51 protein-coding genes, 1 tRNA gene, 1 pseudogene and 1 riboswitch (2 of these 54 only partly in view) are annotated in these 56,863 nt (G+C 73.0%); of the genes and pseudogenes, 30 read left to right on the top strand and 23 right to left on the bottom strand.

Going from position 1 to position 56,863, the window contains the following annotated elements; all coding sequences use genetic code 11:
• Nucleotides 1–858, bottom strand: the 5' portion of a protein-coding gene (locus tag IE225_RS20755; protein ID WP_229879846.1) for an MFS transporter. 639 nt of this gene lie to the left of the window's left edge; the window shows 858 of its 1,497 coding nt (coding positions 1–858); the start codon lies at nt 856–858; its stop codon lies beyond the left edge, outside the window.
• Nucleotides 859–1,395: 537 nt separating this feature from the next.
• Here IE225_RS20755 and IE225_RS20750 point away from each other — a divergent pair.
• The gene (locus IE225_RS20750; protein WP_190059083.1) at nt 1,396–2,184 is read left to right on the top strand and encodes an ABC transporter ATP-binding protein; all 789 of its coding nucleotides are present in this window, start codon (nt 1,396–1,398) and stop codon (nt 2,182–2,184) included.
• Nucleotides 2,181–4,760, top strand: coding sequence for an ABC transporter permease (locus IE225_RS20745; protein ID WP_190059082.1), 2,580 nt, complete (start codon nt 2,181–2,183; stop codon nt 4,758–4,760). Before IE225_RS20750 ends, IE225_RS20745 begins: the two co-directional genes overlap by 4 nt.
• A gap of 182 nt (nt 4,761–4,942) precedes the next feature.
• Here IE225_RS20745 and IE225_RS20740 read toward each other — a convergent pair whose 3' ends face one another.
• Nucleotides 4,943–5,083 carry a hypothetical protein gene (locus IE225_RS20740; protein ID WP_190059081.1) on the bottom strand — a complete coding sequence of 47 codons (141 nt, stop codon included), beginning with the start codon at nt 5,081–5,083 and terminating at the stop codon, nt 4,943–4,945.
• 99 nt (nt 5,084–5,182) lie between these two features.
• On the opposite strand from IE225_RS20740, the gene mfd reads away from it, so the two are divergent.
• A complete protein-coding gene (gene mfd / locus IE225_RS20735; RefSeq protein WP_190059080.1) occupies nt 5,183–8,719 on the top strand; it encodes a transcription-repair coupling factor in 3,537 nt (1,178 codons plus the stop codon).
• A 36-nt stretch (nt 8,720–8,755) separates the two neighbouring features.
• On the opposite strand, the gene IE225_RS20730 is transcribed toward mfd, so the two are convergent.
• The 3 genes from IE225_RS20730 to IE225_RS20720 all read right to left on the bottom strand — a co-directional run bounded on the left by IE225_RS20730 (nt 8,756) and on the right by IE225_RS20720 (nt 10,425).
• Entirely contained in the window at nt 8,756–9,184 is a 429-nt protein-coding gene (locus IE225_RS20730; protein WP_190059079.1) for a MerR family transcriptional regulator, read from the bottom strand.
• A 22-nt stretch (nt 9,185–9,206) separates the two neighbouring features.
• A complete protein-coding gene (locus tag IE225_RS20725) occupies nt 9,207–10,019 on the bottom strand; it encodes an SDR family NAD(P)-dependent oxidoreductase (RefSeq protein WP_190059078.1) in 813 nt (270 codons plus the stop codon).
• A 211-nt stretch (nt 10,020–10,230) separates the two neighbouring features.
• Nucleotides 10,231–10,425 carry an antitoxin gene (locus IE225_RS20720; RefSeq protein ID WP_190059077.1) on the bottom strand — a complete coding sequence of 65 codons (195 nt, stop codon included), beginning with the start codon at nt 10,423–10,425 and terminating at the stop codon, nt 10,231–10,233.
• 468 nt (nt 10,426–10,893) lie between these two features.
• Between IE225_RS20720 and IE225_RS20715 the strand changes: the two genes are divergently transcribed.
• Nucleotides 10,894–11,628 (top strand): HNH endonuclease family protein, encoded by a 735-nt coding sequence (locus IE225_RS20715; RefSeq protein WP_190059122.1) that lies wholly within the window; start codon nt 10,894–10,896, stop codon nt 11,626–11,628.
• A 15-nt stretch (nt 11,629–11,643) separates the two neighbouring features.
• Here the strand turns inward: IE225_RS20715 and murJ are convergent, their stop codons facing one another.
• Together murJ and IE225_RS20705 are read right to left on the bottom strand one after the other, a co-directional pair.
• A complete protein-coding gene (gene murJ, locus IE225_RS20710; RefSeq protein ID WP_190059076.1) occupies nt 11,644–13,338 on the bottom strand; it encodes a murein biosynthesis integral membrane protein MurJ in 1,695 nt (564 codons plus the stop codon).
• 101 nt (nt 13,339–13,439) lie between these two features.
• Nucleotides 13,440–13,841, bottom strand: a complete 402-nt coding sequence (locus IE225_RS20705) for a hypothetical protein (protein ID WP_190059075.1) — start codon at nt 13,839–13,841, stop codon at nt 13,440–13,442.
• 298 nt (nt 13,842–14,139) lie between these two features.
• Here IE225_RS20705 and IE225_RS20700 point away from each other — a divergent pair, with 298 nt between their 5' ends.
• From IE225_RS20700 to IE225_RS20655, 10 genes are all read left to right on the top strand, one after another.
• Nucleotides 14,140–14,967, top strand: a complete 828-nt coding sequence (locus tag IE225_RS20700; RefSeq protein ID WP_190059074.1) for a glycoside hydrolase domain-containing protein — start codon at nt 14,140–14,142, stop codon at nt 14,965–14,967.
• A 203-nt stretch (nt 14,968–15,170) separates the two neighbouring features.
• Nucleotides 15,171–15,812 (top strand): SurA N-terminal domain-containing protein, encoded by a 642-nt coding sequence (locus IE225_RS20695; protein WP_190059073.1) that lies wholly within the window; start codon nt 15,171–15,173, stop codon nt 15,810–15,812.
• Between the two features lie 173 nt (nt 15,813–15,985).
• On the top strand, nt 15,986–17,005 hold the full coding sequence (locus IE225_RS20690) for a nucleoside triphosphate pyrophosphohydrolase (protein ID WP_190059072.1): 1,020 nt from the start codon (nt 15,986–15,988) through the stop codon (nt 17,003–17,005).
• A 389-nt stretch (nt 17,006–17,394) separates the two neighbouring features.
• The gene (locus tag IE225_RS20685; protein WP_190059121.1) at nt 17,395–18,648 is read left to right on the top strand and encodes a cytochrome P450 family protein; all 1,254 of its coding nucleotides are present in this window, start codon (nt 17,395–17,397) and stop codon (nt 18,646–18,648) included.
• A 152-nt stretch (nt 18,649–18,800) separates the two neighbouring features.
• On the top strand, nt 18,801–19,844 hold the full coding sequence (locus tag IE225_RS20680; RefSeq protein WP_190059071.1) for a LysM peptidoglycan-binding domain-containing protein: 1,044 nt from the start codon (nt 18,801–18,803) through the stop codon (nt 19,842–19,844).
• Nucleotides 19,845–20,067: 223 nt separating this feature from the next.
• A riboswitch (cyclic di-AMP (ydaO/yuaA leader) is annotated at nt 20,068–20,233 on the top strand.
• A gap of 4 nt (nt 20,234–20,237) precedes the next feature.
• Nucleotides 20,238–20,966 (top strand): transglycosylase family protein, encoded by a 729-nt coding sequence (locus IE225_RS20675; protein ID WP_190059070.1) that lies wholly within the window; start codon nt 20,238–20,240, stop codon nt 20,964–20,966.
• 410 nt (nt 20,967–21,376) lie between these two features.
• Nucleotides 21,377–22,657, top strand: coding sequence for a phosphopyruvate hydratase (gene eno / locus IE225_RS20670; protein WP_444545067.1), 1,281 nt, complete (start codon nt 21,377–21,379; stop codon nt 22,655–22,657).
• Nucleotides 22,658–22,811: 154 nt separating this feature from the next.
• Nucleotides 22,812–23,294 carry an FtsB family cell division protein gene (locus IE225_RS20665; protein ID WP_190059068.1) on the top strand — a complete coding sequence of 161 codons (483 nt, stop codon included), beginning with the start codon at nt 22,812–22,814 and terminating at the stop codon, nt 23,292–23,294.
• 108 nt (nt 23,295–23,402) lie between these two features.
• Nucleotides 23,403–24,056 carry a DUF501 domain-containing protein gene (locus tag IE225_RS20660; protein ID WP_229879829.1) on the top strand — a complete coding sequence of 218 codons (654 nt, stop codon included), beginning with the start codon at nt 23,403–23,405 and terminating at the stop codon, nt 24,054–24,056.
• Nucleotides 24,053–25,006: a Ppx/GppA phosphatase family protein gene (locus IE225_RS20655; RefSeq protein WP_190059067.1), complete on the top strand. Its 954-nt coding sequence runs from the start codon at nt 24,053–24,055 to the stop codon at nt 25,004–25,006. Before IE225_RS20660 ends, IE225_RS20655 begins: the two co-directional genes overlap by 4 nt.
• A 55-nt stretch (nt 25,007–25,061) precedes the next feature.
• Here the strand turns inward: IE225_RS20655 and IE225_RS20650 are convergent, their stop codons facing one another.
• Nucleotides 25,062–25,331, bottom strand: coding sequence for a type II toxin-antitoxin system RelE family toxin (locus IE225_RS20650; protein WP_190059066.1), 270 nt, complete (start codon nt 25,329–25,331; stop codon nt 25,062–25,064).
• Nucleotides 25,328–25,600 carry a type II toxin-antitoxin system Phd/YefM family antitoxin gene (locus IE225_RS20645; protein ID WP_190059065.1) on the bottom strand — a complete coding sequence of 91 codons (273 nt, stop codon included), beginning with the start codon at nt 25,598–25,600 and terminating at the stop codon, nt 25,328–25,330. Before IE225_RS20645 ends, IE225_RS20650 begins: the two co-directional genes overlap by 4 nt.
• Before the next feature lie 558 nt (nt 25,601–26,158).
• On the opposite strand from IE225_RS20645, the gene IE225_RS20640 reads away from it, so the two are divergent.
• Nucleotides 26,159–27,559: an NAD(P)/FAD-dependent oxidoreductase gene (locus IE225_RS20640; protein WP_190059064.1), complete on the top strand. Its 1,401-nt coding sequence runs from the start codon at nt 26,159–26,161 to the stop codon at nt 27,557–27,559.
• A gap of 396 nt (nt 27,560–27,955) precedes the next feature.
• Nucleotides 27,956–29,272 (top strand): SAM-dependent methyltransferase, encoded by a 1,317-nt coding sequence (locus tag IE225_RS20635; RefSeq protein ID WP_190059063.1) that lies wholly within the window; start codon nt 27,956–27,958, stop codon nt 29,270–29,272.
• Between the two features lie 168 nt (nt 29,273–29,440).
• Here the strand turns inward: IE225_RS20635 and IE225_RS20630 are convergent, their stop codons facing one another.
• Together IE225_RS20630 and IE225_RS20625 are read right to left on the bottom strand one after the other, a co-directional pair.
• Nucleotides 29,441–31,969, bottom strand: a complete 2,529-nt coding sequence (locus IE225_RS20630) for an ABC transporter permease (protein WP_190059062.1) — start codon at nt 31,967–31,969, stop codon at nt 29,441–29,443.
• Nucleotides 31,970–32,299: 330 nt separating this feature from the next.
• Nucleotides 32,300–33,070, bottom strand: a complete 771-nt coding sequence (locus IE225_RS20625; protein WP_190059061.1) for an ABC transporter ATP-binding protein — start codon at nt 33,068–33,070, stop codon at nt 32,300–32,302.
• Between the two features lie 503 nt (nt 33,071–33,573).
• On the opposite strand from IE225_RS20625, the gene IE225_RS20620 reads away from it, so the two are divergent.
• A tRNA-Leu gene (locus tag IE225_RS20620) sits at nt 33,574–33,656 on the top strand.
• A 104-nt stretch (nt 33,657–33,760) separates the two neighbouring features.
• Here IE225_RS20620 and IE225_RS20615 read toward each other — a convergent pair.
• From IE225_RS20615 to IE225_RS20605, 3 genes and pseudogenes are all read right to left on the bottom strand, one after another.
• Nucleotides 33,761–33,907: pseudogene (locus IE225_RS20615) on the bottom strand (GNAT family N-acetyltransferase); the annotation flags it as partial.
• 25 nt (nt 33,908–33,932) lie between these two features.
• Nucleotides 33,933–34,511, bottom strand: a complete 579-nt coding sequence (locus IE225_RS20610) for an HD domain-containing protein (protein ID WP_190059060.1) — start codon at nt 34,509–34,511, stop codon at nt 33,933–33,935.
• 13 nt (nt 34,512–34,524) lie between these two features.
• Nucleotides 34,525–35,592: a helix-turn-helix domain-containing protein gene (locus IE225_RS20605; RefSeq protein WP_229879828.1), complete on the bottom strand. Its 1,068-nt coding sequence runs from the start codon at nt 35,590–35,592 to the stop codon at nt 34,525–34,527.
• 225 nt (nt 35,593–35,817) lie between these two features.
• On the opposite strand from IE225_RS20605, the gene IE225_RS20600 reads away from it, so the two are divergent.
• From IE225_RS20600 to IE225_RS20575, 6 genes are all read left to right on the top strand, one after another.
• The gene (locus tag IE225_RS20600) at nt 35,818–36,387 is read left to right on the top strand and encodes a hypothetical protein (protein ID WP_190059058.1); all 570 of its coding nucleotides are present in this window, start codon (nt 35,818–35,820) and stop codon (nt 36,385–36,387) included.
• Nucleotides 36,384–36,776: a DUF6415 family natural product biosynthesis protein gene (locus IE225_RS20595; RefSeq protein ID WP_190059057.1), complete on the top strand. Its 393-nt coding sequence runs from the start codon at nt 36,384–36,386 to the stop codon at nt 36,774–36,776. The genes IE225_RS20600 and IE225_RS20595 overlap by 4 nt, the downstream gene beginning before the upstream one ends.
• Nucleotides 36,777–36,964: 188 nt before the next feature.
• Entirely contained in the window at nt 36,965–38,104 is a 1,140-nt protein-coding gene (locus tag IE225_RS20590; protein WP_190059056.1) for a phosphoenolpyruvate carboxykinase (ATP), read from the top strand.
• Between the two features lie 291 nt (nt 38,105–38,395).
• Complete coding sequence (locus IE225_RS20585; RefSeq protein WP_190059055.1) at nt 38,396–38,752, top strand: YciI family protein; 357 nt, start codon at nt 38,396–38,398, stop codon at nt 38,750–38,752.
• 339 nt (nt 38,753–39,091) lie between these two features.
• Nucleotides 39,092–40,351, top strand: coding sequence for an RNA polymerase sigma factor (locus tag IE225_RS20580; RefSeq protein ID WP_190059054.1), 1,260 nt, complete (start codon nt 39,092–39,094; stop codon nt 40,349–40,351).
• A 424-nt stretch (nt 40,352–40,775) separates the two neighbouring features.
• Nucleotides 40,776–41,687, top strand: a complete 912-nt coding sequence (locus IE225_RS20575) for a Bax inhibitor-1/YccA family protein (protein WP_190059053.1) — start codon at nt 40,776–40,778, stop codon at nt 41,685–41,687.
• 108 nt (nt 41,688–41,795) lie between these two features.
• On the opposite strand, the gene IE225_RS20570 is transcribed toward IE225_RS20575, so the two are convergent.
• Nucleotides 41,796–42,023 (bottom strand): DUF4287 domain-containing protein, encoded by a 228-nt coding sequence (locus tag IE225_RS20570; protein WP_190059052.1) that lies wholly within the window; start codon nt 42,021–42,023, stop codon nt 41,796–41,798.
• A 110-nt stretch (nt 42,024–42,133) separates the two neighbouring features.
• On the opposite strand from IE225_RS20570, the gene IE225_RS20565 reads away from it, so the two are divergent.
• Nucleotides 42,134–42,445: a hypothetical protein gene (locus IE225_RS20565; protein ID WP_190059120.1), complete on the top strand. Its 312-nt coding sequence runs from the start codon at nt 42,134–42,136 to the stop codon at nt 42,443–42,445.
• Between the two features lie 175 nt (nt 42,446–42,620).
• Here the strand turns inward: IE225_RS20565 and IE225_RS20560 are convergent, their stop codons facing one another.
• The 3 genes from IE225_RS20560 to IE225_RS20550 all read right to left on the bottom strand — a co-directional run bounded on the left by IE225_RS20560 (nt 42,621) and on the right by IE225_RS20550 (nt 46,441).
• Complete coding sequence (locus tag IE225_RS20560) at nt 42,621–43,403, bottom strand: hypothetical protein (RefSeq protein WP_190059051.1); 783 nt, start codon at nt 43,401–43,403, stop codon at nt 42,621–42,623.
• Nucleotides 43,404–43,818: 415 nt separating this feature from the next.
• Entirely contained in the window at nt 43,819–45,039 is a 1,221-nt protein-coding gene (locus IE225_RS20555) for an acetyl-CoA C-acetyltransferase (RefSeq protein WP_190059050.1), read from the bottom strand.
• A gap of 376 nt (nt 45,040–45,415) precedes the next feature.
• A complete protein-coding gene (locus tag IE225_RS20550) occupies nt 45,416–46,441 on the bottom strand; it encodes an SGNH/GDSL hydrolase family protein (protein WP_190059049.1) in 1,026 nt (341 codons plus the stop codon).
• A gap of 156 nt (nt 46,442–46,597) precedes the next feature.
• Here IE225_RS20550 and IE225_RS20545 point away from each other — a divergent pair, with 156 nt between their 5' ends.
• Nucleotides 46,598–47,983 (top strand): cystathionine beta-synthase, encoded by a 1,386-nt coding sequence (locus IE225_RS20545; protein ID WP_190059048.1) that lies wholly within the window; start codon nt 46,598–46,600, stop codon nt 47,981–47,983.
• Nucleotides 47,984–48,524: 541 nt separating this feature from the next.
• Here IE225_RS20545 and IE225_RS20540 read toward each other — a convergent pair.
• The gene (locus tag IE225_RS20540; protein WP_190059047.1) at nt 48,525–48,956 is read right to left on the bottom strand and encodes a hypothetical protein; all 432 of its coding nucleotides are present in this window, start codon (nt 48,954–48,956) and stop codon (nt 48,525–48,527) included.
• 205 nt (nt 48,957–49,161) lie between these two features.
• Between IE225_RS20540 and IE225_RS20535 the strand changes: the two genes are divergently transcribed.
• Both IE225_RS20535 and IE225_RS20530 read left to right on the top strand, forming a co-directional pair.
• A complete protein-coding gene (locus IE225_RS20535; RefSeq protein WP_190059046.1) occupies nt 49,162–50,007 on the top strand; it encodes a MurR/RpiR family transcriptional regulator in 846 nt (281 codons plus the stop codon).
• Nucleotides 50,008–50,286: 279 nt separating this feature from the next.
• A complete protein-coding gene (locus tag IE225_RS20530) occupies nt 50,287–50,868 on the top strand; it encodes a hypothetical protein (RefSeq protein WP_190059045.1) in 582 nt (193 codons plus the stop codon).
• A gap of 10 nt (nt 50,869–50,878) precedes the next feature.
• On the opposite strand, the gene IE225_RS20525 is transcribed toward IE225_RS20530, so the two are convergent.
• From IE225_RS20525 to IE225_RS20510, 4 genes are read right to left on the bottom strand one after another with little or no spacing between them, the layout of a single operon-like run.
• Nucleotides 50,879–51,253 (bottom strand): roadblock/LC7 domain-containing protein, encoded by a 375-nt coding sequence (locus IE225_RS20525; protein WP_190059044.1) that lies wholly within the window; start codon nt 51,251–51,253, stop codon nt 50,879–50,881.
• Nucleotides 51,254–51,269: 16 nt separating this feature from the next.
• The gene (locus tag IE225_RS20520) at nt 51,270–51,872 is read right to left on the bottom strand and encodes a roadblock/LC7 domain-containing protein (protein ID WP_190059043.1); all 603 of its coding nucleotides are present in this window, start codon (nt 51,870–51,872) and stop codon (nt 51,270–51,272) included.
• Nucleotides 51,873–51,909: 37 nt separating this feature from the next.
• Nucleotides 51,910–52,722, bottom strand: coding sequence for a transcriptional regulator (locus IE225_RS20515; protein WP_190059042.1), 813 nt, complete (start codon nt 52,720–52,722; stop codon nt 51,910–51,912).
• Nucleotides 52,719–53,117 carry a hypothetical protein gene (locus IE225_RS20510; protein ID WP_190059041.1) on the bottom strand — a complete coding sequence of 133 codons (399 nt, stop codon included), beginning with the start codon at nt 53,115–53,117 and terminating at the stop codon, nt 52,719–52,721. Before IE225_RS20510 ends, IE225_RS20515 begins: the two co-directional genes overlap by 4 nt.
• 633 nt (nt 53,118–53,750) lie before the next feature.
• On the opposite strand from IE225_RS20510, the gene hutU reads away from it, so the two are divergent.
• The 3 genes in view from hutU to IE225_RS20495 are tightly spaced (each overlapping or abutting the next) and all read left to right on the top strand, a layout consistent with a single transcriptional unit that may run on beyond the window.
• The gene (hutU, locus tag IE225_RS20505) at nt 53,751–55,415 is read left to right on the top strand and encodes a urocanate hydratase (protein WP_190059040.1); all 1,665 of its coding nucleotides are present in this window, start codon (nt 53,751–53,753) and stop codon (nt 55,413–55,415) included.
• Entirely contained in the window at nt 55,412–56,629 is a 1,218-nt protein-coding gene (locus tag IE225_RS20500; RefSeq protein WP_190059039.1) for an allantoate amidohydrolase, read from the top strand. The genes hutU and IE225_RS20500 overlap by 4 nt, the downstream gene beginning before the upstream one ends.
• On the top strand, nt 56,626–56,863 hold the start of the coding sequence (locus tag IE225_RS20495) for a formimidoylglutamate deiminase (RefSeq protein ID WP_190059038.1). 1,124 nt of this gene lie beyond the right edge of the window; the window shows 238 of its 1,362 coding nt (coding positions 1–238); the start codon lies at nt 56,626–56,628; the stop codon falls past the right edge of the window. The genes IE225_RS20500 and IE225_RS20495 overlap by 4 nt, the downstream gene beginning before the upstream one ends.

Here is a 56,863-nt window from a genome sequence, read left to right as displayed (position 1 = left end):
CAGCGCGCCCAGGGCGAGGTTGACCGCGGCGATCGTCCGGCGGCGCCAGACCCAGCCGGGGATGACGGGCTCGGCGGCCCGGCGTTCGACCACCACGGCCACCACCGCCAGCGCCGCTCCCGCCCCGGTCAGGGCGAGGGACGGCGCGGACAGCCACGGCCAGGCCACCCCGCCCTGCACCAGCGCCGTCAGCAGCGTCCCGCCGCACGCGAACACCGCCAGCGCGCCCGCCCAGTCCACCCGCGGCCGGCCCGCCCGCTCCCGGGCCGGCTCGTGCAGGTGGCGCACGACCAGCCACAGGGCGGCCGCGCCGATCGGCAGGTTGAGCAGGAAGATCCAGCGCCAGTCGGCGTATCCGGCGAGCAGGCCGCCGAGTGCCGGGCCGGCGATCGCGGACACCGCCCACACCGTGGACAGCTTGGACTGGATCTTCGGGCGTTCCCGCAGCGGGTACAGGTCGGCGGCGAGGGTCTGCACCGTGCCCTGCAGCGCGCCGCCGCCCAGGCCCTGGACGACCCGGAAGGCGATCAGCGCGCCCATGTTCCAGGCCAGTGCGCACAGCAGGGAGCCGAGCAGGAAGACGGACGCGCCCGCCACGAGCACCGGTGTGCGGCCGAAGGTGTCGGAGAGCCTGCCGTAGACGGGCAGGGTGACCGTCACGGCGAGCAGGTAGCCGGAGAACAGCCAGGAGAAGACGGAGAAGCCGCCCAGGTCGCCGACGATCTGCGGGACGGCGGTGGAGACGACGGTGGAGTCGAGCGCGGCCAGCGCCATCGCCAGCATGAGGGCGGCGGCCACCGCGCCGCGCCGGCCGCGCGAGGTCCGCGGCCCGGTGCCGGCGGCCGCGGCGGCTTGTATCCCGGTGTCCTCCTGATCCACGGCGCTCCTTTCCACGGCCTCTGTTTCCACGGCCCCTGTTTCCGCGGGCTCTGTCCCCTCAGCCCCGGTCCCCGCGGGCCCTGTCCCCTCAGCCCCGGTCCCCGCGGCCCCGTTTCCATGGCCCCTGCACCCAACTGCCGGACACAGCTTCCCACTCGGTCCCGGCGCGAGGGGAGGGTGGAGCCCGGACAGGCCGATGGGTGGAGCCGACCCCGAGAACTCCTCCACCCGTCGGTGGAAGCCCCCTAGGGGTTCCTCCGTACTGCGGACCGGGGTGGGTTCGTCCCGCCGGAGGACGAGAAGACCCATGGCCGGTCCTTAACCTGGCTTTACGCCGCTGGGGGGCGGCCGGCCGAACCGGCGGGGGTGGGGTTTTCCCCCGGTGAAGACGGGGCCGCGCACCAGCGCGCCCGACCGGCCTTGCCCGCCAGACTCGTGGACACGGGCCGGGCGGAGCACACCGGCGACAGTCCTGCCGACCCACCTTCACTTGCTGACCGACAGAGGAGACATGACGTGACATCGGCTGTGACCATTCCCAGGCACGGGGGCACTGGAGCGCGTACGGCCGTTGCCGCGCGGGCGCGGCAGGTCGTGAAGGCGTACGGCGCCGGGGAGACCCGGGTCGTCGCCCTCGACCATGTCGACGTGGACATCCTCCGCGGCCAGTTCACCGCGATCATGGGTCCCTCGGGGTCCGGCAAGTCCACGCTGATGCACTGCCTCGCCGGTCTCGACACCGTCACCAGCGGGCAGATCTTCCTCGACGACACCGAGATCACCAAGCTGAAGGACAAGAAGCTCACCCAACTGCGCCGGGACCGGGTCGGGTTCATCTTCCAGGCGTTCAACCTGCTGCCGACGCTGAACGCGATCGAGAACATCACGCTGCCGATGGACATCGCCGGCCGCAAGCCGGACCGCGAGTGGCTGGAACGGGTCGTCGACACCGTGGGCCTGGCCGGGCGGCTCAAGCACCGGCCCAGCCAGCTCTCCGGCGGCCAGCAGCAGCGCGTGGCCGTGGCGCGGGCCCTGGCCGCCCGGCCGGAGATCATCTTCGGTGACGAGCCCACCGGCAACCTCGACTCCCGCGCGGGCGCCGAGGTCCTCGGCTTCCTGCGCCGTTCGGTCGACGAGCTCGGCCAGACCATCGTGATGGTCACCCACGACCCGGTGGCCGCCTCGTACGCGGACCGTGTGCTCTACCTCGCCGACGGCCGGATCGTCGACGAGATGCACGCGCCGACGGCCGAGCAGGTCCTGGACCGGATGAAGGACTTCGACGCGCGGGGGCGTACGGCATGACCGTCCTGAAGACCTCACTGCGCAACGTCCTCGCGCACAAGGGCCGCATGGTCCTGTCCGCGATCGCGGTGCTGCTGTCGGTGGCGTTCGTGTGCGGCACGCTCGTCTTCACCGACACCATGAACACGACGTTCGACAAGCTGTTCCAGGCCACCTCCTCGGACGTCACCGTCAGCGCCAAGGGCGCCTCCGACAGCGGCGAGACCACCTCCGGCACCGGCAAGCCGCCGGTGATGCCGGCCTCCGTGCTGAACCGGGTGCGGCACGCGGACGGCGTGAAGTCGGCCGAGGGCACGGTGTTCTCCACCTCCGTGACCGTCGTCGACGCCGACCGGCACAACCTGTCGCCGTCCAGCGGCGCGCCCACCATCGTCGGAAGCTGGAACGGCAACGACGCCCGCACCATGAAGATCACCTCCGGCAGGGCGCCCAAGGGCCCCGACCAGGTGATGGTCGACGCCGACACCGCCGCCAAGCACCACCTGCGGCTCGGCGACCGGATCGGCGTGATCAGCGCGGTCGGCACGCACACCGCGAAGATCTCCGGCATCGCCTCCTTCACCGTCACCAACCCCGGCGCCGCGGTCTTCTACCTGGACACGGAAACCGCCCAGCGGACCCTGGTCGGGCAGCGCGGCGTCTACACCAACGTCAACGTCACGGCCGCCACCGGGGTCAGCGACGCGCAGTTGAAGAAGAACGTGGTCGCCGAGATCGGCCGCGGCTACAAGGTGCAGACGGCCAAGGAGACCGCCGACGCCAACCAGAAGGACGTCAAGAGCTTCATGAACGTCATGAAGTACGGGATGCTCGGCTTCGCCGGGATCGCCTTCCTCGTCGGCATCTTCCTGATCATCAACACGTTCTCCATGCTGGTCGCCCAGCGCACCCGGGAGATCGGCCTGCTGCGGGCCATCGGCTCCACCCGCCGCCAGGTCAACCGCTCGGTGCTGGCCGAGGCGCTGCTGCTGGGCGCCTTCGGCTCCGTCCTGGGTGTCGGCGCGGGCGTCGGTATCGCCGTCGGCCTGATGAAGCTCATGGGCAAGATGGGCATGCACCTGTCCACCGACGACCTGACGATCGCCTGGACCACCCCGGTGGCCGGCGTTCTCCTCGGCGTCGTCGTCACCGTGCTCGCCGCCTACCTGCCCGCCCGCCGCGCCGGCCGGGTCTCCCCGATGGCCGCCCTGCGCGACGCCCACGCCCCGGCCGACGCCCGCGCCGGCCGCGTGCGCGCCCTGCTCGGACTGCTGCTGACCGGTGCCGGCGGCTGCACCCTGTACGTCGCGGCGTCCGCCAACAAGGCCGCTGCTGGCTCCCTCTGGCTCGGCCTGGGCGTCGTCCTCACCCTGATCGGCTTCGTCATGGTCGGCCCGCTGCTGGCGGGCGGCGTGGTCCGCGTCCTCGGCGCGCTGCTGCTGCGCGTCTTCGGACCCGTCGGCCGCATGGCCGAGCGCAACGCCCTGCGCAACCCGCGCCGCACCGGCGCCACCGGCGCCGCCCTGATGATCGGCCTGGCGCTGGTCGCGTGCCTGTCGGTGGTCGGCTCCTCCATGGTGGCGTCGGCCGGCGACCAGCTCGACAAGACCGTCGGCACCGACTTCATCGTCCAGAACGACGGCGGCCAGCCGATCGTCCCGCAGGCCGTCAAGGCCGTGAAGGCCACGCCCGGCCTGCAGCGGGTGACCGAGTACAAGGTGCTCGACGCCACCCTCACCACCCCCGACGGGCGCACCACCCGGAACGAGACGATCAACGCCGCCGACCCGACGTACGCCCAGGACCTGCGCACCAAGACCGTCGCCGGCACCCTGGCGGACGCCTACCGGCCCGGCTCGATGTCCGTCTTCGAGGGCTTCGCCAAGAAGCACGGCATCAAGGTCGGCTCCACCGTGGCGGTCGACTTCCGGGACGGCGGCACGGCCGAACTGACCGTCCGCGCCATCACCAGCGACGACACCGCGATCGACAAGGGCGCGATGTACGCGTCGATCGCGACCGCCGCCCGGTACGTGCCCGCCGACCGCATGCCCCTGGACCAGCTACTGTTCGCCACCGCCCGGGACGGTCAGGAGAAGACCGCCTACAAGGCGCTGAAGTCGGCGCTGCGCGACTACCCGCAGTACACCGTGCGCGACCAGACCGACTACAAGAAGGCCCTGAAGGACCAGATCGGCCAGCTGCTGAACATGATCTACGGCCTCCTGGCCCTGGCGATCATCGTGGCGATCCTGGGCGTGGTGAACACCCTGGCCCTGTCGGTGGTCGAACGCACCCGCGAGATCGGCCTGATGCGCGCCATCGGCCTCTCCCGCCGTCAGCTGCGCCGCATGATCCGCCTGGAGTCGGTCGTCATCGCCCTCTTCGGCGCCCTGCTGGGCCTGGGGCTGGGCATGGGCTGGGGCGCCACGGCCCAGAAGCTCCTGGCCCTGGAGGGCCTCAACATCCTCGACATCCCCTGGTCCACGATCATCACGGTCTTCGTCGGCGCCGCCTTCGTCGGCCTGGCGGCCGCCCTGATCCCGGCGTTCCGCGCCGGCCGGATGAACGTGCTGAACGCGATCGCGACCGAGTAGCCCGAGTAGCCCGAGTAGCCCGAGTAGCTCGAGTAGCCCGAGTAGCTCGAGCAGCCCGAGCAGGGCCTCCTGCTGAGCCCCCTTGGGGACCTTGAGGACCTTGGGGACCTTGGGCACACAGACCCCCGCGGGAACGGGGAGGGACCGGGGCCGGTGGACATCCACCGGCCCCGGTTCGTGTGTCACGGCCGCCATGGGGTGCCGTCGGCGTCACGGGTGCCGTGGTTGCCGCCGGCGTCACGAGTGCCGCGGTTGCCGTCGGCGGCACGGGTGCCGCGGTTGTCCACAATCCGGCCGTTGTCCACAGCCCCGGCGGCCCTCACCCCGCCCGTCGTACGCTGGATACCCCCCGGCGCCCCACGCGTCGGGCCCTTCGTGTTGCCCACCTGCCCGACTGCCCACCCGGACGGAAAAAGCCCTCCATGAGCCTGCACGGTCTGCTCGACGCCGTCGTCAAGGATGCCGCCCTCGCGGAAGCGATCGAGGCGGCGCGGCACGGCAACCGCCCGCACCTCGACCTGGTCGGCCCGCCGGCGGCCCGCGCCTTCGCGGTGGCGGCGCTGGCGCGCGACGCCGGGCGGCCGGTGCTGGCGGTGACGGCCACCGGCCGCGAGGCCGAGGACCTCGCGGCGGCGCTGCGCTCGCTGCTGCCGCCCGAGGGCGTCGTGGAGTACCCGTCCTGGGAGACCCTGCCGCACGAGCGGCTCAGCCCCCGCAGCGACACCGTCGGCCGCCGTCTCGCCGTGCTGCGGCGACTGGCCCACCCCGACCCCGGCGACCCCGCGACCGGCCCGGTCTCCGTCGTCGTGGCCCCCGTCCGCTCGGTGCTGCAGCCGCAGGTCAAGGGCCTGGGCGACCTGGAGCCGGTCGCGCTGCGCACCGGGGACACCGTCGCGCTGGACGATGTCGTCCAGGCGCTCGCCGCGGCCGCCTACGCGCGCGTGGAACTCGTGGAGAAGCGCGGCGAGTTCGCCGTGCGCGGCGGCATCCTCGACGTGTTCCCGCCCACCGAGGAACACCCGCTGCGCATCGAGTTCTGGGGCGACGACGTCGAGGAGATCCGCTACTTCAAGGTCGCCGACCAGCGGTCGCTGGAGGTCGCCGAGCACGGCCTGTGGGCGCCGCCCTGCCGGGAGCTGCTGCTCACCGACGACGTGCGGGCCCGCGCACGCGCCCTGGCCGAGGAGCACCCGGAGCTGGGCGAACTGCTCGGAAAGATCGCCGAGGGGATCGCGGTGGAGGGCATGGAGTCCCTCGCGCCCGTCCTCGTCGACGACATGGAGCTGCTGCTGGACGTGCTGCCCAAGGGCGCCATGGCGGTGGTGTGCGACCCGGAGCGGGTGCGGACGCGCGCCGCCGACCTGGTCGCCACCAGCCAGGAGTTCCTGCAGGCGTCCTGGGCCGCGACCGCCGGCGGGGGCGAGGCGCCCATCGACGTGGGCGCGGCCTCCCTGCGGTCGCTGGCCGACGTCCGCGAGCACGCGCGCGAGCTGGGCATGATGTGGTGGTCGGTGTCGCCGTTCGCCGCCGCGGAGGAGGCCGGCGAGGACGCCGACACCCTCCCGCTGGGCATGCACGCGCCCGAGCGGTACCGCGGCGACACCGCCAAGGCGCTCGCCGACACCAAGGGCTGGCTCGCCGACGGCTGGCGCACGGTGTTCGTCACCGAGGGCCACGGCCCGGCCGCCCGCACGGTGGAGGTGCTCGGCGGCGAGGGCATCGCGGCCCGCCTGGACGCCGGCCTCGCCACCCTCACCCCGTCCGTGGTGCACGTCGCGTGCGGCTCCCTCGAGCACGGCTTCGTCGACCCCGCGCTGAAGCTGGCGGTGCTCACGGAGACCGACCTGTCCGGGCAGCGGACGGCCGGCCGCGACGGCGCCCGCATGCCCGCCCGCCGCCGCAAGACCATCGACCCGCTCACCCTGGAGCCGGGCGATTACATCGTCCACGAGCAGCACGGCGTCGGCCGCTACATCGAGATGGTGCAGCGCACCGTGCAGGGCGCCACCCGCGAGTACCTGGTCGTGGAGTACGCGCCCGCCAAGCGCGGCCAGCCCGGCGACCGCCTCTACATCCCCACCGACCAGCTCGAGCAGATCACCAAGTACGTCGGCGGCGAGCAGCCCACGCTGCACCGGCTGGGCGGCGCCGACTGGACGAAGACCAAGGCGCGCGCGAAGAAGGCCGTCAAGGAGATCGCCGCCGACCTCATCAAGCTGTACTCCGCCCGCATGGCGGCGCCCGGGCACGCCTTCTCGCCCGACACGCCCTGGCAGCGCGAGCTGGAGGACGCCTTCCCCTACGCCGAGACCCCCGACCAGCTCACCACCATCGCCGAGGTCAAGCAGGACATGGAGAAGTCGGTCCCGATGGACCGGCTGATCTGCGGCGACGTCGGCTACGGCAAGACGGAGATCGCGGTCCGCGCCGCCTTCAAGGCCGTCCAGGACGGCAAGCAGGTCGCGGTCCTGGTCCCGACGACCCTGCTGGTGCAGCAGCACTTCGGCACCTTCAGCGAGCGGTACGCGCAGTTCCCGGTGACCGTCAAGGCGCTCTCCCGCTTCCAGACCGACGCCGAGGCCAAGGCCGTCCTGGACGGCCTGCGGGACGGCTCGGTGGACGTCGTCATCGGCACCCACCGGCTGTTCTCCTCCGAGGTGAAGTTCAAGGACCTCGGCCTGGTCATCGTCGACGAGGAGCAGCGCTTCGGCGTCGAGCACAAGGAGCAGCTCAAGAAGCTGCGCGCCAACGTCGACGTGCTGACCATGTCCGCCACGCCCATCCCGCGCACCCTGGAGATGGCGGTCACCGGCATCCGCGAGATGTCGACGATCACCACCCCGCCGGAGGAGCGGCACCCGGTGCTGACCTTCGTCGGGCCCTACGACGAGAAGCAGATCGGCGCCGCCATCCGCCGCGAGCTGCTGCGCGAGGGCCAGGTCTTCTACATCCACAACCGGGTCGAGTCCATCGACCGCGCGGCGGCCCGGCTGCGCGAGATCGTGCCGGAGGCGCGCATCGCCACCGCGCACGGCCAGATGTCGGAGTCGGTGCTGGAGCAGGTCGTCGTCGACTTCTGGGAGAAGAAGTTCGACGTGCTGGTCTCCACCACGATCGTCGAGTCCGGCATCGACATCGCCAACGCCAACACCCTCATCGTGGAGCGCGCCGACACCTTCGGCCTCTCCCAGCTCCACCAGTTGCGCGGCCGGGTCGGCCGCGGCCGCGAGCGGGGCTACGCCTACTTCCTCTACCCGCCGGAGAAGCCCCTGACGGAGACCGCCCACGAGCGCCTGGCCACCATCGCCCAGCACACCGAGATGGGCGCCGGCATGTACGTGGCGATGAAGGACCTGGAGATCCGCGGCGCGGGCAACCTGCTGGGCGGCGAGCAGTCCGGGCACATCGCGGGCGTCGGCTTCGACCTGTACGTCCGTATGGTCGGCGAGGCCGTCGCCGACTACCGGCGCCAGCTGGAGACCGGCGAGGTCAAGGAGGAGCCGCTCGAGGTCAAGATCGAGCTGCCGGTCGACGCGCACGTCCCGCACGACTACGCGCCCGGCGAGCGGCTGCGCCTGCAGGCCTACCGCGCCATCGCCTCCGCCACCAGCGAGGAGGACATCAAGGCCGTCCGCGAGGAACTCACCGACCGCTACGGCAAGATGCCCGAACCGGTGGAGAACCTCCTGCTCGTCGCCGGCCTGCGCCTGCTCGCCCGCGCCTGCGGCGTCGGCGAGATCGTCCTGCAGGGCACCAGCATCCGCTTCGCCCCCGTCGACCTGCGCGAGTCCCAGGAGCTGCGCGTCAAGCGCCTCTACCCCGGCACGGTCGTCAAACCCGCCCTCCACCAGGTCCTCGTCCCCCGCCCCAAGACCGCCAAGATCGGCGGCAAGCCCCTGGTCGGCCGGGAACTGCTGGCCTGGGTCGGCGAGTTCCTGACGTCGGTACTGGGCTCGTAGGCCCGGGCGGGCCGGCCGGGCGCGGTGCCGCGCCGGTCACTCCGGTGACCGGCCCCGCCTCGCCTGCTCCGTCCGTTCCGCCTGCTCCGCGGGGCGGGCCGTCTGCCGCGCCCGCGTCCCGGCGGCCCGGTCCAGCGCGGCCGCCAGCTTGTCCCGTACGGCGGTCTGCGCGGCGATGCGGGCGTCGATCGCGGCGAGGCGGGCCCGGGCGACCTCCAGGGCCCGGCCGGAGGCGGGCGCGGCGGTGACGTCACCGTCGAGGCACGGCAGGAAGACACGGACGTCGTCGAGGGTGAGGCCGGCGTCCAGCAGGGCGCGGATGTTGCGGACCCGGACGACGGCCCCGGCATCGTAGGTCCGATAGCCGTTGGCGGCCCGCCCGGAGGTGATCAGGCCCGCCTGCTCGTAGTGGCGCAGCGCGCGCGGAGTGGTCCCGGCCGCGGCCGCCAGCTCGCCGATCCGCATGATCACCTCCCGGCGGGCATTGTCAGGCGACGACCGCGCCCCCGTCCACCGGCAGGACCACACCGGTGACGAACGACGCCTCGGGCGCGGTGAGCTGCACGATCGCCCAGGCCACCTCCCGCGGAGTGCCGAGGCGCCCGAGGGGGGTGTGGGCCAGCTGCCACGCCCGCAGCCTCCCCACCTGCTCCGGCGTCAGCCCGTTGTGCTCACCGATGGGCGTGTCCACCGCGCCGGGCGCGACGGCCACGACCCGCACCCCGCGCGGCGCGAGCTCCACCGCCCAGCTGCGGGTGAGCACTTCGAGCGCGGCCTTGGTGGCGGCGTAGAGGGAGTTGCCCGGCCAGGCCCGCCGGTCGACGGACGTGGTGACGTTGACGACGACGCCCCGGTTCTCGACGAGCGCCGGGAGGGCGGCCTGGGTGAGCAGCAAGGGAGCGATCAGGTTGGTGGCGAGCAGGGGGCCGACGGCCGCGCGGGTGTAGGCGCCGAGCGAGCCGCGGCCCGTGATCGCCGCGTTGTTGACCAGGACGTCCAGGCGGCCGTGCGCGTCGAGCACGGTGCGCACGATCCGCTCGGGCGCGCCGTCCGCGGTGACGTCCGCGCACAGCGGCGTGATCCCCGGGTGCTCCTCGGCGGTTCGGGCCAGCGGCTCGGCCCGCCGGCCCACGGCCACCACCCGGTCCCCTCGCGCGGCGAACGCGCGGGCGGCGGCCCGGCCGATCCCGGTCCCGGCGCCGGTGACGAGGACGGTGCGGGAGGCGCCGGAGTGTGCGGCATGTGCGGTACGCGCGGTACTCGCGGAGTCCGCACTGCTCGTGGTGTTCGCGGTGTCCATGCGGGGATCGTCGAACCCTGACGCCGGCGTCAGGGTCAAGCGCGGCGGCGGGCGCGCCCGTGCGAGGCCGCCCGCGGGAGCCGGGTCTCCGCGGGCGGCCTCGGCTTGCGGGGCACCTCCGTGCGGCCGGGCGGGGCGGGCAGGGCGGCGGATCGGGAGGCTACGGCCGGGCGAGGGTCACGGCCGGGCAAGCGCTACGGCCGGACAAGTGCTACGGCTGGTCGCGGGGCGGCTGGTCGGGGCGCTCGCGGTCCATGCCGAGCGTGCCCTCGGCGCGCCGCCGGGCGTCGTCGACCCGGTCCTCGTACGTGCCGCCGGTCCTGTCGTCGCCCCGCTTCTCCGCTTTGCCGGACATGCCCTTGGCCCGGTGCTTCGCCTGGTTCTTGAAACGGTCGAAGATGCCCATGCGGAGCTCCTTCCGGAGGTGACTTCCACCACGACCATACGACCGAATGGGCGGTTATGCCTGTTTAGTCGCGAACAATGCGCACCGCCGCCCGGATAGCGGGGCCGGACATCCGGGTACGCGCCCAACATGCCGTCCGGCAGTCGGCGACCGACAATCGACAACGGACGATCGGCAACGGGCGACGGGCAACGGACGACCGAACAACGGATAACCGGCGGCCGGGCGACCGGACAACGGACAACCGACGACCGGCGGCCGGGCGATCGGGCGACCGGCGGAAGGAGGGGCGCAGAGTGGGACATCTGAGGGGCGGGGCGGCCGTCGCCGCCGGGGTGGTGTGCGCCGTGCCGCGCGGCACGACCGCCGGATTCCCGTGGCTCGTGCGGGAGGTGACGCGCCGTGCGCACTGAGCGGGACACGAGGCGCGGCGGCAGGAGCCGGCGCGCCCTCCTGGCGTCCGCCACGCTGCTGGCCACCGGACTCGCGCTCACCGGCTGCGAGAACCTCGCCCCGCCCTCGGACGGCGGGCCCTCCGACTCCGCCGCCGCGACCGCCGGCGGCGGCCGGGCCGTGAACCCGCTGGACAATCCGGACGGAACGAAGCCGGGGCTGGCGGCGGTCACCTCTCCCGCGGACAGGGCGAGGGCGCGGTCGCTGATCGAGAAGGTGGCGACGAAGGGCCGCGGCCCGAAGACGGGATACGACCGGGACAAGTTCGGCTACGCCTGGATGGACTCGGTACCGGGCGGCGTCCCCTTCGCCCACAACGGGTGCGACACGCGAAACGACCTCCTCAAGCGCGACGGCGAGCAGGTCCGCTTCCGGACGGGCTCGAACTGCGTCGTCATCTCCATGACGCTGCGCGATCCGTACACCGGGAAGACGATCAGCTGGCGCAAGTCCCGCGCGACGGCGGTCCAGATCGACCACGTCATGCCGCTGTCGTACGACTGGCAGATGGGCGCCTCGCGCTGGCCGAAGGGGAAGCGGGAGGACATCGCCAACGACCCGCTCAACCTGATCCCGGTGGACGGACCGGCCAACGGCGCGAAGGGCGACTCCGGCCCGGCGACCTGGCTGCCCCCGAACAAACGGATCCGCTGCGCCTACTCGGTGCGCTTCGCCCAGGTGTCGCTGAAGTACGACCTTCCCGTGACGGCCGCCGACAAGCGGATGATGCTGAAGCAGTGCGGCGGTTGAGACGCCCCGGACCTCTCACCGCATGCCGCGAAGACGCCGCAGCTCGTCGATCTTCAGGACACGGGCGAGAGCGAGATAACCGAGAGCCATCGTGACCGTCCCCACCGCGAACGCGCTCGCGGTGGACCAGGTGCCCGCGCCCGCGGCCGCCGCCGCGGCACGCGCGGCCGCCCAGCCGAGCGCCGCGGCGGGACCGGCGGCGCACAGCAGTTTCGTGTAGGTCCGGCGCAGCCCTCCGTCGTCGAGGCGGCCGCCCACCTTCCTGCGCAGCAACCGTGCCGTCAGGGCGAGCCCGGCCAGGTACGACAGGCCGTAGGCGCCCGCCATGCCGGTGACCGCCCAGCGGGCGGGCAGCAGCAGGTGGCAGGCGGTGGCCAGCGCGATGTTCACCGTGGCGATCCAGACGGCCATGAAGAACGGGGTGCGGGTGTCCTCGAAGGCGTAGAAGCCGCGCAGGAGCAGGTACTGGGCGGAGAAGGGGACGAGCCCGAGCCCGAAGGCCTGGAGCATGTGCCCGAGTGGTCGGGCCGACGCGGCGTCGGCCGCCCCGTGGGCGAACAGCAGTGTGGAGATCCACGGGCCCAGCGCGAGGAAGAAGAACGCCGCGGGGACGATGACGACGCCGCTGACGCGCAGGGCACGCGAGAGGTCCGCGCGCAGGTCCGGGACGCGGCCCTCGGCGGCGGCCCTGCTCATGCGGGGCAGCAGCGCGGTCACCAGGGAGACGGTGACGACGGACTGGGGCAGCATCCAGATGGTCTGGGCGTAGGTGTAGGCGGAGTAGCCCGCCCCGGCCTGCGGGAGTTCCTGGTCGACGGCGTTGGCGTAGTTGGTGATCACGGCCAGCGCGACCTGGTTGGCCAGGACGAACAGCAGGGTCCACTTCGCGGCGTGGATGCTCGAACCCAGCCCCGTGCCGCGCCAGTCGAACCGCGGGCGGAAGCGGAACCCGGCCGCCCTCGCGAAGGGGACGAGGGCGAGGGCCTGCACGGCGATGCCGGCCGTGGTGCCGATGCCCAGCAGCCGGACCTGGGCCGCGGTGATGTCCTCCACCCGGTCGGGAACGGTCATCAGCCCCAGGTAGGCGCCGAACATGCCGATCAGCACGACGTTGTTGAGGACCGGGGTCCACATCATCGCGCCGAACCTCTCCCGGGCGTTGAGCACCTGGCCGTAGATGCCGAACAGGCCGTAGAAGAAGATCTGCGGCAGCAGGAACCGGGCGAAGACCACGGTCAGCTCGAACGCGCCGTGGCTGTCGGGCGTGTCACGCATGTACAGGCCCACGATCTGCGGCGCTCCCCACACGGCCAGAGCGGTCCCGACGCCGAGCACGGACACGACGAGGGTCACCAGCCGCTGCTCGTGGGCCCGCCCGCCGTCGGGCTGCGTCGCCCGGGCCCGCACCAACTGGGGCACCAGGACGGCGTTGAGCGCCCCGCCGATCAGCAGCGTGTACAGACTCGTCGGCACGGTGTTCGCCGTGTTGTAGGTGCTGGCCAGCAGGCCGGTGCCCAGTGCCGCGGCCTGCAGCACCTGGCGGATCAGGCCGGTCGCCCGGGACACCACCGTGCCCAGCGCCATCAGCAGGGACGAGCGGGCCGGCCCTCCCCTCGCCGTCGTCCGCCGATCGGTAGGCCGCTTCTCAGCACCTTGAGCACCTTGCTCCGACGACGCGGTCCTTGCCGCGGTCTCCGCCCCCTCTGTCATGCCCTCAACCTATGGCATCAAGAGCAGCAGGCTTCGGCCGGACGGAGCCCGGTCGGGACGGAAGCGCACCGCGCTTACGGAACACGTCTTCTGGCGGATCGTCAGCGCGCGTAGGGCCCGTAGGGACCGTACGAGTGCTGTCCCTGGGGCGGGCCGTACGGCATCGGTGTCGCGGCGACCGGTGCCGACGGCAGCCGGCGGTCGAAGACGGCGAAGAGCAGCAGGCCGGCCGCCGTCAGCAGGGTCGCGATGACGACGAGGCCGAAGAGGGCGTCGAGATCGTCGTCGGACGGCAGGACCGTCCACCACAGCATCACGCACTCGTACAGGGCGAACGCCGCGAAGGCGCCCCAGTCCGAGGCCCGCCGGCGGCGGATCGCCACGTACAGGAAGGGCAGCCACACCAGCAGCCCCAGCGACCCGACGGCGACCACCGCCCAGACGATCCGCTGCAACCAGCCGCCCTCCAGGCGCCGCTGCGTCTCCACGCCGTGCGTGTTCATCGCCCACCCCCCAGGTGCTCGCACCCCGCGAGGGGTGGTTCTCGTGCAGGGCGCAAGGCTAAAGCCAGTCAGGCTCGGTGCGGAAGGCGGGGGGTGCCTGCGCGCGCTGCGAGTTTTTACCGTGGCTTGAGTGTCTTTTGTGGTGCTGGAGGTCCGGCGTTTCCCGAACACGGAAGCGAGGCCGGTTACGGTGCGAGCCGTTTGAGGGGGTTCACTTCTTCTTCCCGCGGACGCACGCCGGCCGACCGCCGCCGTGCGCCGCGTCCGGCACGCACGCACGAACAGGGCAGGGGTGGGGATGGCCGAGCACCGGCAGTCCAGGAAGCGCAGATACCTCACGTGGGCCGTGGCAGGGGCCGCCGTCGCCGCCGGCGCCGGGATCGCCGCGCAGACCTCGATGGCCGCCACGACCTGGCCCGCGCAGAAGACGTTCACCGGCCGCGCCTTCGACACCTGCACCGCCCCCTCCCTCGGCGCCATGAAGGCCTGGCACACCGGCTTCTACGGTGCCGCCGCCGTCTACGTCGGCGGAAAGAACCGCGGCTGCTCCCAGCCCAACCTCACCGCCTCCTGGGTGAAGTCCGTCAGCTCGATCGGCTGGAAGCTCATCCCGATCTACGTCGGCGCCCAGCCGCCCTGCCAGAGCAGCTCCAACCCCGAGAAGCTCACCGCCGCCACCGCCGCCTCCCTCGGCAGGACCGACGCCGACGACGCCGTGGCCAAGGCCTCCGGGCTCGGCATGAAGGCCGGCAGCCCGATCTACCTCGACATGGAGCCGTACGACATCACGAACAAGGCGTGCAACGACGCCGTGCTGACGTACGTGCGCGCCTTCGACAAGGAACTGCGCGCCAAGACCTACCGCACCGGTTTCTACGGCTTCAGCAGCTCCAGCGCCAAGGCAGTCGCCACCGCCTCCGACCGCACCGACCTGCCGGGCAACCTCTGGTACGCGCTGTGGGACAAGCAGAACACCACGACCACCGACTGGCCGTGGAGCAGCACCCTGTACACCAACCACAGCCGCGCCCACCAGTACCTGGTCAACAGCAAGGAGAGCCGCGGCGGCTACACCCTCACCGTCGACCGCGACGCGTGGGACGCGCCGGTCGCGATCACCGGCTGAGCCCGCGCCGGGCCCGCGCCGGGCCCGTGGCTCGACCCGTGGTCCGGTCCGCGGCCGGGCCGCGGCGGGTGGCGACGCGCGCGGCGGTGCCGGAAGTCCTGATGAATCGTTGGTCCAATGGGTTGGCCCCGGCTGCCCCACTGCCTACCATCGATCACCGCAAGACTTTGTGCACCGTCGCACAATCTCCTCAGGAGGTCTCCTTGCACCGCCGCCGTCGCACCGCGCTCCTCCTCGCCGCCGGTCTCGCCGCAGCGGCCCCCGTGCTGACCGCCTGCGGCAGCGACGCGCATCCGGGCGCGGCGGCCGTCGTGGGCGGGCAGCGGATCAGCCAGGCACAGCTGCAGAGCCGGGTCGACGAAGTACGGACGGCGCAGCGCTCGCTGGTGCGCGACGACGCCCAGTACGCGCAGGCCATCTCCCGCACCGGCAGCCTCACCCGCGACACGCTGCACACCATGGTCCTGGAGCGGGTGGTGGAGCGCGCCGCGAAGGACGCCGGCATCACCGTCACCCGCCGCGAGGTGCAGCGGATGCGCTCCGGGCTGGAGCAGCAGACCGGCGGCGCCAAGGCGCTGGAGGCGACCTGGCTGCAGCAGTACGGCGTGCCGCCGCAGCGCCTCGACGACAACCTGCGCCTCCAGCTGGAGGCGCAGAAGCTCGCCGCCAAGCTGCACACCGACACCCGCGCCCCCGCCTTCTGGAAGGCCCTGTCCAAGGCATCCCGGGAACTCCACGTCGACCTCAACCCGCGCTACGGCACCTGGGACGTGCAGAAGAGCAGCCGGGCCGACGCGAAGATCCCGTGGGTGCGGGAGGTGACGGCGGCGCAGCAGCCGGCGTGACGCCGCGGGGCACGCTCCGCCCCGCGGAGAGATCGCTCAAAGACACGGTCCGCCCCGCGGAGAGACCGCCCAAGGACACGGTCCGCCCTGCGGAGAGCCCCCGCGGAGAGACCCCGGGAGCTGTCCTGTGGACAACTCCGGGGCCTGTCGGCGGCGTGGGTTAGTTTCGAAGCGTGAACGCAACCAGCCCCGCCCCCGACACCGACCCCGGCCGTGTCGTCCTGCTCACCACCAGTCACCGTGTTGCGCCCGGCCTGCTGTCCTGGCCCGCCTGGCAGGCGCTGCGCGCGGCCGACCGGGTGCTGTGCGCGGACGGCGCCCACCCGCAGCTGCCGTACCTGCGGGACGCCGGGATAGCCGTGGAGGAGGCCGCGCCGAGCGCGCAGGAGCTCCTCGACGCGTGCGCGGGCGGCCGCACGGTGGTGGTCGTGGCCACCGGCGAGGGCGAGCCGGCCCTCACCGACGGCCTGGCCCGGCTCGCCGGCTCCGGCCGCGTCCGCATGCCCGAGCTGGAGCTGCTGCCGGCCTCCTACGACCTGCCCGGCGCCCGCCTGCTCGACCTCGTCCAGGTCATGGACCGCATCCGCGCCGAGTGCCCCTGGTCCTCCCGGCAGACCCACAAGGGCCTGGCCAAGTACGGCATCGAGGAGGCGTACGAGCTCGTCGAGGCGATCGAGGACGGCGACCGGGAGGAACTGCGCGAGGAACTGGGCGACGTGCTGCTCCAGGTCGTCTTCCACGCCCGGATCGCCGAGGAGCACCCGCAGGCGCCGTTCTCCATCGACGACGTGGCCGCCGGCATCGTCGCCAAGCTCGTCCACCGCCACCCGCACGTCTTCGGCGACGCCACCGCGACCACCCCGGAGGAGGTCAAGGAGCACTGGCTGCGCACCAAGGCGGCGGAGAAGCGGCGCGCCTCGGTGACCGACGGCATCCCCCTGCACCAGCCCAGCCTGGCCCTGGCCGCCAAGCTCGCCGCCCGCGTCCGCACCGCCGGCCTGGACGTGCCCCTGCCCGGCGGCGAGGGCATCGGCTACGAGCTGCTGGCGCTCGCCGCCCGGGCGGAGGCCGAGGGCGTCGACCCCGAGGCGGCGCTGCGGGCGGCGGCCCGGGCCTACCGGAACGCGATCCGGGAGACCGAGGGCACCGGTGCCGGCCGCCCGCCGGCGGGGGGAATGACGGAGGAGGTGTGAGCGTGCCCGACCCCTCCGCGACCGCGCCGGAAGCACCCACCACACCGGACGCCCCCGTTCCGCGGTGCCCCGCCCCGGATGCTCCTGTCCCGCAGGGGCCCGCATCGGACGCCTCCGCCTCGCAGGGCCCTGCATCGGACACCCCTGTCCCGCAGAGCCCCTCCCCGGCCATCTCCGTCCCGCCGGGCCCCGCACTGGACGCCTCCGCCTCGCAGGGCCCTGCATCGGACACCCCTGTCCCGCAGAGCCCCTCCCCGGACGCCTCCGCCCCGGCCACCTACGCCCCACAGACCTCCGCCCCGCAGAGCCCCTCCCCGGACGCCTCCGCCCCGGCCACCTCCGCCCCACAGACCTCCGCCCCGCAGGCCCCCGCCCCGAACGCCCCCGCCCTGTTCACCTGGGAGTTCGCCGCCAATCCCTACCCGGCGTACGCCTGGCTGCGGGAGCACGCCCCCGTGCACCGCACGCGGCTGCCCAGCGGGGTGGAGGCCTGGCTGGTCACCCGGTACGCGGACGCCAAGCAGGCCCTCGCCGACCAGCGGCTCAGCAAGAACCCGGCGCACCACGACGAGCCCGCGCACGCCAAGGGCAAGACCGGCATCCCGGGGGAGCGCAAGGCGGAGCTGATGACGCACCTGCTCAACATCGACCCGCCGGACCACACCCGGCTGCGCCGGCTGGTGAGCAAGGCGTTCACCCCGCGGCGCGTCGCCGAGTTCGCGCCGCGCGTGCAGGAGCTCACCGACCGCCTCATCGACGACTTCGCGCACCGCGGCTCGGCCGACCTCATCCACGAGTTCGCCTTCCCGCTGCCCATCTACGCCATCTGCGACATGCTCGGCGTGCCCCGCGAGGACCAGGACGACTTCCGCGACTGGGCGGGCATGATGATCCGTCACCAGGGCGGCCCGCGCGGCGGAGTGGCACGGTCCGTGAAGATGATGCGCGGCTACCTCGCCGACCTCATCCACCGCAAGCGCGCCGCGCTGCCGGCCGAGCCGGCACCCGGCGAGGACCTCATCTCCGGCCTGATCCGCGCCTCCGACCACGGCGAGCACCTCACCGAGAACGAGGCCGCGGCGATGGCGTTCATCCTGCTGTTCGCCGGCTTCGAGACCACGGTGAACCTGATCGGCAACGGCACCTACGCCCTGCTGACCCACCCCGGCCAGCGGGAGCGGCTGCAGAAGTCCCTCGCCGCGGGGGAGCGGGAGCTGCTGGAGAGCGGCGTGGAGGAACTCCTGCGCTACGACGGCCCGGTGGAGCTGGCGACCTGGCGGTTCGCCACGCAGCCGCTCACCCTCGGCGGGCAGCGCATCGCCCCCGGCGACGCGGTCCTCGTGGTGCTCGCGGCCGCCGACCGGGACCCGGAGCGGTTCGCCGACCCGGACGTCCTCGACCTGGCCCGCCGCGACAACCAGCACCTCGGGTACGGCCACGGCATCCACTACTGCCTGGGCGCTCCGCTGGCCCGCCTGGAGGGCCGGACCGCCATCGGCACGCTGCTGACCCGCCTGCCCGATGTGCGGCTCGCCGTGGAACCCGCCGCACTGCGCTGGCGCGGCGGGCTCATCATGCGCGGACTGCGCACCCTGCCCGTGGAGTTCACACCGGTCGGTGATCACTCGGCGACACACCGCTGACAAGCACAGACATGACATGCACTCACCTTTGTGATCTCCATGTGATCTGCACGGCATGAACTTGTGACGAGCGATCGACAGCCGATACGTTCACCCATCAGCGCGACGCCGGGCGTCGCGCCGGTAAGTGCTGTCTCGGGAAAGGTTCCTGCATGCTCTCCGGGAACGGTCGTCATCGTCGACCCCGCCAGGCCCCCGCGATCGTCGTCGCGGCCGGAGTGACCGGCTCCGCCATCGCCCTGCCCCTCCTCGGCGCCTCCGGCGCGCACGCGGCCGACGGCACCACCTGGGACAAGGTGGCGGAGTGCGAGAGCGGCGGGTCCTGGAGCGCGGACACCGGCAACGGGTACTACGGCGGGCTGCAGTTGAGCCAGGAAGACTGGGAGAAGTACGGCGGCCTCGCGTACGCCTCCAGCCCCGACCAGGCCAGCCGCTCGCAGCAGATAGCCGTCGCCGAGAAGATCCTCGCCGACCGGGGGCCCGGCGCCTGGCCCACCTGCGGCCTGCTCTCCGGGCTCACCAGGAACTCCGGTTCGATCGACGTGGACACCGGTGTGGCGTCCGACTCGCCCTCGCCTTCCGGAACTTCGTCCGGCTCGTCCGGCTCCTCCGGTTCATCCGGTTCGTCCCACTCCTCGGGTTCGTCCGGCGCGGACGTCCGTGACCCGGGCCTGTCCGGCGTCTCCTCCGGGAACTTGGCGACTCCGTCCCCCTCCTCCTCTGCGCCCGGTTCGGCGGATGATGCCGTGACGTCGGACACGCCCTCGGCCTCCGGCAAGGACCACTCGCAGGACCGGGCGTCCGGCAGCCCGTCCGCGAAGGCGCCCGCCGCGGGCGACGCCGCCGGCACCGGCGGCGGCACCGGCGGCGCGGACAGGCCCGCGAAGCCGGCCGACTACGTGGGCTCTTCGGCCCTCGTCGACACCGGAAGCCTCGACGCCGCGCCCACGGCGGGCACCGGTCGCCACCGCGGCGCCGACGCCGACGAGAGCGCCGCCGAAGCCCTCTCCACCACCTCCGCCGGCCGCCACGCCGCCCGCGACACCTACACCGTCCGCGCCGGCGACACGCTCGCCTCCATCGCCGACTCCCTTGACCTCGACGGCGGGTGGCGCCGGCTCTACGCCGAGAACAAGGCCGCCATCGGCAGCGACCCGAGCGCCATCGTGCCCGGTCAGACGCTGGATGTCGGCTGAGACGCAAGGGGGCCGAAGGGGCGGAAAACGCCGGAAAACAGCGGGACTTCACGTCATGGTTCGCGCCGAATGTCCGTATCGGCGAAAGTGTGGGATGAGTCTCAATGGCCCTGATCGTCTTTGAAATCCGGGCGATCTCGTGTCTACGGTCATGACCGCTCGCCATCGCGAGCCCCGGCTGCCGCAACGCCGAATCCTGCCAGCGGCGGCACGGGAACAGTCGTCGCGTCAAGCGCCGCAGGCAGGAGCGGGGGACCCAAGGTAGGCGCCGTCCCGGTCGGTCGACCGGAACGGCTCGGGGTGAAGCCGTGCCTCGCAAGGGGCGCGGCCGGGCAACTCAACCGGCCCGAACCCGACAGCTCACCTCGCAGGCGTCGGTGAGGGGATCCATCCATGCTGTTTTCCGGCAAGGGCAAGCACCGTCGTCCGTCCAAGGCCGCCCGCGCTCTCGCGCTGGCCGGTGTCACCGGCGCGGCCGTCGCCGCCCCGCTGATGGCGGCCGGCAACGCCTCCGCCGCCACCGCGTCCGAGTGGGACGCGGTCGCCCAGTGCGAGTCCGGCGGCAACTGGTCCATCAACACCGGCAACGGCTACTACGGCGGCCTGCAGTTCTCCGCCTCCACCTGGGCCGCCTACGGCGGCACCCAGTACGCCCCCACCGCCGACAAGGCCACCAAGGCCCAGCAGATCGCGATAGCCGAGAAGGTCCTCGCCTCCCAGGGCAAGGGCGCCTGGCCGGTCTGCGGCAAGGGCCTGTCCGGTGCCTCGTACACCGGCAGCGGCTCGTCGAGCGGCTCCGGCGCCTCGGCGCAGAGCGGCACCGCCGGCCGCTCCACCGAGCAGCAGGCGGCCAACCGCTCCCAGGAGCGTCCGGCGGTGAAGACCCAGAAGACCCAGAAGGTCCAGGGGGTCCAGAAGGCCCAGAAGACCGTCACCACCCCGACCGGTGAGAAGGTCAAGAAGGGCGACGGCGAGTACAAGGTCGTCAAGGGCGACACCCTCAGCTCGATCGCCGCGGAGCACCACGTGGCCGGCGGCTGGCACAAGCTGTTCGAGCTGAACAAGGACATCATCGAGGACGCCGACCTCATCTACCCGGGCCAGCAGCTCCACCTCGGCTGACCCGGCCCCCGGGTCCCCGGCCGGCAGCCGGCCGACGGCTCCCGCACAGGGCCGTCGCGGCGTGTCCGCACCCCCCTGTGGAGAGGCCCCCGTGGGGGACCTTCCCCCCGTCCCCGCGGGCTCCCCGCCCCGGCGCGTGTTCCCCCGTACGCGCCGGGGCGGGGCCGTGTCCGGTCCCGGACGCCCCGTCCCCCGGCGTCCCCCGGTCGGACGCCGGTTCGCCCCGCCTCCGCGCACCCCTTTTGTTCCGAAGGGAAACAATCTACGCTCGGTCCTGTCCAACGGGTGGGAGACCGGCTGGCCGATCCCCCGGAGCCGGTTAGGCTCGTCTCGCAGAGCCCACCGCGGACTGCACCGACCCGGGCGTCGGCCCGGGCGAACCCGCGTCACATCCCAAGAAGGAGATGCTCGTGCCGTCCATCGACGTCGTCGTAGCCCGGGAAATCCTGGACTCCCGAGGCAACCCCACGGTCGAGGTCGAGGTCGGCCTCGACGACGGCAGCACGGGGCGTGCCGCCGTCCCGTCCGGCGCCTCCACCGGCGCCTTCGAGGCCATCGAGCTCCGCGACGGCGACCCCAACCGCTACCAGGGCAAGGGCGTGGAGAAGGCCGTCCTCGCCGTGATCGAGCAGATCGGCCCGGAGCTGGTCGGGTACGACGCCACCGAGCAGCGCCTGATCGACCAGGCCATGTTCGACCTGGACGCCACCGACAACAAGGGCTCCCTCGGCGCCAACGCCATCCTCGGTGTCTCCCTCGCCGTCGCCCACGCCGCCGCCGAGGCGTCCGACCTCCCCCTCTTCCGCTACCTGGGCGGCCCGAACGCGCACCTGCTGCCGGTGCCGATGATGAACATCCTGAACGGCGGCTCGCACGCCGACTCCAACGTGGACATCCAGGAGTTCATGATCGCCCCGATCGGCGCGGAGTCCTTCTCCGAGGCCCTGCGCTGGGGCGCCGAGGTCTACCACACCCTGAAGAAGGTGCTGAAGTCCAAGGGCCTGGCCACCGGCCTCGGCGACGAGGGCGGCTTCGCCCCGAACCTCGGCTCCAACCGCGAGGCCCTGGACCTGATCCTGGAGGCCATCAAGGAGGCCGGCTACACCCCCGGCGAGCAGATCGCCCTGGCGCTCGACGTCGCCGCGTCCGAGTTCTACAAGGACGGCACGTACCTCTTCGAGGGCAAGGAGCGCTCCGCCGCCGAGATGACGGAGTACTACGAGCAGCTGGTGGCGGCCTACCCGCTGGTCTCCATCGAGGACCCGCTGTTCGAGGACGACTGGGCGGGCTGGAAGGTCATCACCGACAAGCTCGGCGACAAGATCCAGCTCGTCGGCGACGACCTGTTCGTCACCAACCCCGAGCGCCTGGCCCGCGGCATCGAGGAGGGCTGCGCCAACGCCCTGCTCGTCAAGGTCAACCAGATCGGCTCGCTCACCGAGACCCTGGACGCCGTCGAGCTGGCCCAGCGCAACGGCTTCAAGTGCATGATGTCCCACCGTTCCGGCGAGACCGAGGACGTCACCATCGCCGACCTGGCCGTCGCCACCAACTGCGGCCAGATCAAGACCGGTGCCCCGGCCCGCTCCGAGCGCGTCGCCAAGTACAACCAGCTCCTGCGCATCGAGGAGATCCTCGACGACGCCGCGGTCTACGCCGGCCGCAGCGCCTTCCCGCGCTTCAAGGGCTGAGCCGAGGGGCTGAGCCGAGGCCGCGCGCCGAGGGCCGGGTCAACCCCCGGGCAAGACCCAGCCAGTCGTCCGTACGTCCCCGTACCCGGTCCCGTACCGTGTGCGGGGACGTACGCACGTGTGAACACGTAGGAAAGGGGAGGCGGAGAGCCGTATGGCCGTGAAGGACCGGGACCGTTTCTCCACCGCGACCAGGCTGCGGCTGCTCGGCGAGCAGACCGCGGCCCGCGTCTACCGCTCCCAGACCCGCCGCCAGGCCCGGCGCTCCCGCCTCACCGGCCGGGCCGCGCTGCTCGCCCTCGTCGTCTGCTCCCTCGTCGTCGCCCTGGCCTACCCGATGCGCCAGTACGTCTCCCAGCGCGCCGAGATCGCCGACCTGCAGCGGCAGAAGCAGCAGGCCAGGCAGCGGGTGGAACAGCTGCGCGACCTCAAGGCACGCTGGCAGGACGACGCGTACGCCGAGCAGCAGATCCGCAGGCGCCTGCACTACGTCATGCCGGGCGAGACGGGCTACGTCGTGATCGACCCGGGCGCGACCCGGCAGGCGCGCGCCGACCTGGGCGCGGCCGACCGCCCCTGGTACGCCAACGTCTGGGACGGAATCGACAAGTCCGACGCCGCCTCCTTTGACCGGTAGGCCCCGCGCGACCCGTGGACCCGGACCCGGCCCCACCGGAACCGGATCCGTAGGCCCGCCCCCGCTGGACCCGTAGACCGACGAACCGAAAGAAACAAGACTCACGGCATGGAAACGCCCCCGCCGACCACCCCGCGCACCGAGCCCACCGACGCGGACGTGGCGGCCGTACACCTGCAGCTCGGCCGCTCGCCGCGCGGACTGCGGGCCGTCGCCCACCGGTGCCCGTGCGGGCAGCCGGACGTCGTCGAGACCGCCCCGCGGCTGCCCGACGGCACGCCCTTCCCGACGCTGTACTACCTGACGTGCCCGCGGGCCAACTCCGCCATCGGCACGCTGGAGGCCGACGGCGTGATGAAGGAGATGACCGAGCGGCTGCGGCGCGACCCCGACCTCGCCGCCGCCTACCGCGCCGCCCACGAGGACTACATCCGGCGCCGCGACGAGATCGAGGAGCTCACGGGCTTCCCCAGCGCCGGCGGCATGCCGGACCGGGTGAAGTGCCTGCACGTCCTGGTCGCCCACGCCCTGGCCGCCGGGCCCGGGGTGAACCCGCTGGGCGACGAGGCGCTCGCGATGCTGCCGGAGTGGTGGCGGAAGGGGCCGTGCGTCACGGTCCCCGCCGAGGACGGCCCGAAGGCCGAGAGCGGCCCGAGGGCTGGGGACGACCCGAGGGCCGAGGACGGCCCGAAGACCGAGAGCAGCCCGAAGACCGAGAGCAGCCCGAAGGCCGGGAACGGTCCGAAGGAGGACGACAAGTGACCCGCGTGGCCGCCATCGACTGCGGTACGAACTCCATCCGCCTGCTGGTCGCCGACGCCGACCCGGCCACCGGCGAACTGGTGGACCTGGACCGGCGGATGACCATCGTCCGCCTCGGCCAGGGCGTCGACCGCACCGGCCGCCTGGCACCCGAGGCGCTGGAGCGCACCTTCGCCGCGTGCCGCGAGTACGCCGAGGTGATCAAGGAGCACGGCGCCGAGCGGATCCGCTTCGTCGCCACCTCCGCCTCCCGCGACGCCGAGAACCGCGACGAGTTCGTCCGCGGCGTGCTGGACATCCTCGGCGTCGAACCCGAGGTGATCACCGGCGACCAGGAGGCGGAGTTCTCCTTCACCGGCGCGACGAAGGAGCTGACGGGACGACGGGACCTGCACCGCCCGTTCCTGGTGGTGGACATCGGCGGCGGCTCCACGGAGTTCGTCGTCGGCGACGACCACGTGCGCGCCGCGCGCTCGGTCGACATCGGCTGCGTCCGCCTGACGGAGCGCCACCTCGTCCGGGACGGGGCCGTCACCGACCCGCCCACCGAGGAGCAGATCGCCGCCCTGCGGGCCGACGTCGAGGCGGCCCTGGACCTGGCCGCGCGGACGGTCCCGCTGCACGAGGCGCGCACGCTGGTCGGCCTGGCCGGCTCGGTGACGACCGTCTCGGCCATCGCGCAGGAGCTGCCGGAGTACGACTCCGCGGCCATCCACCACTCCCGCGTCTCCCACGACCGGGTCCGCGAGATCACCACCCGCCTGCTCCACTCCACCCACGCCGAGCGCGCGGCGATCCCGTCCCTGCACCCGGGCCGGGTGGACGTGATCGGCGCCGGCGCCCTGATCCTGCTGTCGATCATGGAGCGGATCGGGGCGGAGGAGGTCGTGGTGAGCGAGCACGACATCCTCGACGGCATCGCGTGGTCGGTGGCACCCGACCCGCGCTGAGAGGCGGATCCAAAGCCGTGTGCCGGTGACGGCGACGGCGGTGCCGGGCGGGGCGTCACAGATTGCGGTGGACGTCCCGCCGGTCGCCCGCCTTGACGGCGAGGGTGACGAGTGCGCCGTCGTTGACCTGGTAGGCGACCCGGTAGTTTCCGACCCGGAGCCGGTAGAGCCCCGACGGACCGGTGAGTTTCTTGACGTCGACGCCTTCGTGGTACGGGTCGTCGCCGAGCGCGGTCAGCGCGGCCAGGATGCGCATGGCATCGGGGCGGCTGATGGCCCGGAGCTGCCGCTGTGCCGCCGTGGTGAACCGGAAGGCGTACTTCACGCCGTCTCGCCGTCGTGCTCGGTGAACAGGTCCGCCAGCAGTTCCGCCATCGTCACGGTGGGGCCGCCCTCGGCCAGGACCGCTTCGGCCTCGCGCGCCAGCATCACGTCGGCCGCTTCCTCCAGCGCCTCGAAGTCCGCGATCGGAACTATGGCCGCCACCGGAGCACCGTTGCGCGTGATGACCGTCGGAATGCCTTCCTCGGCCCGGTTGATGTGGTCCGCGAGGTGGGCGCGCGCTTCCCGTACGGTCACGGTGTTCTCAGCCATGAGGCCAGTGTACGCACCTCTGTGTACACGCGGGCCGGCCCGAGGGGCGCGCTCGCAGGCGGTCCCCGACGGCCGGCGGCATCGCGTGGTCGGTGGCCCGAGTCACCCCGGGACGGTGGTGTGGATCTCCCTCGCTACCGCCGGGTAGCCCTCGCTTGAGCAGGTCGTATAACGTATGAGCGCGCTCCGGGGGGTGCCGTGGAACCCCCTGGTGGCGCGCTGCCGGAAAAGTTCGTGAAGTTCTTCACAAGGAATTCGTCACCGGAAGGCGCCCCGGAGGCCGCCAATCCGCCTTTCGGGGCCTCACCAGGGCCGACAGGGGCGTTCCCGGCGTCCGCGGAAGGGGCTCCCGGGGGAGTCGGCGAGGGCCTCGCGCAAGGGGCCGAAGGGCCCTGAGGAGCAGCTCAGGACCCCTTGACAACGGTCGGGCGGGCGTGAGGGTTCCCGTGCGTCACCATGATCTGCGTCACGTGGGCCGCGGAGTTTAACACACCCCCTGGGCAAGCTTGTGAAGGGGCGCACGAAGTACCCCCCAGAGTCGGGTGGATACTCGATGCCATGAGCACCACGGAGCGTCCCAGGATCCTCGTAGTAGGCGGTGGGTACGTAGGCCTGTACGCAGCTCGTCGCATCCTGAAGAAGATGCGCTACGGCGAGGCGACCGTCACGGTCGTCGACCCCCGCTCGTACATGACGTACCAGCCCTTCCTCCCCGAAGCCGCCGCCGGCAGCATCTCCCCTCGCCACGTCGTCGTCCCGCTGCGGCGCGTGCTGCCGAAGGAGGCGGAGGTTCTCACCGGCCGGGTCACCTCCATCGACCAGGACCGCAAGGTCGCCACCATCGCCCCGCTGGTCGGTGACGCGTACGAGCTTCCCTTCGACTACCTGGTGATCGCGCTCGGCGCGGTCTCCCGCACCTTCCCGATCCCCGGCCTGGCCGAGCAGGGCATCGGCATGAAGGGCATCGAGGAGGCCATCGGGCTGCGCAACCACGTCCTCGAGCAGCTCGACAAGGCTGACTCCACCACCGACGAGGAGATCCGCCGCAGGGCGCTCACCTTCGTCTTCGTCGGCGGCGGCTTCGCCGGCGCGGAGACCGTCGGCGAGGTCGAGGACATGGTGCGGGACGCGGCGAAGTACTACCGCAGCATCTCCCGCGAGGACATGCGCTTCATCCTGGTCGACGCCGCGGACAGGATCCTGCCCGAGGTCGGCCCCAAGCTCGGCAAGTACGGCAAGGAACACCTGGAGTCCCGCGGGGTCGAGGTGTACCTCAACACCTCCATGGAGTCCTGCGTCGACGGCCACGTGGTGCTGAAGAACGGCCTCGAAGTCGACTCCGACACGATCGTGTGGACGGCCGGCGTCAAGCCCAACCCGGCCCTCGCCCGCTTCGGTCTCCCCCTCGGCCCCCGCGGCCACGTCGACTGCGAGCCGACGCTCCAGGTCAAGGGCATGGACTACGTCTGGGCCGCCGGCGACAACGCCCAGGTGCCCGACCTCGCCGCCCGCAAGGCCGGCGTGGAGAACGCCTGGTGCCCGCCCAACGCGCAGCACGCGCTGCGCCAGGCCAAGGTGCTCGGCGACAACGTGATCTCCGGCATGCGGGGCTTCCCGCAGAAGGAGTACAGCCACGCCAACAAGGGCGCGGTCGCGGGCCTCGGCCTGCACAAGGGCGTCGCGATGATCGTCCTCGGCAAGAAGACGAAGATCAAGCTCAAGGGCCGCCTCGCCTGGTACATGCACCGCGGCTACCACGGCCTGGCGATGCCGACCTGGAACCGCAAGATCCGCGTCTTCGCCGACTGGACCCTCGGCATGTTCCTCAAGCGCGAGGTCGTCTCCCTGGGCGCCATCGAGTCCCCGCGCGAGGAGTTCTACGAGGCCGCCAAGCCGGCCCCGGCGCCGGCCGCCGCCGCGCAGCCGCAGAAGACCGAGGAGCGCGCCAAGGCGTCCTGACCACCTCCGCCGGGACTTCCTGACCTCAGATCAGGCGCCTCCCGGACCTCCGGTCACCGCCGAACCCCCGAAGGGGCCGTCCGCCATCCGTGGTGCGGACGGCCCCTTCGGCATGCCGCGCCGCGGGCCGCGGGCCGAGGGCCGCGGGAGTCCCGGGGCCGGGGCGCCGCGGTGGTCCCAAGCCGGGAAGCCGCGGTGGCCCCGGCACGTCCGGTACGTCCGGACCGTCCGTACGTCCGGCGCGCCCGCGGCCACTTCCCGTGACCGCTCCCGCGAGCGAGGGTTTGCTCACCCTTAACGCGTGCCGCGGACTGCGGAGCGGCCCCGCGGGTGTTTACGTGGTGCAGGACATTCCGGGACCACCCGTCCACGACCGTTGTCACGGAGGTGTGCGCCATGGCCGATGCCGCACCGCGGTTGAAGAGCCTCGTCGAGAGGATGCTGGGGGCTCCGCTCCCGGTCCGTATCCGCGCCTGGGACGGCTCGCAGGCGGGGCCGCCGGACGCGCCGGCGGTGGTCGTGCGCAACCGGCGGGCGCTGCGGCGGCTGCTGTGGAAACCGGGGGAGCTCGGGCTCGCGCGCGCCTGGGTGGCCGGCGACCTGGACGTGGACGGGGACCTCTACACCGTCCTGGACCTCCTCACCGGGCTGGTGTGGGAGCGCGGCGAGGAGACGCCGAGAGGCACGCTCGCCCGGGCCCGCGGCCTCGCCGCCGCCCTCCGCGACCCGGAGGTGCGCGGCGCCGTGCGGGAGCTGGCGCGGCTGGCCGGACCGCCGCTGCCGCCCGCGCCGCCGCGCGAGGAGGCCCGCCGCGCCCGCGGCCACCTGCACACCCGCCGCAGCGACAAACGCGCCATCAGCCACCACTACGACGTCGGCAACGACTTCTACGAGATCGTCCTGGGCCCGTCCATGGTGTACTCCTGCGCCTACTGGCCCTCCCCGGACGCCACCCTCGAGCAGGCCCAGCACGACAAGCTCGAACTCGTCTGCCGCAAGCTGGACCTGAAGCCGGGTCAGCGGCTGCTCGACGTGGGCTGCGGCTGGGGGTCCATGGCCGTCCACGCCGCCCGCGAGCACGGGGTGCGCGTCGTCGGCATCACCCTCTCCCAGGAGCAGGCCGCCTACGCCCGCAAGCGCGTAGCCGACGAGGGACTCACCGACAGGGTCGAGATCCGCGTGCAGGACTACCGGGACGTCGTCGACGGCCCCTACGACGCGATCTCCTCCATCGGCATGGCCGAGCACGTGGGCGCCGCCCGGTACCTGGAGTACGCCCGGACGCTGTACGCGCTGCTCGCACCCGGCGGCCGGCTGCTCAACCACCAGATCGCCCGCCGGCCCCACCGGGACGAGGCCGCCTACCGCGTCGACGAGTTCATCGACGCCTACGTCTTCCCCGACGGCGAACTGCAGCCCGTCGGCACCACCGTCACCCTGCTGGAGCGCGCCGGGTTCGAAGTGCGCGACGTGGAGTCGCTGCGCGAGCACTACGGACTCACGCTGCGCCGCTGGGTCGCCAACCTCGAGGCCGGCTGGGCGCGTGCCGTACGGCTCACCAGCCCCGGCCGCGCCCGCGTCTGGCGGCTGTACATGGCCGCCTCCGCGCTGTCCTTCGAACGCAACCGCATCGGCGTCAACCAGGTGCTGGCCGTCCGGACACCCGACTCCGGCCACTCCGGCCTGCCGCTGCGCACCCGCACCTGGAACTGACGTACCTGAGCTAGTAATTGACGTAGCGGCAGCCAGGCGTATGCGCGGAAGTCGCCGGCCGGACGCGCGGAAGCCGCCGGCCGGACGCACGGAAACCGTCGGCCGGACGTACGGAAGGAGCCCCGCCCTTCCAGGGGGAAGCGGGGCTCCTTTCCCGTCTCCCGGCCGCTACTCCGCCTTGATGGCCGACAGCATGTTCAGCCGCGCCGCCCGCCGGGCCGGCCACAGGGCGGCCAGGACGCCGACCGTGCCCGCCAGCAGCAGGAAGACGGCGATCCGGGCCCAGGGCACGACCAGTTCGTACGTCGGCATCCGCGCGCCGACCAACTCGCCGGCCGCCCAGCCGAAGAACACGCCCAGGCCGATGCCGAGCACGCCGCCGAACAGGGAGATGACGAGGGACTCCAGGCGCACCATCCGCTTGACGCCCGTGCGGTCCAGGCCGATCGCGCGGAGCATGCCGATCTCCTGGGAGCGCTCGAAGACGGACATCGCCAGGGTGTTGATGACGCCGAGCACCGCCACGATCACGGCCATGGCCAGCAGGCCGTAGACCATGTTGAGGATCAGCGTGAAGACCTGCGCGATCTGCTGCGACAGGTCCTTCTTGTCCTGCACCTTGATCGCCGGGTTGGCGCCCAGCGCCTTGACCAGCTTGTCCTTGGCGCTCGGCGAGGCGCCGCCGGACGTCTTGACCATCACCTGCATGTCGCCCGGGTCGGACAGGTGCGGGGTGAGGACCGCGTTGTCGATCATGATGCCGCGGATGAGCTCGTTGCCGTCGTAGGTTCCGGCGACCGTCAGCCGCTGCCTGCGCCCGTCCTCGTAGGCGACGGTGAACGCCGAACCCGCCTTCCAGCCGTACGACTTGGCGGTCTTCTCGTCGACGACCACCCGGTCGCGGGCGACGGTGAAGGAGCCGGTGCGCACCGGCAGGTCGGTCAGTTTGCCGATGGTGGCACCGTCGACGCCGGTGAGGAACTCCGTCCGGCCGCCGATGCGGGAAGCGGCGTTGCGCAGCGGGCTGGCCGCGGTGACACCGTCGGCGGCGGCGAGCTTCTTCGCCACGTCCGGGGAGAGCTCGTTGCCGTTGGCCATGGAGACGATGTAGTCGGCGCGGATCGCGGCGGCGGCCATCTTGTCGATGGACGTCTGCAGGCTGCCCGCCATCACCGTCATGCCGGTGATGAGGGTCAGGCCGATCATCAGCGCGGAGGCGGTGGCGGCGGTACGGCGCGGATTGCGCACCGAGTTCTGCGGGGCCAGGCGGCCCGCGACGCCGAAGGCACGCAGCACGGGCGCCGCGGCCGCGATCAGCGGACGGGACAGCAGCGGCGTCAGCACGAACACGCCGATGATCAGCAGCACGGCGCCGAAGCCCATCGGCGCCTGGCCGGAATCGCCGCTCATACGGGTCGCGGCCAGCACCACGGCCACGCCCGCGGCCGCCAGCAGCGCACCGACGGTGTTGCGCAGCACCAGCGACTTCGTGGTGGCCCGGGCGTGCACGCTGCTCATCGCCGCCACCGGCGGGATCTTCGCCGCGCGGCGGCCCGGCAGCCACGCGGCCAGCATGGTGACGAGGACGCCGACGGCGAGCGCGGCGGCCACCGTGCCCGGCGTGACCACCAGCGGCCCGTCCGGCACCGTGACGTCCAGCGAGCCCATCAGGGAGCGCAGCCCCGCGCCGATGCCGACGCCCAGGCCCAGGCCCGTCACGCCGGCCACCGCGCCGACGACGAACGCCTCGACGAGGACGGACCGGGTGACCTGGCGGCGGGAGGCGCCGACCGCGCGCAGCAGCGCCAGCTCCTTGGTGCGCTGGGCGACCAGCATGGTGAAGGTGTTGGCGATGATGAACGTGCCGACGAACAGGGCGATCCCGGCGAACACCAGCAGGCCCTGGCGCAGGCCGCTCATCGAGTCGGCGATCGCCTTCGCCTGGTCGTCGGCGAGCCGCCTGCCGGTGGTGGTCTCCACGAGGCCGTGCGGCAGCGCCCGGTCCAGCCGCGCCTTCAGCGCGCTCTGGGTGACGCCGGGCCTGGCCTCGACGTCGATCTCGTCGTACGTGCCCGGCTTGCCGAACAGCCGCTGGGCGGTCGCGGTGTCGAACAGGGTGAGGCTGCCGCCGGCGGCGACGTTGCCGTCGTCGGTGGTGAAGATGCCGCTGACCTTCGGGGTGAGCACCGGGCCGTCGACCGAGATGCGGACGGTGTCGCCGACCCGGTAGCCGGCCCGGCGGGCGGTCTCGGCGTCGAGGGCGACCTGGCCGGGGCCGTGCGGGGCGGTGCCCCGCGTCAGCGGGTAGCGCGGGTCCTTGTCGCCCCAGTAGTTGCCGCCCTCGGTGCGGAAACCGTCGCCGACCAGCGCGCCGTGCTTGTCGGCGAGGGCGGTGAAGCCTTCGACGACGCCGATGGCGGAGGCGGCGCCGGGCACCTTCGCGCTCTGCTCGAGCAGCTTGCGGGACAGGGCGGGCCGCTGGGCGACGCGGTCGCCCTTCGCCTCCTGCGCCCGGGGCCGCACCGCCACGTCGACATGGTCGAAGCCCTTGGCGGAGCTGTTCTGGAAGGCGTCGGAGATGGTGTTGGTGAAGACCAGGGTCCCCGACACGAACGCCACGCCGAGCATCACGGCGAGCACGGTCATCAGGAGCCTGGCCTTGTGCGCGAGCACATTGCGCAGGGCGGTACGGAACATGGGTGTCGGTGTCGTCTCAGTCGTCGGCCCCGGCGGGCCGGGGCGGGGAGGAGGGGGGGGCGGCGGGGCGCGCCGGGCGGCGCACGACGGCCGCGGGACGGGCGGCCGGGTGCGCGCGGTGTACGTGCCGGCGCGGGACGGTCGGCCGGGCGCGCACGGCGTATGCGCCGGCGGGGCGGGCCGGGTGTCTACGGACCTACGTGCCCGCAGGCCGAGCCGGGTGTCCACGACCTACGTGCCCGCGGGCGGAGCCAGGTGCCCGCGCGTACGTGCCCGCGGGCGGAGCCAGGTGCCCGCGCGTACGTGCCCGCGGGCCGGGCCGCGGCCGGGTCAGCTGGTGCGGCCCTTGGCGTCGAACTGCTTCATGCGGTCCAGGACCGTCTCGGCGGTCGGCCCGTACATCTCGTCGACGATCCGCCCGTCGGCGAGGAAGACCACCCGGTCGGCGTAGGCGGCGGCGACCGGATCGTGGGTCACCATCACCACGGTCTGCCCGAGTTCGCGCACGGAGTTGCGCAGGAAGCCGAGGACCTCCGCGCCGGAACGGGAGTCGAGGTTGCCGGTGGGCTCGTCACCAAAGATGATCTCCGGCTTCGAGGCCAGGGCGCGGGCGACGGCGACGCGCTGCTGCTGGCCGCCGGAGAGCTGGGAGGGCCGGTGCCCGAGCCGCCCGGACAGGCCCACCATGTCGATGACCCGGTCCAGCCACTCCTTGTCCGGCTTGCGGCCGGCGATGTCCATCGGAAGGGTGATGTTCTCCAGCGCCGTCAGGGTGGGCAGCAGGTTGAACGCCTGGAAGATGAAGCCGATCTTGTCCCGGCGCAACTTGGTCAGCTGCTTGTCCTTCAGGGAGCCCAGCTCGGTGTCGCCGATGCGCACCGAACCGGAGGAGAAGGTGTCCAGGCCCGCGACGCAGTGCATCAGCGTGGACTTGCCGGACCCGGACGGACCCATGATCGCGGTGAACTCGGCCTGCACGAAGTCGACCGAGACCCGGTCCAGGGCGACCACCTGGGTCTCGCCCTGCCCGTAGATCTTCGACAGTTCCGTGGCGCGCGCGGCCACGGCGGTGGTGCGGCCGGCGGCGGGTGCGGTGGTCACGTGGGGCGCTCCTGTGGGACGACGGTTTCCGGGAATGTGGGCACGTCCGGTCTCTGGGACGCCGTCCATCCTCACCGCCGCCCGGGCCCCCTGTAGTCAGCCGCTGTTCCGGTTCCGGGGGGCGACCACGGTCTGACCGCCGACGGCCGTGTCCTACCTGGGTAGGACGGCCACCCTGAGAAGGGCCGGCCGAGGGCGGGCGCAGAGCCGGCCCAGTACCTGGTCGCGCACCTGGCCGAGTACCTGGCCGAGTACCTGGTCGAGCACCTGGTCGAGCACCTGATCGAGAACGGGTGGAGCGTCCTTGTTCGGGAGGTGAAATTCCGTCATTCCGCATGCGCGGAAGCGCCTCGCACGCAAGGCTACTGGCAAGTGCGGATGGCTCGTCCCTACTGCTGATGCTCCCTCAGACATCAATAAAATAAGACAACATCGGTCCGCCTGGCCGCTGTTCGGAGGATGCATCCGGATAGGCTCGTTACCTCGATGCGGAGCCATGGCCTGCCCGGATGGTGGAATGCAGACACGGCGAGCTTAAACCTCGCTGCCCCTCGCGGGCGTACCGGTTCAAGTCCGGTTCCGGGCACCTCGTCCGATACGGCACCTGCCCAGTGCGACCACCTGGAAGGTGCCGTCTCTCTTTGCGAGGGCCTGCCGTGAACCGGGCAGGCCGACCGCGCCCGAGCGGGGTCAGCGCAGCGGACGCACCATGCAGTCGTACAGAGGGGCGTCGTCCCACGGGTGGGAGACGCCGATCCGCCGGTAACCCCAGGAGAGGTAAGCGGAGCGCGCCGGAGCGGCCTCCGGCTCGGGACGCACCGCCGGCGTCACCCGCTCCGCCTCCCCTCGGATCCGGTGGTGCTCAGCGCTCGCCGAGGGCGGCGCGGAGCCAGTCGAGCGATCCGGTCGCCAGGACGGCATCCGCGAGGGCCTGGCCGCTCCTGGTGACGATCCGGCCGCGACTGTTGTCGATCCAGCGCTGTGCGTTCTCATAACCCTGCGCCCGGTACTCGATGCCCTGGAGCATGCACTCCAGCTTGTCGGCGTCGCGGGCGCAGCGGGCTTCCGGGGATTCCTTCGCCTCGTACTCGGCGACGAGCTCGGTCACGGTCCGGGCCAGGATCTCGGGCATGCCCGCAACCTGGTCCGCGGTGATCTCGCGCGGGTCGGCCTCACCGCCGGTGTACTTCTTGCCGAGGTGGTTGACGTCGCCGGTGCGGGTCTCCTGCGAGTCGTGCCAGACGGCGAGGAGCGCGGCCCGGGCCGGATCGGCGCCCTCCAGCCTGGCGATGAGGGAGGCGATCAGGCTGGTGCGCCAGGAGTGCTCGGCGACCGTTTCGGGGGTGCGTACGCCCGCCATCCACCAGCCGGTGCGCGCGGTGTGCTTGAGCGTCCCGGCCTCGAACAGGAAGTTCGCCACCGCAGTCAGGTCGTCGGACACCTTCGGTCTCCTCTCACGCCTCGGCGAGGCGGATCGCGTAGCGGATGCTCTCCAGCTCCCGCCTGCCGCGTGGCGAGAGCTCCCGGCCATCCAACATGATCGGAAGCCGGTCGCGCAGGGCCCGGGCGGCTGCTCCGGAGCGCAGCAGGTTGGGCCGTACCTGGAGCAGTGACCACACGCTGTGGATGTTGAGGTCCATGTATCCGTGCTCGGGCGTGATGCCCTGGACGAGGTGCGTGAGGAGCTTGTCGCCGGGCCACGGGCGGAGTGTGCGGTCGGCGATGAAGTCGTCCGAGAGCTCGAGGCACCGCATCTCGCCGACCCAGTACGCCCAGTAGTTCAGGTTGGCGGCCTCGCCGGCGTCGTCGTCCTGGAGGGCGGTGTCGATGAAGTGGGTCATGCGGTCGCGGTCGCCCTGGCGGGCGGCGACGGCCGCGACCGAGCGGGCGGTGAGCCAGCGAGTGAGCCAGTCGTCGGGGCGTTCGGTGCGCTGCTGGTGGGCGAGCCACTCGGCGGCCTCCGGGGCACGGTCGTAGCCGGAGAGGTAAAGGGCCTGGCGGCGCAGGAGGAAATGTTCCCGGCCTCGGGCCTGCTCGACGGTGCGGCGCATCCGTGTGAAGAACGCGCGGCGCTCGTCGTGGGTCAGCTCGGGCCCGGACGGCGCGGGACCGCGGCGCGGGCGAGCAGGCCGGGGAAGAGCGCGCACGGACTGCGGCGGTACCCCGTTGAGCGGCCAGGCCAGCACCTCGCCCAGGTCGCGCTGCATGACCATCGTGCCGAGCGGACTCCCCTCGACCGGGGCGTCCTCGTCGAGGACGGCGGCGAGGAGGACGTCGGCCTCCAGCGCGCGGTCGAGGGTTTGGAGGAGGGCGGCGGGGGTGCCCAGCTGCATCAGCCGGTGCCGGTGCCGCAGCATCTGCCCGACCGGTACGGCGGTCAGGGGCCGGCGCCCGGTCTCCCATCCGGCGATGGTGTCCGGGCTCACCTGCAGATGCTCGGCGGACTCCTCCTGGGTGTGTCCCTGCTGCTCCCTTATGACGCGCAGGACGTACCCGGAGATCAGGCCGGCGCGGAGGCGCATGGGCATTCCCGTACTGCTCGTCAGGGTTTGTCGAGGGCCAGGCCGCATGGGGCGTCCATCCCGGAGGGTCGAACTCGAATTACCTGTACTCGCCGTCACTTCTGGCTCCGACCTGCTCTTTCTACGGTCGAAGCGTCGCAGTTTCGAGCGTAGAGGGAGACGGTTGCGCGTGTACTCCGTTCGGGGAGCCGATGGCTCGAAGGTGGCAGGACAGGAGGTGCGGCGGTGAGAGAGGAGACGTGCGAGCCGGCCGGGACGTCCTCGGGAGCGGTGGTGCACCTGCGGTCCGATGGCGACCTGTCCGTGGCGCACTGGCTGCTGCGGGCCGCGGACAGCCGGGACACGGCCTGCGATGAATGGGCTCGGCAAGGCGTGGCTTTGCTGCGCTGCGGCGGCCTGTTCACCACGATCCGCATCCCCGCACCGATCGTGTTCGCCGCCGCCGGCACCGAGGACCGCGAGGGCGTGAGCGCATACCTGACCAGGGCGTTGCACGGCGGTCCCGTCTTCGCGGACCAGACGGCCGCCTGGTTCTACTGCCTGGTGCCGACGAGTACCTGCCACCGCTGGTCCAAGCCGCAAACGGACTGCTTCGGCCGGAACACCTATGTCGGTGTACCGCACCCCGATTGCGACGTGCACCACCCGACGGCCCGCTCCTACTGGTCGGTGCCGATGGACAGGCCCGGTGACCTGTGCCGTCCCGATGCGGTCGCTCAGCTCGTGGACTTCGGCCGGCTGCGCGTCCTGGAGACGGCGAGCGAGCCTGTCCGGGCGGGAAGCGGGCAGCGGTGAACGAGGTCCCCGCGCATGACACCGAGCGGATGCGGCAGGACTGGAACGAGGCCCTGGAGTTGACGAGCCGAATGCCTCTGCACGTGCCGGACCGGGACCGCGTTGACGTCCTGACGGCACGTCTGCGCGGGTATGTCGAGGTTCTGGCCCCCCGGGTGGAGACGGCGAACACCGCTCAGCGGCATGACACCACCGACCGGGAAACGGCACGGTGGCTCCTCAGCCGCGTGCGGCACACCCTCGACCAGGGACCCGGCCCGGACGACCGCACGGCCGCCGTCCACATGGAAGATCTCGCCTTGAACTGCCGTGCCCTCTGGGCCATCCATCCCCACTGCGGGAGACCGGCGAGCTCGTGCCGATCGCACTTCCCGCAGTGCAGCCGCTGACGCCCGAGGCGACGGACCGACGGTGATGACGCTCCGGCCGCCCCCCTCCTCCGCGCCCCCCTGCCGTGCATGCCTCCGCTGGACGACGGCGAGGACCGGCAGCTGGAGGCCGCCCGCACCAAGCTCCGCGCCGCCTACCACGAGGTGCGCGGTGTCCCGTCCCGACCGCTTCCGTCAGGAGGAACCCGATGACCAGCCATGCCGTCCGCCTGGAGGCCGCAGGCGCCGCGGTGAGCGTCGTCTCCGCCGACCGTGCCGTCACCGACTGGTCGGCCCGATACGTCGGCCAGTGGTGGAAAGCGGCCGAGACGCCGCCGCAGAGCGTGTGCACGGGCCCGCTCGTCCTCGCCGAGGTCGACCCCGCGGCGTACGCGGAGGCCTCCCTCGCCGTCACGCAGGCCCCGCACACGAGCACCACCTACGCCAGGGCACAGACACTCCTCGCCCGTGACGAGGCCGCCGGGGTGATCCGGGCCGTCTCCCCGCAGGAAGCACTGGCCTACCGGTCCGAGCCGGCCGGGGCGAGCCTGACGATCACCGGATGCGACACCGAACCCGTCGCCACGGCGACCGCCCGCCTCGCCCGCGAGCTGATGCGCGGCATGCTGCTCCGCGACGGCTGGGCGGTGCTGCACGCCTCCGCGGTCGTGCACGAGAGCCGGGTCGTCCTGACGTTCGGACGGAAGGGGGCGGGCAAGACGGCGACGGCCCTCACCCTCGCGTCCCGGCACGGCCTCGGGCTCCTCGCCAACGACCGCGTCTTCGTCCGCCCCGACGACCACGGCGGCGTCGATGTGCTGCCGTGGCCGTCGGCCGCCGCGCTCGGCCTCGGCCTCCTCGACGCGCTCGGCTGGTTCGACGTCGCCCGCGAGCGGCTGGAGGCCGGGGAGGCGCTGCACCCGACGCAGGACGGGCGGGTCACGGAGGCGATCCTCGCCGGCCGCCGCGAGCCGCTGTGGGAGGGCGGCCGGGAGCTCAAGGCGCAGGTCTTCCCCGACCAGTTCCCGGCCTGGTTCGGCGTGCCGCTGGCGACCGAGGGCGAGGCGGGCGCGCTGGTGTTCCCGCGGATCGAGCCGGGTGCTGTCCCGGCCGTCGAGGAGGACGCGGCCCGAGGGCTGGGGGACGGAGACTTCATGAGCGGCAGGACGGAGGACCGCTACCCGGACATCTTCGAGCTCGCCCGGGTCGACGGCGGCGGTCTGGAGGAGGTCAGGCACGAGGTGGCGCACCGCCTGGCGGAGCTCCCGCACCACTCGGTGGTGCTCGGCCACGACCTCGCCGCGAACGCCGACTTCCTCACCGAACTGCTCGACCTGCAGAGGGTCTAGGCCGACCGGGCCCGAGCGGCCTTCTCCCGACCGGGGCGTCCTCGTCGAGGACGGCGGAGCGGAGGACGCCGACGAGGAGGACGCCGACGAGGAGGACCCGGCCTCCACACGGCACGGCCTGCCCCGGCCCGCTGTCGCGGAGGTCTTCGTGTCGGGGCGCCGGCCTGTCCGAGGACCCCCGCGGAAAATCTCCGGAGAAATTCTCCCGGTGGTGTCGATCCCGCGGGTTCCCGTTCGACGCATGGGGTGAGAGGCGGGGAGAGGCCCCGCCCACCGACCGGAGGAGGCACCATGCCCCGCTACCTGTCCCTCGTGCGGATCGACGAGAACAACGCGCCCGCCGAGGGCCCGAGCCCCGAGCTGATGCAGCGCATGGACGCCCTGCTCGAGGAGATGACCAAGGCCGGGGTGATGCTCGACACCGCCGGGCTGACGCCGTCCGCGCAGGGCACCCGCGTCCGCTACGAGGGCGGCGAGATCTCCGTCACCGACGGGCCGTTCACCGAGTCCAAGGAGGTCATCGGCGGCTACGCGCTCATGCAGTGCAAGGACAGGGCCGAGGCGATCGAGTGGACCAAGCGGTTCCTGAAGGTGCACGAGGAGTTCTGGACGGTCACCTGCGAGGTGCGGGAGATCGCCGAGGGCTGAGCCCCCGCGCCCGGCGGGCGCCCGGCGCCCCGGCGACCGCGTCAGCGGCTACCTGCCCTGAGCCCCCGCGCACGACGGGCGCCCGGCACGCCGACGCGTGGCCCGCACCGTGCTCGCCGCGTTGCCGGGTTGCCGCGTTGCCGGAAGGCCCGGCCGGCTCCGCCCCGAGGCCCTTCCGGCGCCCGGCGCCCGGCGCCCGGCGATCGCGCGCACTGCGCGCCGCGCACCGCGTGGCCGCCCGCACCGGACGCCGCCCGCCGACCGGCTTCCCCGGCGTCCGGGGCTCCGGGCGCCGGATCCGCTTGGCCGTACGCCGGTCCGGGTGTCGAATGGGGGGTTGTGAGCCCGCAGCCCTCCGTCGACCCGGCCGGAACCGTCGAGACCGTCTTCCGCCTGGAGTTCCCGCGCGTCGTCGCCGCCGTCGCCCGCATCGTCCGCGACGTCGGCATCGCCGAGGAACTGGCGCAGGACGCGCTCGTCGCGGCGCTGGAGCAGTGGCCGCGGGACGGGGTGCCGGACAGTCCGGGCGCCTGGCTCCTGACCGCGGCCCGCAACCGCGCCGTGGACCTGGTCCGCCGCCGGGAGCGCTACGCCCGCAAGCTGGCGGAGATCGGGCGGGACCTCGAGACCGCGGCGCCGCCCGAGGAGCCGTCCGGCCCCGACGACATCGACGACGACCTGCTGCGGCTGGTCTTCACCACCTGCCACCCGGTGCTGTCCGCCGAGGCCCGCACCGCTCTCACGCTGCGCCTGCTCGGCGGCCTGACCACCGCCGAGACCGCCCGGGCGTTCCTCGTGCCGGAGGCGACCGTGGCCCAGCGGATCGTGCGCGCCAAACGCACGCTGGCGGCGAAGAACGTCGCCTTCGAGGTGCCGTACGGCCCGGACCGCGAGGCCCGTCTCGGCTCCGTCCTGGACGTCGTCTACCTCATCTTCAACGAGGGGTACTCCGCCACCTCCGGCGACGACTGGCTGCGCCCGGCGCTGTGCGAGGACGCGCTGCGCCTGGCCCGGCAACTGTGCGCGCTGATGCCGAAGGAGCCCGAGGTGCACGCGCTGGCCGCGCTGCTGGAGTTCCAGGCGTCCCGCACCGCCGCCCGCACCGGCCCCGACGGCGAGCCGGTGCTGCTGAAGGACCAGGACCGCCGCCGCTGGAACCGGCTGCTGATCGCGCGCGGTGTCGCCGCCCTGGAACGCGCCGACGCCACCGCCACCGGCGCACCCGGCCGGTACGCCCTCCAGGCCGCCATCGCCGCCTGCCACGCGCTCGCGCACTCCTGGGAGGACACCGACTGGCGGCGCATCGCCGCCCTCTACGGCCTGCTCGCCGTCCGCGCCCCGTCCCCGGTGGTCGAACTCAACCGCGCCGTCGCCGTGTCCATGACCGAGGGGCCCGGGCCCGCCCTGGAGATCGTCGACGCCCTCGCCGCCGGGACGGCGCTGCGCGACTACCACCTGCTGCCCAGCGTGCGGGGCGACCTGCTGGCCCGCCTGGGCCGTACGCGGGAGGCCCGCGCGGAGTTCGCCCGGGCCGCGTCCCTCACCCGCAACGCGCGCGAACGCCGGCTGCTGGAGCGCCGCGCCGCCGAGGGCCGCTAGGCGAGGACCGCTGGGTGAGGACTGCTGGGCGAGGACCGCTGGGTGAGGACCGCTGGGCGAGGGCCGCCGGACGGGCGGTTCAGTTACTCAGTTACGACTTGACGACGCGCCCCCGACGCCACCCCCTTCGACGACCGTCTGCAACTGGCCCGCCTGGAGCGCGTCGCCGGCTGCCGCGCCGCCGCGATCGACCTCGCCGAGGGCTGCCTCGCCGAGGGCTGCACCGGCTTCCCGTTCGACTGACTCGACCGGCGTGTACCGGATCGGTCATGAAGCGGATACCTCCGTGGCCGGGAATCGCCGCCTTGCGTAGCGTGTTGCGCAGCAGGACGAGGGAAAGATCCTCCTCAAGCACTAGGGTCAATCCTTTGCCTTTCCATTACTCTTGAGCCAAGGCTACGCAGGGTGGCCATGGAGGAGTGAGATGAGGAGCAGAAACCCGGTCTTCTCGCGACGGGGGTTCAGCCGCGACAACGGCTACGCGGGCTTCAACACCGCGCCGCAGGCCGGGGGACCCGCTGTCGGCACGCAGGGCAACCCGTACGCGCAGGGCAACCCGTACGCCCAGCCGAGTGGCAACCCCTACGCGCAGAACCCGTACGCCCCGCAGGACCTCTACGGCGCGCCGCCGCAGGCCCCGGTCACCACCGCGGGCCGGATGACGATGGACGACGTCGTCGTGCGCACGGCCACCACCCTCGGCGTGCTGGTCCTCACCGCCGCCCTGTCCTGGGCGCTGCTGCCGGTCGACGAGGCCACCATCGGCCGGTCGTACGGCATCGGGATCGGCGCCGCGCTGGTGGCGATGGTGCTGGCGTTCGTCCAGGCCTTCAAGCGCCGGCCCGCGCCCGCGCTGATCCTGTCGTACGCGGCGCTGGAGGGCGTCTTCCTCGGCGTCGTCTCCAGCATCGTCGACACCCACTTCGCCTCCGGCGCGGCCATGCAGGCCGTGCTGGGCACGATGGCGGTGTTCGCCGCGGTCCTCGTGGCGTACAAGGCGGGCTGGATCCGCGTCAACCGCCGCTTCTACGGCTTCGTGATGGCGGCCGCGCTCGGCTTCGTGCTGCTGATGACGGTGAACCTGCTGTTCGCCGTGTTCGGCGGCGGCGACGGCCTCGGCCTCCGCAGCGGCGCGCTCGGCGTCTTCTTCGGCGTCGTCGGCGTCATCCTCGGCGCCTGCTTCCTCGCCCTGGACTTCAAGCAGGTCGAGGACGGTGTCGCCTACGGCGCCCCGCGCGAGGAGGCGTGGCTGGCGGCCTTCGGCCTCACCATGACGCTGGTGTGGATCTACTTCGAGTTCCTGCGACTCGTGGCCATCCTCAACAGCAACGACTGAGAACGGCTGAGAACGGCTGACCGCGGCCGGCGACCGGGAGCGGTCGAGAAGGCGACAGCGGAAAGGGCCCCGGGTTCTCCCGGGGCCCTTTCCGCTGTCGCCTGCCGGTCAGCGCAGCTTGCGCGCGGCGCGCCTCAGGTCGTACTCGTGGATGATCGCCTTGGCGTGGCCGTAGGCGAGGTTGTGTTCGTGACGGAGCCAGCTGACCTTGTCCTCGAAGCCGAGAGCGGGTCCTTCCTCGACGGTGCGCAGCCAGTCGGAGACTTCACGACCGGTGCAGTGGGGAATGCGGGCGAGCAGGTTGCGATGGGTCTCCTCGGAGAAGAGTTGGGACATCGGCGCCTCCGGACGCGTTCGACGAAGCCGGTCCTTCACGTCACCGTGCCTGACCGTTCGCCCGTTGGCAACAGTCCTGCTGGGACGCGTACGCTCACGCCGTGGCCGACATGGTTGATACGACGCCCCTGAACCGTGCCGTGGAGCAGTTCGCCGACCGGCTGCGGGCCGCGCCGCAGAGCCGGCTGCAGCGCGGCGCCGCCGCGGAGGCGCTGGCGCTGGCCCGGGAGCTGGCGCGGCGGGCGCAGCTCGTGGAGGAACCCGGCAGGCAGCCCCGGGAGATGCCGGACGCCGGGATGTTCGCCGCGGCGGATCAGGTGATGGTGGCCGGGCACGACCTGGCCCTCGTCCTCACGAGCGAGGCCGAGGTGAAGGAGGCCGTGCGGCTGGTGGAGGAGGCGCAGCAGCGGGCTGGGGTGTGAACCGGCGCGCAACAGGCGCGCGGAGGCGCGAGCGCCGTGCGCCGCCGCGGGCGGCCGCCCGCGGCGGCCGCCGGTCCGGCCGGGGAAGGGAAGGCCGGGGAAGGGAAGGCCGGGAGGAAGGAAGACCCGGGGGAGGGAAAGGCCGGGGAAGGAGGGCCGGGGATGGCCGGGAGGGTCAGAGGGAGGCGATCACCCGGTCCGCCAGCACGTACACCTTCTCCTCGCCGCACGCGAACGTGAGGGTGTAGGCGCCGGAGATGCCCGAGCCGCCCAGCAGGACCGGGCTCTCGCCCGCGCGCAGGGCGGCGGCCAGGCGTTCGGTCGTCTCGCGGTGGCCCGGCGTCATGTACAGCGTGGTGCCGTCGGCGAAGGCGTAGACGTCGAGGGTGCCCAGCGGGCCCGGGCGCACGTCGGTCAGCGGTATGCGCGCCTCCGCCAGGTGCTCCAGGCGGGCCACCGTGCTCTCGTGGTCGCTCACCGCCGGCGACGGGCCCGGCACGAAGTCGGGGTGGGAGGGGTGACGGCGGCGTGCCGCGGCCGGCTCCGCGGACTCCCCGGCGTTCTCCTCGTTCTCCGTACCGGTCTCGGAGACCGGCTCCAGACCGGCGAAGTCGGCCTGCCGGGGCAGGAACAGGTCCTGGTCGGCCAGGCTCAGCAGGGACGGCGCGTCGGACGCGTCACGGGCCTCCTGCGCGGCCCAGAAGGCACGCGCCTCGGCCAGCTCCCGCTCGCGTTCCTCGGCGAGCGCCTCGGCGACGGCCGCGCGTATCCGCTCGGCGTCGGACGTGGTGCGGGCGGCGGGTACCGCGCCGCGCAACAGGGCGGCCCGGCCCTCGGCCAGCTCCGCGTGCAGAGCGGCGACCTGGCGGCGCAGCACCATGATGTTGCGCAGGACAGCGACTCCCACGGCGCCGGTGGCGGCGGTGGTGAGCAGCAGGGCGATCGGCATGGCGCTCACTGACGTACTCCCGGGTTCAAAGTCGACCCCCGATTTCCTACATCAGCTTGAAGGGTGAACTGACCTGCTGTCAGTGCGTAATGTCACGAACCGGACAGCTCTGTGGTTCCGGGGGCTCCCGGTGCGCGGACGTGACCTGCGGAAACTCCCACGGGAAGGGAGATAGGTCACATCCTGGGGGAGATTGGATCACAAGACGGCCCGGAGTCCAGGGGTTTCCCGGATTCCGGGCCATCGGGTGACCGTGTGTGCTATGGCGATCACGGAAGGGTGGTGACGATGCGAGGACTCGGCGGGGTCGGAGGACTCGGCGGGGTCGGAGGACTCGGAGGGGCCGGAGGGGCCGGAGAGACCCCAGAGATCTGAGACACCCGAGAGACCCGAGAACTCGGAGGGAGCGGAGGGCTCGAAGGGCTCAGCTGAGGCGCTCGATGATCATCGCCATGCCCTGGCCGCCGCCGACGCACATCGTCTCCAGGCCGAACTGCTTGTCGTGCCACTGCAGGGAGTTGATGAGCGTGGTGGTGATGCGGGCGCCGGTCATGCCGAAGGGGTGGCCGACAGCGATCGCGCCGCCGTTGACGTTCAGCTTCTCCAGCGGGATGCCCAGGTCGCGGTAGGAGGGGATCACCTGGGCGGCGAACGCCTCGTTGATCTCGACGAGGTCGATGTCGTCGATGGTCAGGCCGGCCCGCTGCAGCGCCCGCCGCGAGGCCTCCACCGGGCCCAGGCCCATGATCTCCGGGGAGAGGCCGGAGACGCCGGTGGCGACGATGCGGGCGAGCGGGGTCAGGCCGAGTTCCCGGGCCTTGGTGTCCGACATGATGACGAGCGCCGCGGCGCCGTCGTTGAGCGGACAGCAGTTGCCGGCGGTGACCAGGCCGTCGGGACGGAAGACCGGCTTCAGGCCGGCGACGCCCTCCATCGTCACGCCGGGGCGCGGGCCGTCGTCCTTGCTGACCACCGTGCCGTCCGGGAGGGTGACCGGGGTGATCTCGCGCGCCCAGAAGCCGTTCTTGATGGCCTCCTCGGCGAGGTTCTGCGAGCGGACGCCGAACTCGTCCATCTCTTCGCGGGTGATGCCGCGCAGGCGGGCCAGGTTCTCCGCGGTCTGGCCCATCGCGATGTACGGGTCGGGCAGCAGGCCGTCCTCACGCGGGTCGTGCCAGGTGGAGCCCTCGGACTGGGCGACGGCCGCGGTGCGGGCCTCGGCTTCCGCGAAGAGGGGGTTGTGGGTGTCCGGAAGGCTGTCCGAGTTGCCCTTGGCGTAGCGGGAGACGGTCTCCACGCCGGCCGAGACGAACACATCGCCCTCGCCCGCCTTGATGGCGTGCAGCGCCATGCGGGTGGTCTGCAGGGAGGACGCGCAGTAGCGGGTGACCGTGCAGGCCGGCAGGTGGTCCATGCCCAGCTGCACGGCGACGATCCGGCCCAGGTTGTGGCCCTGCTCGCCGCCGGGCAGGCCACAGCCGAGCATCAGGTCGTCGATGTCCTTCGGGTCCAGCTCGGGGACCTTGTCCAGGGCCGCGCGGACGATGGTGGCGGCCAGGTCGTCCGGGCGCAGGTCCTTCAGGGAGCCCTTGTTGGCGCGGCCGATGGGGGAGCGGGCGGCGGAGACGATGACGGCTTCGGGCATGACGGCTCCTGGGCGGGATCGGTTCTGTGGGCCGGGTCTGTGACGGTCGGCAACTGGGTGGGAAGTTACCGGTCCGTATGGGCGAGGTCACGGGGATCGGGGTGTGACACTGGCCGCAATTTACTAAGCGCTTGCTTTGGTCCTCGGTCGGCCCTCGGTCGGACTTCGGTCGATCTTCGGCCGGTTTTCGGTCGATGCCCGGGTCGATGCCCGGCAGGTCTTCAGCCGGCGCCCGGCCGGTCTTCGGCCGATGCCCGGCCGGGCACCGGCCGACCGAGGAGGCGCCGCCGCGCGACCCCGGGAGCCCGCGGGACCGCGCGCCCCGTCGGCGGCCGCCCGGCCCGCGCCCGCCGGCCGGCGGTGACCGGGTGCCCCCTCAGCCCGGCGGAGTCACCCGGGCCGGCTCCGGTTCCGGCAGCCGCCTGCGGCGGCGGCGCTTCAGCAGGGCCCAGGGGCCGCGCGGGCCGCTCGGCATCGCGGCCGTCACCTCCGTGCCGGCCTCGGACGCCGCCTCCGCCGCCGCGCGGGCGACCGGCAGGAAGCCCTCGTGCCGGGCCGCGTCGGGGCGCTCCTCCTCCGCCGGCCACAGGCCCAGCGCCGCGCACACCGTCGGCAGGACGGCCATCGCGGCGGTGGCGTAGCCCTCGGCGGAGGGGTGGTAGTGGTCGGGGCCGAAGAGCTCGCGGGGGTTGGCCGCGAACTCGGGGCCGAGCAGGTCGCCCAGCGACACCGTGCGCCCGCCCTGCTCCACCACGCCGATCGTCTGGGCGGCCGCCAGGTGCCGGGACGCCCGGCGGGCCAGCCAGCGCAGGGGCTGCTGGACCGGCTGGAGCGTGCCGAGGTCGGGGCAGGTGCCGACGACCACCTCGGCGCCGGCGGTGCGCAGCCGCCGTACCGCCGCCGACAGGTGCCGTACCGAACGAGTCGGCGGCATGCGGTGGGTGACGTCGTTGGCGCCGATCATGACGACGCAGATGTCGGGCACCCGGGCCGGATCCGCCAGGACCAGCGCGACCTGGCGGTCCAGGTCGTCGGACCGGGCGCCGGGCAGGGCGACGTTGCGCAGCTCCACGGGGCGTTCGGCGACCGCGGCCAGGCCGGAGGCCAGCAGGGCGCCCGGGGTCTGCCCGGCCCGGCGCACGCCCTGGCCGGCGGCGGTGGAGTCGCCGAGCAGCACCATCCGCAGCGGCGGCTCCCCGGGGACGGCGTAGCCGCTGCCGTACAGCCCGTCCGCGTGGGGCACGTGGGAGATCGCCCCGATGCCCACGTGCCGCCTGGCCATCTGCGCCTCGGCCAGCAGCAGGCCCATGGCCGCCACGCCGACCAGGCCGATCCCGCCGCCGCCGTACGCCGCGCCGGTCGCGATCCGCCGGGCCGCCCTCGCCCTCGACATGCTCGTCATGCGCCGCAGCCACCTCCTCGTACCCGTACCCAGTGCTTGCCCCGTACCGACGGTCGTCCAATCTCCACGGAGGGTGAACGACCCGTCGGTGGGGTCGCGGGATTTAGGCTGGCGGGACCATCACGACCGCATCCTGTGCAGCAACCGGAGAAAACGGTGCAGATCCACGACTCGATGATCAGTCTCGTCGGCAACACCCCGCTGGTGAGGCTCAACAGCGTGACCCAGGGCATCAGGGCGACCGTCCTGGCCAAGGTGGAGTACTTCAACCCCGGCGGTTCGGTGAAGGACCGCATCGCCCTGCGCATGATCGAGGCGGCCGAGCGGAGTGGCGAGCTCAAGCCGGGCGGGACGATCGTCGAGCCGACCAGCGGCAACACGGGCGTGGGTCTGGCCATCGTGGCGCAGCAGAAGGGCTACCGGTGCATCTTCGTCTGCCCCGACAAGGTGTCCACCGACAAGATCAACGTGCTGCGGGCCTACGGGGCCGAGGTGGTCGTGTGCCCGACGGCCGTGGCGCCGGAGCACCCCGACTCCTACTACAACGTCTCCGACCGGCTGGTGCGGGAGACGCCGGGCGCCTGGAAGCCGGACCAGTACTCCAACCCCGAGAACCCCCTCTCCCACTACCACTCCACCGGTCCCGAGCTGTGGGAGCAGACCGAGGGGCGGATCACGCACTTCGTCGCCGGCATCGGCACCGGCGGCACCATCTCCGGCACCGGCCGCTACCTCAAGGAGGTCAGCGACGGCCGGGTCAAGGTCATCGGCGCCGACCCCGAGGGCTCGGTCTACTCCGGCGGCTCCGGGCGGCCGTACCTCGTGGAGGGCGTCGGTGAGGACTTCTGGCCCACCGCCTACGACCGCACCGTCGCCGACGAGATCGTCGCCGTGTCCGACAAGGACTCCTTCCAGATGACCCGGCGGCTGGCGCGGGAGGAGGGGCTGCTCGTCGGCGGTTCCTGCGGCATGGCCGTCGTCGCCGCGCTGCGGGTCGCCGAGCGGCTCGGCGAGGACGACGTCGTGGTCGTCCTGCTGCCGGACGGCGGGCGCGGCTACCTCAGCAAGATCTTCAACGACGAGTGGATGGCCGACTACGGCTTCCTGGAGGACGCCGGCCCCAGCGCCCGCGTCGGCGACGTCCTGAACGACAAGGACGGCGGCATCCCCTCCCTGGTCCACATGCACCCGGACGAGACCGTCGGCCAGGCCATCGAGGTGCTGCGCGAGTACGGCGTCTCGCAGATGCCCGTCGTCAAGCCGGGCGCCGGCCACCCGGACGTGATGGCGGCCGAGGTCGTGGGATCGGTCGTGGAACGGGAGCTGCTGGACGCGCTGTTCAGCAAGCGGGCCTCGCTGGAGGACCCGCTGGAGAAGCACATGTCGGCGCCGCTGCCGCAGGTCGGCTCCGGGGAGCCGGTCGAGGACCTCATGGCGGTGCTCGGCCGGGCGGACGCGGCCATCGTCCTGGTGGAGGGCAAGCCCACCGGGGTGGTCACCCGGCAGGACCTGCTGGCCTTCCTGGCCAAGCCGGGGAAGTGACGGCGAACGTCCGGTGAACCGCCGCGTCGCCGGGGACCGTGCGGTGAACCGCCGCGTCGCCGGCGAACGTGCGGTGACCGGCGGACGAGACGCCGTCACGGAAGCGGTACGAGGGCGTCACGTCCGCGCAGCACCCGCTTAACACGCGCCCGGCACAGTGGTGGGTGTCGGCAGGACGACGGGGCACCTCCCAGGCGCGCGGCACCAGGGGAGGCTCCCCGCGCCCGGCCGGCACACGGAACGGCGCCGAAGGACCTCCGGAGCGGCTCCCGGACCTCCAAGGGGCGCCATGGACGCGCAAGCCCGGCCCTGACCCGGCCCGCGTCCCCCGCGGGGACCGCCGTCGTCCCGCCCCCCGGCAACGGGGGTGCGGCGGTCCCCGCGCAGGTCTTTTCGGGGGGTGTTTGGGGAGCCCGGGGCTTCCGGAGAGCCCGAGCTTCCGGGGAATCGGGTCTCCCGGGGAGGCGGCGCGCCCCGCCCCCGCCGCCGCGCCAGCCGAAGAAGTCCTCCGCCGCGCCAGCCGGAGAAGTCCTCCGTCGCGTCAGCCGGAGAAGTCCTCGCCCCGCTCCGGGCGGTTCCGGCGGAACAGGCCCGGGTGGGCGCGGGCGGCCTGGAAGGCGTTGACGCCGACGATGCCCGCCCAGGCCGCGAGCAGGCCGGGCAGGTGGGCGACGCCGCCGCCGATCGCGGAGAGCGGGACCGCCAGGATCAGCGAGACGATGCCGAAGCCGAAGCGCTCGCCCCAGGAGTCGGTGGCGGCCGGGGAACGGGAGTCCCGGGCGGTCACCACCTGCTGCTCGGCGAACTGCCGCCGCACCCGCCGCTCCACCGCGGCGTCGATGCGCTGGTCCACCTTCTCCAGGAAGGACTCGACCAGCGCGGACTCGTACTCGTCGCCCAGTTCCCTGCGGGCGTGCAGGGTGGCGTCCAGTTCCTTCTTCAGCTCGGTGTCCCGCGCGTCCATTCCGGTCATACGGCCACGCTAGGCAGCCCCGCCCCGGCCCGCACTGGGGTTAGCCCCCCTCTCGGAGAGGGGGCCTGCGGGCCCCGCGGGCTGTATAACGGTATGCATACGTATCGGTGTGTGAATAGCGGGAGCGGCAGCGGTTCGACTCGCCGTCGGCGTACGGTCGTTGCGCCGTACGGGCAACGGGAGGGACCGGAGGGAGAAGGACGGCATGAGCGCGAACGACAGCCCTGCCGCGCGGCTGCAGGCGCTGTTCGAGGGGCACCGGCTCACCCCGACCCAGCGGCGCATCGCGCACAGCATGGTGCGGCGCGCCGCCGACGTGCCGTTCCTCTCCAGCGTCGAGCTCGCCGAACTCGCCGGTGTCAGCCAGCCCTCCGTGACCCGCTTCGCCGTCGCGCTCGGCTTCGACGGCTACCCGGCGCTGCGCCGCCACCTGCGGGAGGTCGCGCCCGCCGAGCCCGCCGCGGCCGACACCGGCTCCTCCAACGAGTACCAGCAGGCCGTCGAGAGCGAGATCGACAACCTCCGGCAACTGGCGGAGGCGCTCGCCGACCCCGCACCGGTGCGCAGGGCGGGCCGCGTCCTCGCCGGCAGCCGTCCGCTGCCGGTGCTCGGGCTGCGCGCGGCGGCCGCCCAGGCGTACGGCTTCGCGTACTTCGCCGCCAAGGTCCACCCGGACGTGCGGCTGCTGCACGAGGGCGGCAGCATGCTGCACGACCGCATCGACGGGGCCGTGCGGGCCGGGGCGAGCGCGCTGCTGTGCTTCGCGCTGCCCCGGCACCCGCGCGAGGTCGTCGCGGCCCTCGACCACGCCAGGCAGGCGGGGCTGACCGTGGTCACCGTCGCCGACTCCGCGTTCGCGCCGGTCGCCCGGCACTCCGACGTGCTGCTGCCCGCCGCCGTCGGCACCGCGCTGTCTTTCGACACCGCCTGCGCGCCCATGCTGCTGGGCCGGGTGCTGCTGGAGGCGATGTGCGACGAACTGCCGGACGCGCAGGCGCGGTTGGAGGAGTTCGACGCGAAGGCGGCCGAGCGCGGGCTGTTCGTGGACTGATGCCCCTTCGGGGACCGGTGTCCCTTCGGGGGACTGGTGTCCCTTCGGAGACCGACGTTCCTTGGTGGACTGACTTCCCTTCGGGCACCGGCACGCCCCTGCGGGGTCTTCCCGGCGTCCCCGGCCCGGGTGCCCCGTCGGCGCTTCTTCTCTTCTCAGACTCGTCTCACCTTGTGTCGCTAACGTGCCGTCCGCAGGATCTCCCCAAGAACCTGAGGACCCTGAGGACCCGAACAACCAACCGAAGAAGTCGCACAGACGTGGGACGGGAGGCTGAACGTGGCACGCGGAGGTCAGGGGCTGGCGCGGGTGGCCGTCGTGGTACGGGCCGGGGCCGCGCCGCTGTGGTGGCTCGGGGTGGTCGCGGCGGGACTCGGCCTGGCGGTGCCGGGCGTGACCGGCCGCCGGATCGGACTGCTGGCGGGGGCCGCGCTGTTCCTCGTCACCGCCGCCGTCGTGGCGCTGGCGCGCCGCGGACGGTACGCCGCCCTGGCGCGGTCCGCGACGCGGGCCGGCAAGTACGACGTGCTGCAGGACCGGGCGGTCACCGTCCGCACCTGGCGCCGCGGGCACCGCTGGTGGCTGCTGCTCGCCTTCCTCGCCGCCGCGGCCGGCTCCTTCGCCGCGCCCGCCGCGGGCGGCCTGCTGATGGCCGGTGCCGGGGTCGGGCTGTGGGTGAAGGCGGCGTGGATCGGGCGGCGGGAGAAGGCCGAGGACGTGCTGCTGTGGGTGCGGGTCGACTGGCTGCGGGCCGGCGGCGGCCCGGCCGGCAAGGCCGTCCGGGGCTACCGCAGCACCGGCATCGCGGCGGGCGACGCGGCCCCGGGCGGTTCCCGGCGCCGCACCGCCGCGCTGGTGTGAGGGCCGGCGGTCACACCTCCAGCTCCTCCTCGATCTTCTTCAGCTGGTGGCGGGCCATCGCCAGGTTGGCCCGCTTGCTGTCCAGCACGAGGTAGAGGAAGAGGCCGTTGCCGCCGCGGCCGGTGAGCAGCCGGATCAGGTGGTACTGGTCGGTCAGCGTGATCAGGATGTCCTCGATCTCGGCCTTCAGGCCCAGGTGCTCCATCGTGCGCATCTTGGCGCGGATCACGTCGGTGTTGCCGGCGGCGGCGACGTTGAGGTCGAAGCTCTTGCTGCCGCCCATCGTGCCCAGCGCCATGCCGCTGGTGTAGTCGACGAGCGCGACGCCCGTGGCGCCCTCGATCGAGGCGAGTGCTTCCTTCAGCGCGGTCTCGGTGTTGGCCATGGCGGTGTCCTTTCGGTCAGCTTTCCAGGGTGGTTTCGGTGGTGGGGCGCTTGGTGGTGCGCGCAGTCGTGGGCGGGGTCATGGGCGGGGTCATGGGCTGGGGCGTGGGCTGGGTCGTGGGCTGGGTCGTGGGCTGGGTCGTGGGCTGGGTCGTGGGCTGGGTCGTGGGCTGGGTCGTGGACGGATCGGCGGTACGGGGCGTGCGCGCCGGCCGGGCGCGGGGGACCGCGCGGGAGACCGGGGGAGCCTCGGCGGCGTCGACGAGTTCGCCGATGCGGGCGCCGGCCCGGCGGCCCTCCAGGTGGAGGCGGCCGACGTTGACGCGGTCGGGCGCGACCAGGGTCAGCACGGCGGTGCTGCCCGCCGCATACGTGGCGACGTAGCCGCGCGTGCCGCGCACCAGCGCCTCGCGGAAGCCGCCGCGGCCGGTGGCGTCCGCCAGGCGCAGGGCGACGCCGAGCGCGGCGGCGGTCAGCGCGGCCAGCCCGTCCGGGTCGATGCCCGGCACGTCGTGCGCGATGACCAGGCCGTCCACACCGGCCGCGAGGGCGCCGGTGAGCTGCGGCACGCGGGCGCGCAACAGCCGTAACTCCTCCAGGACGTCGGCCTCGGCTGCCATCAGGTGGTGTCTCCTCTCGGCGCGGGTCTGCTGCCGTTCAAAGGGCCTCCAGCGCATCCCTGACCCTCTTCAGCAACGCGACGTAGGGATCGGTGGCCCCGGACCGGGGCGGCGCCTTCGGGTCGGCCGGATCGGCCGGGGCGGGCGCGACCAGTCCGGCCGCCGCCAGGCGCCGGACGTCCAGCAGCGTGGCGAACGCCCGGCGGCCCAGCTCCCGCGCGATGGCCGGGGCCGTACGGGAGCCGTCCACCCGGTCCAGCACCGCGCGGCGGCGGGGCGGCAGCGCGGGGCCCGCCGGGGCGCCGGTGCGCACCAGCGGCGCGTCGTCGACCGCGGCGTGCGGCCACACGCCGTGCAGCAGGGCCCGGCGGCGCAGCGTCTCGCGTTCCACGACCGCCACCGGCATGCCGCGCGGCACGGCGGGCGGGGCGGTGGTGCCGTAGCGGAACCGGCCCGGGGTGCTGCTCGGCGCCAGCGCGAAGTACGCGGCGTCGAACAGCGCGCCCAGGTGGCACAGCTCCAGCGCCCCCGCGCTCAGCCGGCCGGAGTCGACCAGCCGGCGCGCCGCCCCGGCCGGGCCGCCGGTCGCGGCGTACGCCTCCTGCCAGGCCGCCGCGTTCAGCGCGCCGCCCGCCGTGAGGAGTACGTCGATGCCCGGGGCGTACGGGCTCTCGGCGTCCACCACCCGGCCTTCGACCAGGTGCAGCGTGCCCCGCTCGCGCACCAGGACGCCGGTCGCGCCCTCGTCGGCCAGCCGGGTCAGCATCGGCGACAGGGCGCCGCGGGCGTCCTGTCGCGCCTTGCGCCGGACGGGCAGGCGGGGCGGGGGAGGCGTCGTCACCACGGTCATCCCAGCACCAGCCGTGCGGCCATCTCGCCCAGCCGTATCCGGGCCAGGGCCAGGTTGCCGTCCGTGCGGGCCAGCCACAGGTGCAGGAAGACGGTGTGGTCGAACGACGCCGGCACGAACCGCAGCAGGTGGTAGCTGTCCCGGTTGCTGACGATCACGTCCTCCACCGGCGGGTCCGGCGGCCCGCCCGCCTCGCCGTCACCGGCCGCGAACGCCCGGTGCTCGGCCGCCAGCCGGGCCAGCTCCGCCGCCTCGGCCGCGGTCGTCTCGTGGTCGCCGCCCGGCGCCTCGCCCACGGTGCCCAGGGCCAGTCCGCTGGTCCAGTCCACCAGCGCCGCACCCAGGGCCCCGGGCAGCCGCATGGCGTCCAGCAAGCACTCGTCGATTCCGGGCACCGTGCTTCCCCTCCCCGCCCGCGGTTCTTCTGTGTGACCCCGAAACTACGGAAGGTGTGCGCGGCGCGTGGAGGTTCCGGCATTTTCCGGCGGAACGTGCGCGCGGCAGTCTAGGGTGGGTCGGCTGGGGGTCCTGCCCGGCCCGTCACCTGCTGCCCTGCCTTGCCCGGTCCGGCGGCGTGAGCAGGGCGGACGGGACGCGCCGGTGGTGGCGGCGGCGCGGGTGTGGCCGCCCGGTTCTCAGAAAGGCCTGGCGCTCAGAGAGGCCCTGTTCTCGGAGAGGCCCGGCGCTCAAGACCGCCCGGGCTGGTGTCCGTCGCGTGCGTGGCTCACGTCGTCCCCGTCCGTCGCTGCGACGCCCGGGCGCCCGCCTCGAGTACCGGGCACCCCACTCTGCCGGGCACCCCGCTCCGCATCCGCTCCACATCCGCTCCGCATCCGGTCTGCATCTGCTCCGCATCCGGCCGAACATCCCCCGGCACGCCCACGGGCGGCCCACCGCTATTGACTAGCTCTATTCATAAAGCCAGGATGTGAATATCCAGTGCAACAGTCCCGCCGCAGCAACCCGCCGGGAACCCGCCGAACGGTTCGCCGCGGATCCGCCGGACCCCATCCGCGAGGAGGCACCCCATGTCAGGACCCCGCCCCGTCCGAGCACCGCGCGGCACGGAACTGAGCGCCCTGGGATGGCAGCAGGAGGCCGCCCTGCGGATGCTGCAGAACAACCTCGACCCCGAGGTCGCCGAGCACCCCGACAAGCTCGTCGTCTACGGCGGCACCGGCAAGGCGGCCCGCGACTGGGCCTCCTTCGACGCCATGGTCCGCACGCTGAAGACCCTCAAGGCCGACGAGACGATGCTCGTCCAGTCGGGCCGGCCCGTCGGCGTCCTGCAGACCCACGAGTGGGCCCCGCGCGTCCTCATCGCCAACTCCAACCTGGTCGGCGACTGGGCCACCTGGGAGGAGTTCCGCCGCCTGGAGGCCCTCGGCCTGACCATGTACGGCCAGATGACCGCCGGCTCCTGGATCTACATCGGCACCCAGGGCATCCTCCAGGGCACCTACGAGACCTTCGCCGCCGTCGCCGCGAAGAGGTTCGGCGGCTCCCTCGCCGGTACGATCACCCTCACCGCCGGCCTCGGCGGCATGGGCGGCGCCCAGCCGCTGGCCGTCACCATGAACGGCGGCGTCGCGCTCTGCGTCGACTGCGACCCGCGGGCCATCGACCGCCGCATCGAGCACCGCTACCTCGACGTCAGGGCCGACGACCTCGACCACGCCCTGCGGCTGGCGGAGGAGGCCCGCAACGCCCGCCGCCCGCTGTCCATCGGCATCCTGGGCAACGCCGCCGAAATCGTCCCGCACCTGCTCGCCCTGGGCGCCCCCGTCGACGTCGTCACCGACCAGACCTCCGCCCACGACCCGCTCAGCTACCTGCCGCTCGGCGTCGCCTTCGAGGACATGGCCGACCTCGCCGCCAAGGACCCGGCCGGCTTCACCACCCGCGCCCGCGAGTCCATGGCCCGGCACGTCGAGGCCATGGTCGGCTTCCAGGACGCCGGAGCCGAGGTCTTCGACTACGGCAACTCCCTCCGCGGCGAGGCCCAACTCGCCGGCTACGAGCGGGCGTTCGCCTTCCCCGGCTTCGTCCCCGCCTACATCCGCCCCCTCTTCTGCGAGGGCAAGGGCCCCTTCCGCTGGGCCGCCCTGTCCGGCGACCCCGCCGACATCGCCGCCACCGACCGGGCCGTGCTGGAGCTGTTCCCCGAGAACGAGTCCCTCGCCCGCTGGATCCGCATGGCCGGCGAGAAGGTCCACTTCCAGGGCCTGCCCGCGCGCATCTGCTGGCTCGGCTACGGCGAACGCGACAAGGCCGGCGAACGCTTCAACGACATGGTCGCCAGCGGCGAGCTCAAGGCGCCCGTCGTCATCGGCCGCGACCACCTCGACTGCGGCTCCGTCGCCTCCCCCTACCGCGAGACCGAGGCCATGCTCGACGGCTCCGACGCCATCGCCGACTGGCCGCTGCTCAACGCCATGGTCAACGTCGCCTCCGGCGCCTCCTGGGTCTCCCTCCACCACGGCGGCGGCGTCGGCATCGGCCGCTCGATCCACGCCGGGCAGGTCACCGTCGCCGACGGCACCCCGCTCGCCGGGGAGAAGATCCGCCGCGTACTGACCAACGACCCCGGCATGGGCGTCATCCGGCACGTCGACGCCGGCTACGACACCGCCGAGCGGGTCGCCCGGGAGCGCGGCGTCCGCATCCCCATGCGCGAGGGTGACCGGGCGTGACATTCCACAGCATGTGGGCGGAGCTGCTCCCCGTCGGCCGCAGCTCCGCCACCGGCGGCTACCGCCGCTTCGCCTGGACCGGGGCCGACGCCGAGTGCCGGGCCTGGTTCCGGGAACAGGCCGAGAAGCGGGGCCTGACCTACGAGGTCGACCGCAACGGCAACCAGTGGGCCTGGCTCGGCGACCCCGCCGCCGGGAACGCCGTCGTCACCGGCTCCCACCTCGACTCCGTGCCGGACGGCGGCGCCTTCGACGGGCCGCTGGGCGTGGTCTCCGCGTTCGCCGCGCTCGACGAACTGCGCGCCCGCACAGCGGAGTTCACCCGCCCGGTGGGCATCGTCAACTTCGGCGACGAGGAGGGCGCCCGCTTCGGCCTCGCCTGCGTCGGCTCCCGCCTGACGGCCGGCCTGCTCACCGCCGAGCAGGCCCGCCGCCTCACCGACGCCGACGGCACGACCCTGCCGCAGGCCATGGCGGCCGCCGGGTACGACCCCGACGCCATCGGCCCCGACCCCGAACGGCTCGCCCGCATCGGCGCGTTCGTCGAACTCCACGTCGAGCAGGGCCGCGCGCTGGACCTGACCGGCGACCCGGTGGGCGTCGCCTCCGCCATCTGGCCGCACGGACGCTGGCGGTTCGACTTCCGCGGCGAGGCCAACCACGCCGGCACCACCCGGCTGACCGACCGCCGCGACCCGATGCTGCCCTACGCCGAGACCGTCCTCGCCGCCCGCCGCGAGGCCGAACGCGCCGGAGCCGTCGCCACCTTCGGCAAGGTCTCCGTCGCCCCCAACGGCGTCAACGCCGTGCCCCGTCTGGTGCGCGGCTGGCTCGACTCCCGCGCCCCCGAGCAGGACACCCTCGACACCGTGGTCACCGGCATCGAGAAGGCGGCCCGCGCGCACGCCGACGCCCACGGCGTCGCCCTGGAGGTGGTCCGCGAGTCCTTCACGCCGGTGGTCGAGTTCGACCACGCCCTGCGCGACCGCCTCGCCCGCATCCTCGGCAAGGACACCGGTCTGAAGGTCCCCGTCCTCGGCACCGGCGCCGGGCACGACGCCGGCATCCTCGCCGGACGCGTCCCCACCGCCATGCTGTTCGTGCGCAACCCCACCGGCGTCTCGCACTCCCCGGCCGAGCACGCCACCGAGGACGACTGCGTGGCCGGGGTGCTCGCCCTCGCCGACGTACTGGAAGGACTGGCCTGCAGGTGACCGGGACCACGACAGGAACACCGCCGCGGACCTACTGGCTGGAGTACGCCTGGCTCGAGGACCGGGGCGTCGTACCGGGCGTCGCCCTGGAGACCGCCGACGGGCGGATCACGGCCGTCCGCACGGACACGCCCGCCCCGCCGCCGGGGGCCGAACCCCTCCGGGGGCTGACGGTCCCCGGGCTCGCGAACGCCCACAGCCACGCCTTCCACCGCGCGCTGCGCGGCACCGTCC

The sequence above is a fragment of the Streptomyces echinoruber genome, from assembly GCF_014651135.1.
Lineage (GTDB): Bacteria > Actinomycetota > Actinomycetes > Streptomycetales > Streptomycetaceae > Streptomyces > Streptomyces echinoruber.
The sequence above is the reverse complement of the archived record's forward strand: the minus strand, read 5'-3'. Positions and strand labels throughout refer to the sequence as shown.

Coding starts and splice junctions, on each gene's coding strand:
- IE225_RS20745 (WP_190059082.1), top strand. CDS start 2,181: ATGACCGTCCTGAAGACCTCACTGCGCAACGTCCTCGCGCACAAGGGC.
- IE225_RS20555 (WP_190059050.1), bottom strand. CDS start 45,039: ATGCCCGAAGCCGTCATCGTCTCCGCCGCCCGCTCCCCCATCGGCCGC.
- IE225_RS20575 (WP_190059053.1), top strand. CDS start 40,776: ATGAGGAGCAGAAACCCGGTCTTCTCGCGACGGGGGTTCAGCCGCGAC.
- IE225_RS20730 (WP_190059079.1), bottom strand. CDS start 9,184: ATGCGGATCGGCGAGCTGGCGGCCGCGGCCGGGACCACTCCGCGCGCG.
- IE225_RS20675 (WP_190059070.1), top strand. CDS start 20,238: ATGCTGTTTTCCGGCAAGGGCAAGCACCGTCGTCCGTCCAAGGCCGCC.
- IE225_RS20590 (WP_190059056.1), top strand. CDS start 36,965: ATGACCAGCCATGCCGTCCGCCTGGAGGCCGCAGGCGCCGCGGTGAGC.
- hutU (WP_190059040.1), top strand. CDS start 53,751: ATGTCAGGACCCCGCCCCGTCCGAGCACCGCGCGGCACGGAACTGAGC.
- IE225_RS20665 (WP_190059068.1), top strand. CDS start 22,812: ATGGCCGTGAAGGACCGGGACCGTTTCTCCACCGCGACCAGGCTGCGG.
- IE225_RS20630 (WP_190059062.1), bottom strand. CDS start 31,969: ATGTTCCGTACCGCCCTGCGCAATGTGCTCGCGCACAAGGCCAGGCTC.
- IE225_RS20585 (WP_190059055.1), top strand. CDS start 38,396: ATGCCCCGCTACCTGTCCCTCGTGCGGATCGACGAGAACAACGCGCCC.
- IE225_RS20535 (WP_190059046.1), top strand. CDS start 49,162: ATGAGCGCGAACGACAGCCCTGCCGCGCGGCTGCAGGCGCTGTTCGAG.
- IE225_RS20520 (WP_190059043.1), bottom strand. CDS start 51,872: ATGGCAGCCGAGGCCGACGTCCTGGAGGAGTTACGGCTGTTGCGCGCC.
- IE225_RS20705 (WP_190059075.1), bottom strand. CDS start 13,841: ATGAACACGCACGGCGTGGAGACGCAGCGGCGCCTGGAGGGCGGCTGG.
- murJ (WP_190059076.1), bottom strand. CDS start 13,338: ATGACAGAGGGGGCGGAGACCGCGGCAAGGACCGCGTCGTCGGAGCAA.
- IE225_RS20525 (WP_190059044.1), bottom strand. CDS start 51,253: ATGGCCAACACCGAGACCGCGCTGAAGGAAGCACTCGCCTCGATCGAG.
- IE225_RS20680 (WP_190059071.1), top strand. CDS start 18,801: ATGCTCTCCGGGAACGGTCGTCATCGTCGACCCCGCCAGGCCCCCGCG.
- IE225_RS20645 (WP_190059065.1), bottom strand. CDS start 25,600: ATGGCTGAGAACACCGTGACCGTACGGGAAGCGCGCGCCCACCTCGCG.
- IE225_RS20700 (WP_190059074.1), top strand. CDS start 14,140: ATGGCCGAGCACCGGCAGTCCAGGAAGCGCAGATACCTCACGTGGGCC.
- IE225_RS20570 (WP_190059052.1), bottom strand. CDS start 42,023: ATGTCCCAACTCTTCTCCGAGGAGACCCATCGCAACCTGCTCGCCCGC.
- IE225_RS20515 (WP_190059042.1), bottom strand. CDS start 52,722: ATGACCGTGGTGACGACGCCTCCCCCGCCCCGCCTGCCCGTCCGGCGC.
- mfd (WP_190059080.1), top strand. CDS start 5,183: ATGAGCCTGCACGGTCTGCTCGACGCCGTCGTCAAGGATGCCGCCCTC.
- IE225_RS20660 (WP_229879829.1), top strand. CDS start 23,403: ATGGAAACGCCCCCGCCGACCACCCCGCGCACCGAGCCCACCGACGCG.
- IE225_RS20565 (WP_190059120.1), top strand. CDS start 42,134: ATGGTTGATACGACGCCCCTGAACCGTGCCGTGGAGCAGTTCGCCGAC.
- IE225_RS20640 (WP_190059064.1), top strand. CDS start 26,159: ATGAGCACCACGGAGCGTCCCAGGATCCTCGTAGTAGGCGGTGGGTAC.
- IE225_RS20725 (WP_190059078.1), bottom strand. CDS start 10,019: ATGGACACCGCGAACACCACGAGCAGTGCGGACTCCGCGAGTACCGCG.
- IE225_RS20720 (WP_190059077.1), bottom strand. CDS start 10,425: ATGGGCATCTTCGACCGTTTCAAGAACCAGGCGAAGCACCGGGCCAAG.
- IE225_RS20550 (WP_190059049.1), bottom strand. CDS start 46,441: ATGACGAGCATGTCGAGGGCGAGGGCGGCCCGGCGGATCGCGACCGGC.
- IE225_RS20540 (WP_190059047.1), bottom strand. CDS start 48,956: ATGACCGGAATGGACGCGCGGGACACCGAGCTGAAGAAGGAACTGGAC.
- IE225_RS20605 (WP_229879828.1), bottom strand. CDS start 35,592: ATGCGCCTCCGCGCCGGCCTGATCTCCGGGTACGTCCTGCGCGTCATA.
- IE225_RS20635 (WP_190059063.1), top strand. CDS start 27,956: ATGGCCGATGCCGCACCGCGGTTGAAGAGCCTCGTCGAGAGGATGCTG.